Below are 56,190 nucleotides of genomic sequence, written 5' to 3'. Positions count from 1 at the left end.
GCCCGGCGGCGTCGAACCAGCCCTGCACCTGTTCGTCGGAAAAGCCGAGCCGGGTATGGCCTTCGCGCGCGCGCAGTTCCTCGCGCTCATGCGGGGCAAAATCGGCAATCAGCAGCCGGCCACCGGGCGCCAGCACGCGCGCGGCCTCGGCAATCGCGGCGCCGGGCTGCTGCGCAAAATGGAGCACATGGTGCAGGATCGCTGCATCCGCCGCAGCATCGGCCATCGGCAGCGCATAAAGATCGGCCTGGCGAAGCTCGGCATTGGCCAGCCCCCGCTCGGCCAGCTTGGCGCGGGCCAGGCGCAGCATTTCCGACGACCGGTCGATGCCCAGCGCATGGCGCGCACGCGGCGCAAACACTTCCAGCATGCGGCCGGTGCCGGTGCCGATGTCGATCAGCTGGCCGATCGGCGCATCGCCCAGCAGTGCCGCCATTGCCGCCTCCACCTCGCACTCGGCGATGTGGAGCGAGCGGATCGCGTCCCACTGGTCGGCATGCGCTTCGAACCAGGCATTGGCGGCAGCGGCGCGATCGGCGCGCACGGCGGCCAGGCGGGCGGCGTCCGCGATCGCCCAGTGATCGCCCTCGCGCGCGCGCCACGCATCGAGCGCGGCCAGCACCGGATCGACCAGCTCGGGGTCGCCCAGCGCGACGAACACCCAGCTCCCCTCCTTGCGTCGCTCGGCAAGCCCGGCATCGCACAGGATCTTCACATGGCGCGACACGCGCGGCTGGCTCTGCCCCAGCACCTGTGCCAGTTCGCCGACCGACAATTCCATCGTCTGCACCAGCGCCAGCACGCGCAGGCGCGTGGCGTCGGCCAGGGCACGGAAAATGTCGAGCGCGATCCTCATGGATTAGCGATATAAAGATATCTTTATATCAAATCAACGCCGGATCGCGCGTGCGCCGTGATTGCGCCGCGCGCGGCCCGGCGCTAGCCTTGTGTCACAAGGCAAACCAAGGGGTTGGCAATGCGAAAACTGATCCTGATCCCGCTGACGCTGGCGGTGGCGGCGTGCGGCCAGTCGGCACGCAACGAAACTGCCGAGGCGGCCGACACATTGTCCGCCGACATGAACGCCACCCGGGCCGAGGCCGCCGCAGACGTGGCCCGCGCCGACGCGATGATGGGGGCGGATGCCAATGCCCAGATGGATGCCGCCAACCGCATTGCCGAGGCAAGCGGCAACAGCGCCGACAATGGCGCGGCCGACCAATGAAGCGGCTGATCCTGGCCGCGCTGCTGCTCAGCGGCTGCTCAAGCGGCGGCACCGATGCAAGCGGTGCGCCGCCCAGCGAGGCGCGCCAGCTGAACGACGCGGCGGATATGCTGGATGAAGACAGCGTCAGCCTGAACGCCGTCAGCCAGCAGCCCCCGGACAATTCCGCGAAGGCGCGCTGATCGGGTGGCCTGCCCGGCATGCACCGGGCAGGAAAGCTTCATTGGCCGCAGCGGCAATCGGCCAGCACCGTCAGGCGCTTCAGGCCGCGCTCGGCAAGATCGTGCGACATCACCGTGCCGCCGTTAGACATCATTTCGTCATCAGGTAGCGCCAGCACCTGCCGGTAGAGCGCGGCCGCTTCGGCACGCCGGCCGGTGCGCGTGTAGACGAAGGCAAGGTTCAGCAGCAGGTCGGCATCGCGCGGGCCTGCCTTCAGCTCTTTCTCGATCATCGATTGTGCGGCGGCATAATCGCCGCGCATGATCTGGCTATAGCCAGTGTAATACTCGGTTTCCGCCCGGGCGGCTCCAGCAGAGCCGAGGGCGGCCAGGACAAGCAAAATCCGGAACATGGTACGCATCTCCTTTCGTTGGCAAAAGCCAATGCCAAGCCGGCATTGTTTCACTTTTGTGACTTACCTGTTTCACTAACGTGACAGCTTGTCAAGCGCGACCGTGCCGACGCGCGCTGGCGGGCGCGGCGGTGTTAATTGTTCGGTAATTCAGTTGTTTGGAGTTTTTTCGGTTTGGTTGAGGCGGCACCGGCCCGCTCCCCCACCCGGCCACCCATAAGATACTACCGCTGGGAGGCCGGGTGGGGGAGCGGGCTGGTACCGTATTGGTTTCAGCTCAGCTGAAACCAACTCCAAAAATCACGCGCAGTTACTGCTCGACATCGATGTCGAGTTCGCGCACGCGCCGCTTCTGGCGCGCGGCCTCTACCAGCCGGCGCATTTCCTCGCGCAGATGCAGCGCCTGGGGGATGTCGCGTAGCACCAGATCATGCCCGCCGGTGGTCGCGTCGCTTGAGCGGATGGTGATCGCGCCGATGCCGGTCAGCTGGTTGACGAGCGAATAGTTGACCAGCGTGTCCTTCACGCGGAACAGCTCGATCTCGTCGATCCGCTTGGCGAAAATGCCCGAACGGATGATCAGCCGCTGGTCGGTCAGTTCATAATGCGTGGCGATGTTGCGGAACCACATCACCGCCACGATCACCAGCCCGACGCCGACCAGGCACAGTAGCAACGTGCCCCAGCCGGCAAGCGTGCCCAGCAACCAGCGCCAGGTGCTGGGGCGGAATTTGGCAATCGACTGTTCCATGGCAATGCTCCCCTGGGGCACCGGGGGAGCATAGCCTGATGGCGAAGCCGGCGCCAAGCCGGCCGATCAGCGCCGGCCGCGCGCCACCCGCCGGGGGTTGTCGACCGCCAGCACCGGCCCTGTCGCCGGCGCCGCCGGCGCCTCGCCCAGGTCGAAGAAGCCGACCAGTTCGGCCAGATGTTCCGACTGCGAGGCAAGCATCCGGGCGGCCGCATCCGATTCTTCCACCATGGCGGCATTTTGCTGCGTCATCTGGTCCATGCCGGTGACGGCGCCATCGATCTGCTGAAGGCTTGCCGCCTGGCTTTCGACCGAGGCCGAAATCTCGCGCACCAGCCGGCCGATTTCGGCGATCCGCGACAGGGTGCGCTTCAGCACCTCGCCGGTCGCGCCGACCTGGCTGACCCCGGCCGACACCTCCTGGCGGCTGTCGGTGATCAGCGTCTTGATCTCGCTCGCCGCTTCCGCCGAACGCTGGGCGAGCGCGCGCACTTCGGCCGCCACCACCGCAAAGCCGCGGCCCGCATCACCGGCGCGCGCTGCCTCGACCCCGGCATTCAGCGCCAGCAAATTGGTCTGGAAGGCAATGCCGTCGATCAGGCCGACAATCTGCCCGATCCGGTTGGAGAAGTCGGCAATGCGGTCCATCGTCGCCACCGTGGCGGTGACGACGCGGTCGCCTTCCTGCGCATCGGCTTCGGCGGCACCGACAAATTCGCGGGCGTTGGTCGCATCGCGCGCCGTGCTACGAACCGCACCGGTCACTTCGGACAGGCTCTGCGCGGTCTGGCCAAGCGTTGCCGCCTGCTCCTCGGTGCGCTGGGCGAGATCGGCCGAGGCCGCGCTCATTTCCGACGACCCGGTCTTGATGCCATGCGCCGCGTCCGCCACCTGCGTCAGCGTGTCGCGCACACGGCAGCGCATTGCCTCGAAATCGCGCGACAGCACTTCATAGCCGGGCGGCAGATCGTCGAGCGCGGCGGTGAAGTCACCGCCTGCCAGCGCCTCCAGCGCGCCGCTCAGCCGGGCGATCACCTGATCGCGCTCCACCTGCTGCGCCTCGATCAGATGGCCAAGTGCAATGTCCATGTCGAGCAGCGCCGCCTTGACCAGCGTCGTCACCCGCCGCGCCAGGCCAAAGCCGAACAGCCCGAAAACGGAGCCGCGCATCATCCGGGTGATCACCGTTTCCAGCACCAGCGCATAGCCGCTCATGTAGAAGCTGGGCGGCAGGCCGATGCGGCCATGGATCACGCCGATCTTCTGCGCGCGTTCGGCATAGGCCTGGTCCGGCGTGCGCGAGAACAGCTGCAGCCAATGTTCCAGCTGCTTGGCGCGGGCATGCGCCATCGACTGCGGCGTCTTGAAGAAGCCGCGCATCGTCGCATTGCCTTCGATCACAGTATAAAAGCGCGCCAGTGCCCCCGGCCCGGCGCGACGGATGACCCGTGCAATCGCCGGAAAGGCGCGGCTGCCCTTCTCATCCAGCCCAAAGAGCGCCACTTTCTCGGCAAAGCCGATCTGCACCCGTTCCGACATAAATCCCCCAGTCAAAAGCGTCCGGAGGCCAGAGTTATTGAGTGCGCAGTTAACAGCTTATTGCAATGGTGACACTTTCAACCGTCAATCAGTAATGACACGTAGAAGATCGGGCAAAAAAAGGGCGGGTGGAACCAGTCCACCCGCCCGCAATACTTAACAAATTCTTGATCGGTCAGGCTGCACGGGCATAACGCGGCGCCTGCACGGCAACGCCGGTGCCACCGCTGCCCAGGGTGAAATAGCGCACCAGCAGCGACAGCTGTTCCGCCTGGCTCTTCAGCGTGCGGGCGGCCGCGTCTGATTCTTCCACCATCGCCGCATTCTGCTGGGTCGTCTGGTCCATGCCGGTCACGGCCTTGTCGACGGTCTTCAGGTTGCTCGCCTGCTCGACCACGGCGGTGGAAATGTCGCCGACCAGCTTGCTGATCTCGTCGATGCGGTTCAGCGTGCGCTTGATCACTTCGCCCGTCTCGCCGACCAGCTGCACCCCGGACGACACCTGGTCGCCGCTGCGCGAAATGAGCGCCTTGATCTCGTTGGCGGCTTCGGCCGAGCGCTGGGCGAGCGCACGGACTTCGGCGGCGACCACGGCAAAGCCGCGACCCGCTTCGCCCGCCCGCGCCGCTTCGACGCCGGCGTTCAGCGCCAGCAAGTTCGTCTGGAAGGCAATGCCGTCGATCAGGCCGACAATCTGGCCGATCTCGCGCGAAACATCGGCAATCGCGCTCATCGCGGCGACGGTCTGCGTCACGACGCGCTCGCCTTCGCGTGCATCCTGCTGTGCTTCGGCGACATAGCTGCTGACATTGGCAGCGTCGCGCGCGGCTTCCTGAACAGCCGCGGTAATGGTGGTGACGGTGCCGGCGGTCTGCTCGATCGAGGCGGCCTGCGCTTCGGTGCGGCGGGCCAGATCGCCCGAGGCAGCGCTGATCTCGGCCGAGCCGCTGTCGATGCCGTCAGCGCAGTCGGCGACCTGGGCCAGCGTTTCGCGCACACGCTCACGCATCGATTCGAAATCGGCAACCAGCTGCGCATAGCCCTTGGGCAGTGGCGGCAGCTTGGCCGTGAAGTCGCCATTGGCCAGCCGGTCGAGCACGTTGCTGAGCTCGGCGATCACCTTTTCGCGCTGCGCCTGTTCGGCGGCGAAATAGGAGTCGAGCGCCAGATCCATGTCGAGCATCGCCGCCTTGACCAGCGAGGTGACCCGCCGTTCGGTGCCGCGGGTAAACCAGCCGAACGGCGACGACCGCATCACCCGGCTGATCACCGTTTCCATCATCATCGCATAGCCGCCGATGTAGAAGCTGGGCGGCAGGCCGATCCGGGCATGGACGTTGCCGATATTTTCGGCGCGGCGGGCATAGGTGTCGTCGGGGGTACCGCTGAACAGGCCGACCCAATGGTCAAGCTGCTTGCCCTTGGCGTGGTCCATCATCGCGTGCGAGGCGAAATAGCTGTTGAGCTTCGGCGTCTGCTTGACCGTCGCATAAAATTTGTCGAGCGCGACCGGGCCGAATCGCTTGATGGCGCCTGACAGTGATTTCAGCGCAGCGCCCTGGCTGCCGTCAAGGCGGAAGAAAGCCAATTTCTCTTGAAAATTAAAGCCTTGAGACTCAGACATCGTTTGCCCCCGATTTGGATATATCGGGTGGATAACGGTGTCACGGTTAAGAACGCATTGATGAAACCGGGTTCCGCACCTCAGAAATCTACGAAGTCAATAGGGGATATCCCTCGGTTCTCCTCGCTCACGATCAGCGCGCGACCGGCCGGCGGTGCGGAGCGTTGCGGGCAGGCCGCGCGCAGGCACTGACGGCAGCCAAGGCCGACCGGCACAGCCTCCCCTGCGAGATCGATGCCGCGCGCGGCGGCAAGCGGCGCGGCCAGATCGGCAGCGACGCCGATGCCGATCGCGAATTCGGCACTGGTCGCGCCATAACGTCGCCCCTGCGGCGTGACGGTGCGCGCCAGCGTCAGCCAGCGGCTGCCATCCTCCAGCGCCACCAGCTGCACCACCAGCGCGCCCGGCCGATCGAACGCCCGGTGCAGCGCCCAGAGCGGGCAGCGCGCGTCGGTTTCGGCCAGCGCCGCGCCGCTCGCGCCCGAAAACCGCTTGGAGGTCTGCCCTGCCCGGTCGATCCGCAGCATGAAGAAGGGCAGCCCACGCGCGCCGACGCGCTGCAGCGTGGTCAGCCGGTGTGCAACCTGCTCAAACCCCGCGCCGAAGCGCCGCTGGAGCAGCTCAATGTCATAGCCGGTCGCCTCGCATGCGCGCAGGAAGCGGGCATAGGGCATCATCACGGCGGCCGCGAAATAGCCGGCCAGGTGTCGCCGGTAGAGACGTTCGGCGGCGCGATTGTCGAAGGCCGCGCCCTTGGCCAGCGCGTCGATCTCCGCCCGCGCCTCGATCTGCCCCAGCTGCTGCGCGGCGGCAAAGGCGCGTGAGGCCGGGTCGAGCAGTTCGGACAGTTGCAGCTGGCGCGCGTGGAGGTCTAGCCGGCGCAGCATGTCGGGCATCACCTCCACCGGCAGCAGCCGCAGCGACAATTGATGCTTCGCGCGCAGCCGGTCGCCGACGGCGCCGTACAGATCGCCCGAGACGAGCCGCAACTCGTCGGCCAGCGCTTCTGCTGCGGCATCCAGATCGGGGAAATGGCCGCGCCACCGCTCGATCTCGCGGCGGACCTGCGCCACCGGGTCGGGTGCGGCATCGGCCCCGGCGCCGGTGCCCAGCCGGTCATAGGCGCGGGCGAACGCCTCCGCCCCGCCCGGCGCCGCGCTCAGCCAGTCGGCCAGTTCGCCCCGGTCGATGGCCAGATCGGCAAACAGCGGATCGGCCAGCCGCCGGCGCATGGCCGCTTCGCCGCCGCCGGGCTCGGCCGCCGCCAGCGCGCGCGGGTCGAAATCGAACCGTTCGGCAAGGCCCAGCAACAGGCTGGCCGAAACCGGGCGCTGGTTGCGTTCAACGAGGTTCAGATAGCTGGGCGACACCGCCAGCTGTTCGGCCATCGCTGCCTGGGTCAGCCCCAGCTGGCGCCGCAAGCGCCGCACCGCATGGCCGGCAAAGAGTTTCTGGTCGGCCATTCCCGTTCCGCTCGATGGGCCGCTGCCCGACGACCTACGACTTGTAAATATATTACAACTTTACCACAATCAACCATCTTCTGGCGCACAAGGCAACGCTTTTGCCCGCGGCTTGCGCTCGCCTGACGGTCAAATCCCTGCCAGATGCCGGCCACACTCCCCAGCGCAGTTTTGTAAAGGATATACAAATGACGTTTGAAGATCTGGTCCCCGCCCCCGCCGGTCGGTTCGATGGCATCACCCGCCCCTATACGCCGGAAGATGTCGCCAAGCTGCGCGGGTCGCTCGCCATCGAGCATACGCTGGCGCGCAAGGGCGCCAACAAGCTGTGGGAACTGCTGAAGAACGAGGATTATATCAACGCGCTCGGCGCGCTCAGCGGCAATCAGGCGATGCAGATGGTGCGCGCCGGGCTGAAGGCCATTTATCTGTCGGGCTGGCAGGTGGCCGCCGACGCCAACACCGCCGGCGCCATGTATCCTGACCAGTCGCTCTATCCGGCCAATGCCGGGCCGGAACTCGCGCGGCGGATCAACAACACGCTGCAACGCGCCGACCAGATCGAGCATTCGGAAGGCGGCGCCAGCCGCGACTGGTTCGCGCCGATCGTCGCCGATGCCGAGGCCGGCTTTGGCGGCCCGCTCAACTGCTTTGAGATCATGAAGGCGTATATCGCCGCCGGTGCCGCCGGCGTGCATTATGAGGATCAACTGGCCAGCGAGAAGAAGTGCGGCCATCTGGGCGGCAAGGTGCTGATCCCCACCCAGGCGCATATCCGCAATCTGGACGCGGCGCGTCTCGCCGCCGACATTTGCGGCGTGCCGACCATCATCTGCGCGCGCACCGATGCCGAAAGCGCCAAGCTGATCACCAGCGACATTGACGAGCGCGACCATGAATTCCTGACCGGCGAGCGCACACCCGAGGGCTTTTATCGCCTGAAGGACGGCACCGGTGTCGACCATTGCATCAAGCGCGGCCTTGCTTTTGCCGAGCATGCCGATCTGCTGTGGTGGGAAACCAGCCACCCCAATCTGGACGATGCGCGCCGCTTTGCCGAGGCGATCAAGAAGGAATATCCCAACAAGATGCTGGCGTATAACTGCTCGCCCAGCTTCAACTGGGAAAAGAATCTGGACAAGGACACCATCGCCAAGTTCCAGCGCGAAATCGGCGCGATGGGGTACAAGTTCCAGTTCGTCACGCTGGCCGGCTTCCACCAGCTGAACTTCGGCATGTTCGAACTGGCGCGCGGCTACAAGGATCGCGGCATGGCGGCCTATTCGGAACTGCAGCAGGCCGAATTCGCCGCCGAAGTGAACGGCTACACCGCGACGCGCCACCAGCGCGAAGTGGGCACCGGCTATTTCGACCTGATCGCGCAGGCCGTGTCGGGCGGCGAAAGCTCGACCACTGCGCTCGCCGAATCGACCGAAGCGGCCCAGTTCACCAAGGAAACGGTCGCCGCCTAAGCTTTTCCTGGGGAGGAAAGGATGCCCGCCGGCTGCACGCTGCCGGCGGGCATTTCCTTTGTGGCCAGCCGCTGCTCAGCGCGGCACGATATGGCCACGAAACCAGGCGGCAAGATCGTCCGGGGTGAAATCGCCGGCGGCCAGACCCAGAAACGCCACGACGAGTTCCGCATCGCCGCAGGTGAGCCGGTAGCCGTTGAGCATCAGGAAGGTTTCGCTCACCACCGCCGCGATCCGCTTGTTGCCGTCGACAAAGGGATGGTTGCGGGCAATGCCAAAGGCATAGGCGGCGGCAAGGTCGGCAATGTCGGGCGCGCCATAGGCCACCAGATTGGCCGGACGCGCCATCGCGCTTTCAAGCATGGCCCGGTCGCGAAGGCCCCGCGCGCCGCCATGTTCGGCCACCTGCTCCTCATGCGCGGCGAGCGCGACCTCGATCCCGACCCAAATCCAGTCGCTCACTTGGCCAGTTCATGCAGGGCCGCGCGACGGCGCGCCATCACCTCGCGCGCAACGCGCATCTGTTCCTCGAAATCCGCCTCGCACCGCCGCAGTTCGATCCCGCCGGCGGTGCTGGTGACGCTCAACTCCTCCCCTTGTGCGACCTTCAGATGCGCCAGGACTTCGCGGGGCAGGATGACACCGGTCGAATTGCCGATGCGGATCAGCTTGAGCGGCTTGTTCATACGCCTGTTATAACAGAACGGGGTGGCGTGCTCAATTCACGGGCACCAGCTCGATCACGTCGATGATCGATTCGAACCCCGGGCGCGGCAGCACCAGCCGCCAGCGCGCCTCGCCGATCCGTTCGATGAACCCGACCAGGTCGCGCCGAGCGTCGCGGCCATAGCGGGTGGCCTTTTCCTCGCTCTCCAGCGCCAGCGTGCCGAGGAAGATCGCCCGCGCCGCATCGCGCGGATAGAGCCGGCCGACCGGGCGCTGCTGCCCGCCCAGCTTCTCGAAGTCGCGCAGGACGCCCCTCGCCTCCAGCCGGCAGGCAAAGTCGGGATAGGCGGTAAAGTCGGCCATCGCCGTGCCTTTCGCGCCCAGCTTGAACACGCGGCAGCGATAGTCGCCGGCCGGCGGCATCGCGCCGTCGGAATAGGCATGGTCGGGGTCGAACAGCTCGCCGCCCTCGGCAATCGCCGCCGGGGCGGCGCGGCGGGCGCGGTCGAGCCCGGCAATCCAGGCGTCGCGGCTGCCGCGCAGTCGCTCGCGGTCTGCGGGGGTGATCACCTGCTCCCAGCGGGTCGGCTCCTGCGCGGCGACCAGCGGCGCCGCGATCAGCAGCGCGAGTGCCGCGCGCCTAAGCCGCCGTCCAGCCGCCATCGATCGTCAGATTGGCGCCGGTGATCTGGGCGGCATCGTCTCCGCATAGATAGAGCGCGAGCGAGGCGACCTGCCCCGCCGTCACGAACTGCTTGGTCGGCTGGGCGTGGAGGAGCACGTCGTTGATCACCTGGTCGCGCGTCATGTTGCGCGTCTTCATCGTGTCGGGGATCTGCTGCTCGACCAGCGGCGTCCACACATAGCCCGGGCTGATCGCGTTGACTGTGATGCCAAAGGTCGCGGTTTCCAGCGCCAGCGTCTTGGTCATCCCGGCGATGCCGTGCTTGGCCATCACATAGGCCGACTTGTTGGGGCTGGCGACCAGCGAATGGGCGGACGCGGTGGAGATGATTCGCCCCCAGTTGCGCGCCTTCATCCCCGGCACCGCCGCGCGGCACAGATACCAGGGCGCGGCCAGGTTGATCGCCATGATCGCCTCGAACTTTTCGGGCGGAAACTCCTCGATCGGGCTGACATGCTGGATGCCGGCATTGTTGACGATGATGTCGACCGAGCCGAATTCGGCCGCCGCACGTGCCGCCATGGCCGTAATCTGGTCGGGCTTGCTCATGTCGGCCGCGTCATAAAGCGCGCCGGCGCCGCTGATCGTGGCCAGATTGGCGCGCTCCGCCTCGATCGCGGCGGCATCGCCAAAGCCGTTGATCATCACGCTCGCGCCGGCGCCCGCCAGCGCCTTGGCCACTTCAAGCCCGATGCCGGAGGTCGAGCCGGTAACGATCGCTGCCTTGCCTTTCAGGAACATGCACTTACTCCTTGCAGCCGGGATGATCCGGGTTGTGGCTGCAGATGTCGAAGGCAGCGCTGGCCCCGGTCAGGATATTCTGGGCCAGCACCTCGGCATTGGCCATCGCGGCCTCGATCGCCTGATAGCCGGCGGCCCAGTGCTCGCGCATCGTCATCGCGGAAAATTCATAGTCGCGCGCGTCGCTCTCCCAGCTTTTGGCCCGGTGAATGAGCTGGACGATGTTGAGCGGCTTGTCCTCCACCATTTCGGCCAGCCGGTCGACATAGGCGTGATGGCGCAGCTCGGGCGGCAGCTTGGCGAGCAGCTTGCGTACCGCTTCATGCTCCTGCCGCGCATGGATCGCCTGGTCGGACACCAGCCGGGTGCGGCTGGAGAAACGGATTTCCTTCACCCGCGCCTCGACATCGGCCATCGTGCGCGGGCGCTTGGCCGCGGCGGGGAACAGATCGACCTGAAACGCCAGCATCGCATGGGTCTGGTTTTCCAGCACATGGCTCAAGGGCGTGTTCGACACCAGCCCGCCGTCCCACCACAGGCAGCCATCGATATCAACGGGTGGCAGGCCCGGCGGCAACGCACCCGATGCCATGATGTGGCGCGCGTCGATCCGGTCGGTGGTGGTGTCGAAATAGCGGAAATTGCCGCTTTCCAGATTGACCGCACCCACCGACAGGCGGACCGGGCCGTCATTCACCCGGTCCCAGTCAATCAGCGCGTCCAGCGTCTCGCGCAGCGGCCGCGTGTCATAATAGCTGAGCGCGGCCTCGCTGCCCGGTGGTGCAAATTGCGGCGGCCAGCCGCGCGGCTCGAAAAAGCCGGGCACCCCGGCCATCAGCACATAGCCCGCCGACCATTGATGCGCGAGCGCGCGCAGCTGTTCATCGGGAAACATCAGATAGGCGGGCAGCGCGCTGGTCACCTTGTCCCAGAATTGGTGCAGCCGCTCCACGCGCCGCTCGGGCGGGTTGCCGGCGACGATCGCGGCGTTGATCGCGCCGATCGAAATGCCGGCGACCCAGTCGACATCGATGCCGGCCTCGGCCAGCCCCTCGATCACGCCGGCCTGATAGCTGCCCAGCGCGCCGCCGCCCTGCAGCACCAGCGCGACCTGCTCCGGCAGCGGCATCGCCTTCGCCCGGCGACGCCGGGGCAATGAGTCTTGATCGGCCATGGCGGCTTCATGCGCCCTAAAGCACTGGCAAGCAACGCCCGTTTGATGGCAGATCGATGACGGCGGCGCAGGCTTGCCTCGTCCCGCCGCTTGGCCCAAGAAAGACGGGCATCAAGCGCGAGATGACCCATGCGGCTCGACGATTTCGACGACAATATCGAAGTGGGCGACCAGCGCGGCCAGAGCTTTGGCGGCGGCGGCTTTTCGCTGGGCGGCGGCGGCGGCGGGCTGATCTTCAGCCTGTTGCCGCTGGTGATGAGCCGCTTTGGCTGTGGCGGGGTGGCAGTGCTGCTGGCGGTGCTGTTCTTCTTCGGCGGCGGGCTGCAGGGGCTGATGGGGCCAGGTAGCGTGGCGCCCGGGCGGATCGGCGCGCCCCCGGCGGCCGGCACGGGTGCCGCCGCCACGGCCTGCCGCGTCGATGCCGCCAGCAAGGAAGCGTGCGACGCGTTCAGCTCGGCCAACCGCACCTGGCGCGCGCTGTTCGCGCAAGCCGGCGCGCAATACGACCCGCCGATGCTGCAATTCTATGGCGGTGAGGGGCGCTCCGGCTGTGGCGAGGCGCAGGCGGCGATGGGGCCGTTCTACTGCCCGGCCGATCAGGGCATCTATCTAGACACCAGCTTCTTCAACGAACTGTCGACGCGGTTCGGCGCGGGCGGCGACTTTGCCCGCAATTACGTGATCGCGCATGAATTCGGCCACCATATCCAGAACCTGCTCGGCACCTCCGCGCGGGTGCAGCGCGAGATGCAGCGGGTGGGCCGCGTGCAGGGCAACCAGCTGTCAGTGCGGCTGGAGTTGCAGGCGGATTGCTATGCCGGCGTCTGGGGCGCGCAGAACCGCGCCCGGCTCGACCCCGGCGATATCGAGGAAGGCATGCGCGCGGCGCAGGCGATCGGCGACGACACGCTGCAAAAGGAAGCGCAGGGGCGCGTGGTGCCCGACAGCTTCACCCACGGCACCAGCGCCGAACGCATGGCATGGCTGAAGCGCGGCCTGGAAACCGGCGACCCCGCCAGATGCGACACGTTTTCGGGCAGCATCGATCAGTGATGTTCCCCAGCCGGATGGCGCTCGATGATGAGCGCGGCCGGAACGGGGCCAATTCGGCGCGCGCCCTGTAACAACGGGGCAGGAAGGCACTCCTCCTCCCCTTCAGGGGAGGAGGTTGGGAGGAGGGGCCTGTCTGAAAGGCGCGACGTTGGTTGACAGGCCCCACCCCACCCCCTCCCCTGAAGGGGAGGGGCTTGGTTCGGCGGCAATCCTTACTTGACCACGGCCTGCCGCCCGGCCCGCGTCACACCCGGACGAGCATCTTGCCCTTGTTGCTGCCGCTGAACAGGCCGAGGAACGCGTCGGGCATGGCCGCCAGCCCGTCGAACACGGTTTCCTCGCGCACCAGCTGGCCGCTCTGCAGCCAGCCGGCCATGTCGCGATAGAATTCGCCGGCCCGCGCCATATAGTCGCTGACGATGAAACCCTTGATCGACAGGCGCGCGCCGATCACCCGCGCCAGATAGCGCAGCTCGGTCGGCTTGCCGTCATTATAGATGTCGATCATGCCGCAGATCGCAAAGCGCGCGCGCTCATTGGCCACCGCCAGCGCGGCGTCGAAATGATCGGCGCCGACATTGTCGAAATAGACGTCGATCCCCTTCGGCGCGGCGGCCGCCAGCGCCTTCACCAGCGAGCCTTCGGCCTTGTAGTCGATCACCGCGTCCGCGCCGAGCGACTTGACCCAGGCGCATTTGTCGGCGCCGCCGGCCGAGCCGATCACCGTCATCCCCTTGGCCTTGGCGATCTGCACCACGGTCGAGCCGACCGCACCGGCGGCGGCCGAAACGAACACGGTGTCGCCTTCCTTGGCGGCGGCGACGTCGAGCAGCCCGAAATAGGCGGTCATCCCCGGCATGCCGAGCTGGCCGAGATAGGCCTGCGGCTCCACCGGCAGATCGGGCAGCTTCTGCACATGCCCGGCCGGCACCACCGCCTCGTCACGCCAGCCGGCCATGTGCATCACCAGATCGCCGACCGAGACCGACGGATCGGTGCTTTCCACCACTTCGCCAACCGCGCCGCCCTGCATCGGCTCACCCAGCGCGAAGGGCGGGGTATAGCTTTTCACGTCGTTCATCCGGCCGCGCATATAGGGGTCGACCGACAGCCAGCGATTGGCGATGCGCACCTGGCCGGGCTCAAGCGCGCCGCCGAGCACGTCGACCAGCTCGAAATTGTCATGCGTCGGCGTACCGAAGGGACGGGTTTTAAGGGTCCAGGCTTGGGGCACGACCATACTCTCCTTTTGAATTTGGCCGCACAGTTGCGGCAAAACGGGGCGATTGCAACGCGAAACTGCACGCGCGGCAATGGGCACCGGCAATGAAGCGTGGCAGGCGGCGGGGATGTTGCATCGGCCTGCAACTGCCGCTAATGGCGTCGCTTCCGGTAGCGGGGCTGTAGCTCAGATGGGAGAGCGCTGCAATCGCACTGCAGAGGTCAGGGGTTCGATTCCCCTCAGCTCCACCACCGAAACCGGATAAACCCCCAGAAAATCTTTGGTTTTTTCTTGGCACTCTTAGGGGTGCCGCTGTCACTCCCGTAGTGGGCCGTAGGCTGCACTCTTGGGGCACTGTATTTCCGTTTGGCGGATCGTGGTGCCAAGCTGTGAGTTGACGAGGCCGATTAGCCGGCACTCGTGGCGGGGGTGATCCCTTCAGTGCATTACATCGGGAGAAGCAGATGAACGCTTTAGCTGTTCCCATCCTCACCGCCCGCGCCCGGCGGATCAATGAGGCGCACCGCAGGGCCACCGAGGCGGTCGATCATCGCTGCGCCTCGCTGATTATCGACGGCATCCTGGTGGATGGGCTGACGATCGGTTAAGGAGCTGGCATGGACCAGATGTTTACCCTGCTGCTCTCGGAAGGGCAGCTTGCCGCGATCGAGAACGCCCTGGCTTTCCACGCCTCGCGCATGGAAAGCGGCGCCCCCACCGCCCCCTCCGAGGAGCGTGGGGGCCAGATGCTCGCCGCCGCCGCGCGGTCTCGGGCGCTGCTCCACGCGATCGCCGCGGCTCGGCGAGAGCCTGTCAAGAGGCAGTAGTTTTTCGAGGCGACTGGGCGGGGAAACAACTTTCCTACAAAGTTACGGAACTGTTATGTTCCGTCTGCCGGGTAGTTCCGGTTAGCAGGTGTATTGTGTGGAGAGACTATCTCGGATAGGAGGGTATCTGAACGATGAATAGGCAGTCTATTCCCGAGGAGACTGGACCGGTATCGGGAGGAGGGGCGGAAATGGGAGAACGTGCGATGGAGGCGAGCCAAGGTATGGAAGCGGCGAGACCGCCGGACAGCGCGAACGCGCTCTACAGGCGCGTGCGCGGCTTGCACGACTTATCTTCGGCGATCCTGGTGTTGGCGGAGAACGCGAGTGACCGCATGACGCTGCCCCAAGCCGTGTTCTTTCTGGCGGCAGCGGCCGCCGACATGGCTGGCAAGCCGGAGACCTACACCGAGATCAAGGAGGCCGTCGGGCCGATCATCAACCGATCTCTCCACTCGACGTACAAGGTCTTCCTGGAGGAGCACGAGGTCAGCGAGGGGTCGCGCCAAGCGGCCCTCGGCTGGCTCTACCGAGAGACCGATCGCAGGGACCAGCGCCGGAAGTACCTGCGGCTGACCAGCGAAGGCCGCGCGGTCATCTCCGCGCTGCTGGAGGGGTTCCGTCCCACTGGACGGCACCCCCACCAATCAACCGAGGAGGATTGAACCATGCGGCTCTACAAGAAGCCGGGCTCGGGTGTCTATTACATGGATGTGCAGGTCCCCAGCGGGGACGGGCTGGTCCGAAAGCGCATGTCCTGCGCGACCTCCAGCCACACCGAGGACCTTCTCGGCATCCGGGACTGGCTCGGGCACGCGGACATCAAGATCACCGCCGCGCGCTATCTGCACCTGCTGCTCGGAACCACCCTTCCCGGACGGGAGATCATGGACGCCTACGGAAGGGCGGGATTGGTCCCCGCTCTTGGGGGATTTCAGGATCACGTCGGAAGTGTCGAGGGGATATCGGATTGTCCGCCTTCTGGAAACACTGGGGCCGGTTTGGCATCCGGCAGCCACCTAACGCATTGAAAATACAGGAGCAGCTCCGCTCAGCTCCACCACCGCCGTGCCGGACGATCAGGCGAGCGCCGAGACCGGACGACGCGCGTAAAGCCCGTAGGCCGCGATCACCGCGTAGCAGGCAATCGGCAGGATGAGCGCGGCGCGCAGGCCCGACTGATCGGCCAGCCAGCCATAAAGCGCCGGCACCACCGCCCCGCCGACAATCGCCACGTTGATGATCCCCGATCCGTCCGCCGCGCGCCGGCCCAGCCCTTCGCTGGCGAGCGTGAAGATGACCGGGAACATGATCGAATTCATCAGCCCCACGCCCAGCAGCGCATAGCCCGAAACCGCGCCGGTCGTCGCGATCGAGACGATGATCAGCGCGCCTGCGCCCAGCGCGTTGAAGGCGAGCACCATCGCCGGGCTGACCACGCGCAGCACCGCCGATCCGGCAAAGCGGCCGAGCATCGCCAGCCCCCAGTAGATCGGGATGAGCTTGCCCGCGTGCTGCTGCGTGGCGCCCAGTGAGTCGGCCAGCATCAGGTTGCCGACCAGAAAGCTGCCCACCGCGACTTCGGCACCGACATAGAGGAAGATGCACAGCGCGCCCAGGCCAAAGCGCGGCCGCCTGAGGAGGGCGAGCCCCTGCGCCAGGCTCGATGCCTCGTGCTGCTCGCCCTGCACGCGGTTGCGGAACAGCCAGACGGCGAGCGCAACCGCCGCGAGCGCCGCCGCAATGCCGAGATAGCCCGTCACGATCGCCTGCGTCTCGGCAGTGCGATAGGCATCGAGCTCGGCGCCCGACAATTGCCCGGCGCTCACCTTGGCCAGGCTGCCGAGGATCAGGATCGCGCCGAAATAGGGAAAGATCGTCGTACCGAGCGAATTGAACGCCTGCGCAAAGGTGAGCCGGCTGGGCGCGGTGCGCGGCGGGCCGAGCAGGCTGATCAGCGGGTTGGCGACGACCTGCACCAGCACCACGCCGCTCGCCAGCACGAAATAGGCAAGCAGGAACACGCTGAACGTCGCCGTCTGGCTCGCCGGGATGAACAACAGGCAGCCGGCGATCATCGTCACCAGCCCGGCGACCGCGCCGCGCATATAGCCGATGCGCTTGACCAGCTTGGCGCCCGGAATGCCGACCACGGCATAGGCGACGAAGAACCACACCTGCACCAGCGACGCTTCGAAATTGTTGAGCGTGAACAGCTCCTTGAGCTTCGGGATGATGACGTCGTTCAGGCTGGTGATGCCGCCAAAGGTGAAGAACAGCGCGAAGACGAACATCTGCAGGTCGGGCGCGTTCACGCCCTGGTCGGCGGGGGCATTGGCAGCAGCGGGGGCGAGGGCCATGGTCTATCCTTGCAAGGCGGCGAGCTGGTGATGGTGCGGCGCGAAATGGGTCGCGCAGATGTTCAGGAAATGGTCGATGCGGGCCATGTCGTGCCCGCCGGTCACGGCGCGCAGCTCGGGCGGGAAGGTGCCATAGCCGGCGAGCAGGCAATGCCAGCTGATCGCGGAATAATAGCCGCCAATGCCCAGCCGGTCGACCGCCTCGACCAGGTCGCCACCCGAATACCAGCAATGGAGCAGCGCCTTCAGCGTGTCCGACAGGGCCGGGTTGGCGGCATTGTCGCGCCAGTAATCGCTGTCGCTGCGCTGGTTCACCCGGTAATGGCAGACGATATAGTCGCGTATCCCCTCATAACGGGCATTGATCCGCGCGTTGAACTCGTCGCGGTAGCGGGGCGTGAAGCCGCCGCGCTCGAACGCGTCGATGAACCCCTCCACCGTTGCCTGCACAATGTGGAGCGCGGTTGCCTCCAGCGGCTCGATAAAGCCCTGCGCCAGCCCCACGGTCAGGCAATTGGCGGCCCAGCTTTGCGCCACGCGGCCGACCTTCATCGTCAGGTGGCGCGCCTGCGGATCGTCGCCCAGCCCCAGATGCGCGCGCAGCTCCGCCTCCGCCTGGTCCGCGCTCAGATAGCGCGAGGAATAGACATAGCCATTGCCGGTCCGCCCGGTCAGCGGAATGTCCCACACCCAGCCGGCCGACAGCGCGGTCGCTTTGGTGTGCGCGTTGATTGCCTCGCCCTGGCGCGGCGTGGGCATCACAACGGCTGAGTCGTTGAACAGATTGTCGGCAAAGGGCAGGAACGGCACGCCCAGCGCCGCCTGCGCGATGACGCTGCGAAAGCCGCTGGAATCGACGAACAGGTCGCCACTCACCAGCGCGCCATCCTCGGTCCTCAGGGCGCTCACCTGGCCATCGGCGGCGAGCACCACCTCGACCACTTTCAGCGGCAGATGCTGCACCCCGTTCGCCACCGCATGCGCGCGCAGGAAATTGCCCACGCCATAGGCATCGAAATGATAGCCATAGCTCACCTCGAACGGGAAATCGGGCGCGGCGTGCGGCCCGCGCTGCGCGGCGGCCAGGCGCGCGGGCAGATAGAATTGGTCGGGCCGCGCGGCCAGATCCACCCCGCCCCGGCGCGCGGCGGCATGGCTGAAAAAGGCGTCGTTGGTGTGCACATCCAGCATGCTGGGGAAAGGGTGGAAATAGCTGTCGCAGCCGGGCCGTTCCGACCAGCCGTGAAAGGCGATGCCGGTCTTGTAGGTGGCGTTGCACGCCGGCATCCACTCGCGCTCGGCAATGCCCAGCCGGTCGAAAAAGGCCTTGAGCTGCGGGGTCGATCCCTCGCCCACGCCGATGATGCCGATGTCGGGGCTTTCGATCACCGTCACCTGTGCGCGGTCTGGCGACCAGGCCCGCGCGAACAGATTTGCCGCCATCCAGCCGGCCGTGCCGCCGCCCAGAATGACGATGCGGATCACGCCGCCGGCTCCGTCAGCAGCCAGCGCAGCACCTCGGGAAAGCGCTCCGCCCAGGCATTTTCCTCATGCGCGGCACCGACATAGCTTTTGGTTTCGAAATCGCGGCCCGGCTGCCAGCCATTGGCGATCATCCGCCGGTCCACCTCCACCTGCCAGGGGCCATAGAAGCTGTCGAGCGTCTGGTCGCCATGGTCGAACCAGACGCGCCGGCCGGCCGGCGGCCCTAGCCGGTCGCGCAGGAAAATGTCCCACGCGCCCAGCACGCCGGCCTGCATGGCATTCACGCGGCTGGGGTCGGCCAGCGGCCAATGGGTGGACAGGCACGCCGCCGCGCCAAAGGTCTGCGGATAGGCGGCGAGCGCATAGAGCGAGATCAGCCCGCCCATGCTGGAGCCGGCGACGAATGTGTGCTCCCGGTCTTTCAGCGTGCGATAACGCCGGTCGATCATCGGCTTCAGCTCGGTTGCCAGGAAGCGCAGATACCCGTCCGAATAGAGCGGCCGCGCGATGAAGCGGTCCGCCTCTGCCTGCGCCGCCGCCGGCAGCGACGCATAGAGCGCCTGCGGAAAATATTGCGCGGCGCGCGCCTTCTGGTGCCAGATGCCGACGATGATCGCGCCCCTGGTCGCGCCCTCGGCGATCAGCGCGGCCATCGCCTTATCGGCCGCCCACACCTTGTTATAGCCCGACTGCTTGGGGAAGAAGAGGTTCTGCCCGTCATGCATGTAGAGCACGGGGTAGCGATCCCGCCCCCGGGCATAGCCGGGCGGCAGCCAGATCGTCACATGCGCGGGCTCGGGCAGGTTCTTGGAGGCGACGCGCGGCAGATCGACGAAGCTGCCGGTGGCGGCGGCGGGCGGCTTTTTCGCCAGCGCGGGCGCCGCGCCCAGCAGCGCGAGCAGCAGCAGCAGCGCGCGGATCATTTGCGCTTGCCCGGCGCGACGAAGCGGATCGCCTGCCCGCCGCCCGGCGCCAGCGCGAGCGACAGCGTGTCGACCGCCGTCACCTTGCGGCTTTCGATGATGATCGCGTGGCGCTTGTCGGTGCGGTAATCGGCATCGGGCGCATCGCGATAGATTTGCGCGGTATAGGTGACGCCGGGGGTCAGGAAATCGAGCTTCACCGACAGGGTGCGCGCTTCCTCGTCGGTCACCGCGCCCAGATACCAGTCGGCGCTGTGCCGGTCCTGCCGGGCGATCGTCACATAATCGCCGACCGCGCCGTTCAGCACGCGGGTATCGGCCCAGTCGGTGACGACATCCCTGATGAACCGGAAGGGGCCGGGATAGCGGGCGTAGTTTTCCGGCGTATCGGCCGCCATCACCACCGGCGAATAAAGCACGACGTAAAGCGCCAGCTGCTTGGCGATGGTCGACTGGATCGCGCTGTCATTCTGGCCGGTCAGGCTCAGCACGCCGGGGGTGAAGTCCATCGGCCCTTCCAGCATCCGCGTGAACACCAGGTTCGCCTCATGCTCGGGCGGGTTCTTGCCGCCCCAGGCGTTATATTCCATGCCCCGCGACCCCTCGCGCGCCACCCAGTTGGGATAGGTGCGCTGCAGCCCGGTGCCCTTGATCGGCTCATGGCTGTCGATCGCCACATGATAGCGCGCGGCCGCCTCCAGCACGCGGACATGGTGGTTGGCCATCCACTGCCCCTCATGCCATTCGCGCAGGCGGGTGCCGTCGGGCTCGACACGCTCGATCTGCCCGGCATCGGTCACATAGCCCGTCTTCACCACCCGCTCGCCATGGTCGGCGGCGAATTTGAAGGCGGCGTCGAACTGCGCCTCATAATGGCTGGCCGCGCCCCCGGTTTCGTGATGGCCGATCAGCGCCACGCCCTTCGACCTGGCATAGGCGGCGAGCGCTTTCGCGTCGAAATCCTCGGTCGGCTGGGCGAAATTCATGTCGTTGCCATTGCCGAACCATTGCCCGTCCCAGCCGATGTTCCAGCCTTCCACCAGCACCTGGCCGATGCCGTTGGCGGCGGCAAAGTCGATATAGCGCTTCACATTGGCGGTGGTGGCGCCGTGGCGGGGGCCCCGCGCCCAGGTCCAGTCGCCCTTGATCATGTTCCACCACACGCCCACGAACTTGCCCGGCTTCACCCAGCGCACATCGCCCAGCTTGTTGGGTTCGTTCAGGTTGAGCATCAGGTGGCTCATATAGAGCCCGGCCGCATCATCGGCGATGATCAGGGTGCGCCACGGCGTGTGCCACGCGCCGCTGCGCACCACCTTGGGGCGCCCGGCGCCCGGCGTCAGCGTGGCGCGCAGCGTATTGCCGTCGGTGCGCGCCACCGCCATGCCCGAATAATCGACCAGCGCCGCCTCGTGCAGCGCGACATGGGTGCCGTCCGCCAGCCGGATCGTCACCGGCGTGTCGGCGGTGCCGACGGCGGCCAGCGGCGTCTTGTTGTAGAGATATTCCTCGCGGTTCCACAGGAATGCCGGCTTCCACCATGCCGTGCCATCCTGCGCAAAGGCGAATTCGGTCAGCTCATCGGCAATGTTCGCGGTCTTAAGCGCGGCCTGTTCGGGAAATTCATAGCGGAAGCCGACGCCATCGTCATAAAGGCGGAACACCACATCATAGCGGCGGCCCGGCGCCCCCTTGTCCTGAAAGCGCGCGCGCAGTTCGCGGAAGTGGTTGCGGATGGTGCGCCATTCGCCCCAGGGCTGTTCCCAGCTGCCATCCTCGTCGCGCATGGTGGCGGCAACGAACATCTGGTCGCGCTCGATCTTGGCCTGATCGGTGAACAAAAAGCCCAGCCGCGACTTGTCGAGAATGGCGGTGCCGCGCCGCGACACGGTGTAGCTCACCCGCCCGTCGCCATCGATATAGAGCGCCACTGCCACCACGCCGCCGGGCGACTGGGCGGCGGCAACGGCCACATCCTCCGCCAGCGCCGGCGTGCCCAGCATCAGTGCGGTGATCGCCGCGACCAACCACCGCACCCCGTTGATCGCTGCCCGCTCCATCATCGCTTCCCCTGCCCTGCCCGTCATCGTGCGACCGCAATCAGCCCGGCAAACGCGCCCAGCCGGCCGAGACCGGCGTCGTTCACGCTCTCGATCACCTGCCACTCGCCCTCGGGTCGCCAGTCGCACGGCGCCTCGCCCAGGTTGAACGCGCAGATCAGCCGCTCGCCCGGCACCACACGCTCGAACACCAGCAGCGTCTCGGTCGCGGTGGTCACCTCCATGGTGCCGGTCAGCAGCGCGTCGCTCGCCCGGCGCCGGGCGATCAGCCGGCGGGTGAGGTTGAGCATCGACTGCGGATCATGCGCCTGCACCTCCGCCGCCAGCGCGCCATGATCGGCGCCCAGCGGCAGCCAGGGCCGCGCGGTCGAAAAGCCCAGATTGGGCGAATTCGCACACCACGGCATCGGCGTGCGCGCGCCGTCGCGCCCCAGCGTCAGCGGCCAGTTGGCAATCGCCTCCGGGTCTTTCAGGTCGGCATAGCCGATCTCGACCTGGGTCAGCCCCAGCTCGTCACCCTGATAGAGGAACACATCGCCGCGCAGGCACAGCAGCAACAGCATCGTCATCCGCGCATAGGCAGCGCGCGCGTGCGGCGGCGCCCAGCGCGAAATGGCGCGCGGCGCATCATGGTTGGAAAAGGCCCAGCTCGGCCAGCCAATGCCCGGCGCATCGGGCCAGCGTGCGGCCGTATCGCGCACCAGCGCCGGGGTCAGCCGCTCGGCATAGAGAAAGTCGAAGCTGTAGGCGGAGTTGAAATGCGCGTCGCCGGCGGTGAACGCCTTCATCTCGCGGTCGCTGTCCGCCCCGCCCACTTCGGCCACGCTGAAGGTGGCGCCATAGCTGTCGAGCACTTCGCGCATCCGCGCGATGAAGCGCGGGATATCGGGGTGCGACTGGTTGTGGACGTGCAGCTGGAAATCGAACGGGCGGCTGCGCGGCGCGGCGCTGGGCGGCGCCGGCGGATTGTCGGTGAGCGCGGGGTCGTGCATCGAAAAGTTGATCGCATCGACGCGGAAACCATCCACGCCGCGATCGAGCCAGAAGCGCGCGGTATCGAGCAGCGCATCCTGCACATCCGGGTTGTGCAGGTTGAGCTGCGGCTGGCTGCTCAGGAAATTGTGCATGTAATATTGGCCGCGCCGCGCGTCCCACGTCCAGGCCGGGCCGCCGAACACCGATTGCCAGTTGTTGGGCGGGCTCCCCTCCGGCTTGGCGTCGGCCCAGACATACCAGTCGGCGCGCGGATTGTCTCGGCTGGCGCGGCTCTCGGCGAACCAGTCATGCGCGTCCGACGTATGGGCATAGACCTGATCAATGATGACGCGCAGCCCCAGCGCATGCGCCCGCGCGACCAGCGCGTCGAAGTCAGCGAGCGTGCCGAAAATCGGATCGACGCCGCAATAATCGCTGACGTCATAGCCGAAATCCTTCATCGGCGAGGGAAAGAAGGGCGACAGCCACACCGCCTCCACCCCCAGCGACGCGACATGATCCAGCCGGGCAGTGATGCCCGGCAGATCGCCGATCCCGTCGCCGTTCGAATCGACAAAGGAGCGCGGATAGATTTGATAGATGGTCGCGCCGCGCCACCATTCGCGCGCCGCGTGCGGATGCTCTTCGCGCAAGACTTGCGATGTGCTCACGGATTGACCCTGCCCTTACAGATTGCATAGCCGAACGCCGGCACTGTCAGCCGGACGCTGCCCGGCGCGGAAACGGCCGCCGGGCAACCGCCGTCGAGCGTGTCGAACCCGGCCACGTCGCTGGCAATCGCGATCTGCCGGGTGATCGGCTCGGCCGAGGTGTTGAAGGCGATCAGCACGCGCTCGCCGCTCGCTGCGTCGCGCCGCGTCACCGCGAACAGCCCCGGCTTGTCCTCAGCCGCGCGCACGGTGGTGATGCCCCGGCGCAGGGCCGGGTGCGCGGCGCGCAGCTTGGCCAGACCGGCAATCAGCCGGTACAGCGGGTGCTGCTCGTCGAAATTGGCCACGGCGTTGGTCGATGTCGTGCCCAGCAGACCATGGTCGGTATAGCGCGCCACTTTGCTGGCAAACATGTCTTCGCGCGCATCCTGATCGCCGCCATAGCCGACAAAGCCCTGCTCATCGCCCGAATAGACCGTTGGCACGCCGCGCAGCGTGAGCAGCATCGCGTGCGCCAGCTTCACCCGCGCCAGCTGCTCGGCGGCATCGGCGCCGGGGTTCATCTGCCGCACGAAGGTGGCAAAGCGGCCGCCGTCATGGTTGCCAAGGAATGTCGGCAGCGTCCGCGCCGTGTCTGCGCCGCCCTCATAGATCGCATCATTGGCAAACAGCTCGGCCAGCAGGTCGGTGCCCTTGCCCTCCGCCAGGGCGCGGATCACCGCGATCTGAAAGCCGAAATCGAGCACGGCGGGAAAGCCGTCCACCCGGGTGTGGCGGGCCAGCTGCGCCGTATCGAACACGCCCAGCGCAACCTCGCCAAAGATGTGGAAGTTCGGGATGCCGCGCGCGCGGGCGTGCGCACGGATGGCCGGCACAAAGGCCTGCCAGAATTCCGGGTTCACATGCTTGGCGGTGTCGATGCGATAGCCGTCGATGCCGAACCGGTCGATCCAGCCCTTGAAGATGTCGATAAAGCCGGCGACGACGCGGGGGTCCTCGGTCGCCAGATCGTCCAGCCCCGCAAAATCGCCATAGGTCACGCTCTCGCCGGTCCAGGTCGAATCGCCGCGATTGTGATAGAGCGTGATGTCGTTGAGCCACGCCGGCGTTTTCGCCTGCTCCTCGCCCTTGGGCAGATAGGGGGTATAGGCAAAGCCGGGGTCGGTGAGCCTGGCGAAATTGTCCGGCGTCTGCACCGCATCGCCGGCAAAGCCCGGATTGATCGCCGCGCCATCCACCCCGCCGCGCCGCGAAAAGGGATAGTCCCCCTTCGCGCGATAGGGGCAATTGGTGTCGGGCACGCACTGGCGATATTTGATCACGTCTGCCGTGTGGTTGACGATGATGTCCATATACACCTTGATGCCGCGCGCGTGCGCCGCATCGACCAGCGCCTTGAAATCGGCATTGGTGCCGAAATGCGGGTCGACTTGCGTGAAATCGGTGATCCAATAGCCGTGATAGCCCGCCGATTCCGCCCCCGGCGGGCCCTGAACCGGCTTGTTCTTGAAGATCGGGCCGACCCAGATGGCGGTCACGCCCAGATGCTGCAGATAGTCCAGCCGGCGGATCACGCCCTTCAGGTCGCCGCCATGGTAGAAGCCCTTGCTCGTCGGGTCATAGCCGGTTTTCAGCCGGTCCCCGGTCAGGCCGCCACGGTCATTGGCCGGGTCCGCATTGTCGAAACGGTCGGGCAGCAGGAAATAAATGATCTCGTCTTCGGGCAGGCGCGAAAGATAATTCTGCGCCGCCGCCGGCATGGCGGTTGCCAACAGTGTCAACCAGACTGTCAACCAACGGATCATGCGGGGGTCAGCTCCAGCTTGGGCGCAGCGCAGTGGCGCGCGATGAAATCGGCATGGTCAGGCAGTGCCGCTGCACTGTCCGCGCTGTGGCGGCGCATCGCCTCCAGAAAGCGGGCAAGCTCGGCAGCGGGCAGCGCATCGGCCAGCGGATGATAGCCGGCCGGCATCACCCCCTGCCCGACCAGCACCTGCAGCCAGCCCAGCTCGGTGAACAGCTCCTCATGCTCGCGGAACAGCCGGCCATTGGCGCGGAACAGCGCGAGCCTGGCGGACAGGCCATCGGGCACCGCCATCGCTGCACAGTCTCGCCAGAACGGCTCGTCGCGGCGATTGGCGTGATAGTGCAGCACCAGGAAATCACGGATCGCCTGCCACTCGAAATCGCTCTGCCGGTTGAACTCGGCAATGTCGGCGGGGTCGAAACCAGCATCGGGGAACAGGTTGAGCAACCGCGCGATGCCGGCCTGGATCAGGTGGATGCTGGTCGATTCAAGCGGCTCCATGAACCCGGCCGCCAGCCCCAGCGCGACGCAGTTCTTCACCCACATCGCCCGCCGCTTGCCGGTGGTGAATTTGAGCGGGCGCGGATCGCCCAGCGCTTCGCCGTCCAGCCCGGCGAGCAGCTGGCGCGCGGCACTGTCATCGTCCAGATGCGCGCTGCAATAAACGAGGCCGTTGCCGGTGCGGTGCTGGAGCGGGATCCGCCACTGCCAGCCAGCGGCATGCGCGGTCGAGCGGGTATAGGGGGTGAGCGGCGCCACCCGAGCACAGGGCACCGCGAGCGCCCGGTCGCACGGCAGCCAGCGCGACCAGTCGTCATAGCCCGCGCCCAGCGCCTGCTCGATCAGCAGCCCGCGAAAGCCCGAGCAATCGATGAACAGCGCACCGTCGATGCGGGTGCCATCGGCCAGCGTCACGCCCTCGACAAAGCCGTCCTCGCCGCGCAGCCGCACGTCGGCAATGCGCCCCTCGCGCCGGATGACGCCGGCTGCTTCGGCCCGGCGACGCAGGTAGGCGGCATAAAGGCCGGCGTCGAAGTGGAAGGCATAATCATGCCCGGCCGGCATCCGCCCGGGCTGGTCAGCGGGCGGCTGGAAGCGGTTGGCGGCGGCGGCCTGCGCGCCGGTCGAATAATCCCAGAGCGAGACGGGCGACCCCTCGGCCCGCGCGCGCAGCCAGTAATGGTGGAAGGGCAGCAGCCCCAAAGGCTGGCCGACCATGCCGAACGCGTGGATATAGCGACTGTCGGCCGCACCCCAGCCGACAAATTCGATGCCCAGCTTGAAGCTGCCTTGCGTCGCGCGCACGAAATCAGGCTCGGCAATGCCCAGGCCCTGGTTGAACAGCTTGATCTGCGGAATCGTCGCCTCACCAACGCCGACCGTGCCGATCTCGTCGGATTCGATCAGCGTGATGCGTGCGTTGCGCCCGGCGAAGCGCACGAGCGCCGCCGCCGCCATCCATCCCGCCGTGCCACCGCCGACGATGACAATGTCGCCAATCCGCGCGCGCGCCATGCCACCCTCTTGCAGGTTACCCTGCCCGGCCAACACGGCCGGGCAGGGGCCGGTTTACCGCTTAATAGCGATAGGTGAAGCCCGCCAGGAAGCGCCGGCCATAGGTCTGGAAGTCGATCACGTTGAACGGCAGGCCCGGGTCCTGCGTGCGCAGCGGCGTGTCGAGCAGGTTCTGGCCCTGGATGTAGAGCGACAGGCCCTTCAGCGGCCCCTTGCTGAAGTCATAGCCGATCTGCGCGTCGAACAGCGTTTCACCCAGCACCGTGCGGCGCGTGCGGGCGGCGCCAAAGCCCGACAGTTCACCGACGAAGCTCGACCGGTAGCGGATGCTGCCGCGCGCGTTGAAGCCCCATTTCTCGAAATAGCCCGAGACGTTGGCAACCACCTTCGAGAAGCCGGGCAGCTGCTCCGGCGGCTGGCCCGGAGTCGGGCGGATGCTGGTTTCGGTGAACGAGGCGCTGCCCGTGATGCCGAAGCCGGAGAGCGCCGGCGTGATGATCTCGAACGGCACAGTACCCGCCAGTTCGACGCCATAGATGTTGCCGCCCTGGCCGTTGATCGGCGCGTTGACGAAGCCCTGGAAGTTGATCGGCCGGCCGATGTTCGGCACCGGGAAGCCGGTGAAGTCGAACGGAATGTCGGCGTTGTAGATATAGCTCTTCAGATCCTTGAAGAAGGTCTGCACCGCCAGATAGCCGCGGGCGCCGAAATATTTTTCGATCGACAGGTCGAACGCGTTGGCGCGCCACGGCCGCAGATTGGGATTGCCCGAGCCGCCGGTGACGAGGCCATTGTTGTTGTCGACACCGAACGACAGCGTCGCGCGCATATCGTCAAGCCGCGGCCGGATGATTTCACGCGCCGCGCCGACGCGGATCACCCAGTCGCTGTTGAACCGCATCGACAGGTTGAGGCTGGGCAGGAAGTCGTAATAGCCGGTGCTGGCGTTGCGGAACCGCGCGCCGATATTGGGCGAGCCATTGGGGTTGGTACCCAAGAAGATCGCCGTCGCGCCTTGCGAATTCTGGTCGGTGGCGATCATCTGCAAGCCGACATTGCCGGTCAGCGTGCCGAAGCTGAATTCGGACTTGATATTGGTCTGCAGATAGGCGGTCAGCAGCTTTTCCGACACGTCGAACGCCTTCACCACCACGTCGCCGAACGGATTGGGCACGCGGTTGTAGACCCCGGCATTGATCAGCGCGATCGGATCATAGCTGATCACCGGCCCCAGTCCGAAGGTCAGGTTGCTGGTGCCCAGGCGGAACTGCGGCGGCACTGCCACGCTGGTGGTGCCATTGGTATTGGCCGCCAGCCCCAGGAAGAACTCGTCCGGGCGCAGATTCTTGCTGCGGTCGGTATAGTTCAGGCCGAACGTCACCGAGTCGATGAAGTTGCCACCGAACTTCTTGGTCACCTCGACCCGGTACTGGCCCAGCTGGTCGCGGATGATGCGGTTGTTATAGTAACCGTCCTGCCCGCCGAGAATGCGCTGGCCGTTGACGGCGGTCTGGTTGCCGCCCCAGCCCTGCGGGCTGGTCAGCAGGATGGAATTGTAATCGCCATAGTTCAGCGTCGGGCGGAAGGTGGTGCCCGTCGTCGTGCTGGTGAAGGCCAGCGTGTCGGTGGCGCCATTGCCCTGGCCGCGGCCGGTGCCGGCATAGCTTTCCAGCACCAGCTCGTTGCGGTCGGTGCGCGAATAGCTGATGTCGAGCATCGCGCTCCAGCCATTCTCGCCTTCATATTTCAGGTTATAGCCAAAGGCGTAGAGCTTCGCGCGGCGCTGGAACACGTCGTTGCGCACCACGCCCTTCACGTTGGAGAAGGTGCCCGAGGTGATGACGCCGTTCTGCACGGTGCCCGGCGTCAGCCGCACGTCGTTGGCGCCGGTACCGACCGCAAAGCCCAGCGGCAGTTCGACGCCGCGCTTGATCTGGTCGTCGTTGAAGCTCGAATAGAAACCGTCCACGGTCGCGGTCAGCTCGGGGATCGGCTGCCACTGCACCGTGCCCTGAAGGCCGAAACGCTCCAGCGTGGTGGAGGTGTTGTACGACTTCGAGCCGCCGATCACGCTGCCCTGCGGCCGCCCGGCATAGCCCCAGGCGTTGAATTCGCGGTTCTGATAAGGCTCGTTGTTATAGGCGACCGACAGCACCACGCCGAGGGTGTCGTTGAGGAACTTGTCGGCATAGACGGCATTCGCGCGATAGCCGAACTGGCCGGTGCGGGCGTTGAGGGTGCCGGTATCGACATAGGTGCCGCGCGCGCCGACCGAGATGATGCGCTTGGTCAGTTCCAGCGGGCGGATGGTGCGCAGGTCGACCGTGCCCGACAGACCCTGGCCGACGATGTTGGCCTGCGGCGTCTTGTAGACCAGCACCTGGCTGATGACTTCCGACGGATACTGGTCGAACTCGACCGCGCGGTTGTCGCCGGTCGAGGTCTGCTCGCGGCCGTTGAGCAGCGTGGTCGAGAAGTCCGGCGCGAGGCCGCGGATCGAGATCGAGGCGGCGCGGCCCGAAATGCGCTGCGCGGCAAGGCCCGGCAGGCGGGCAATCGATTCACCGATCGAGGCATCGGGCAGACGGCCAATGTCTTCCGCCGTCACCGATTCAACAATCTGGTCGCGGCCCTTCTTGGTGCCGATCGCGCTTTCCAGCGACTGGCGGAAGCCCTGGACGACGATGTCGCCGCTGGTCTCGTCGGCCGGGGCTTGGTCGGGCGCCTGGTTCGGGCCTTGCGCGGCGGCAGCGGTCGCCTGCGCCTGCGCGGCCGATGTGCCGAACGCGGCAAGCCCGATCGCCAGCGCGCTGGCGCCGATCTTGAGCGTGTTGCGACGATAGATGGCGGTCATACCGAAAAGCCCCTCCGAATGTCGGCTGCGCAGCCCTTCTGGACGGCGTCAGCCCGTTTCTGTTCCTGGACGCGCCCCATTGCGCCCACCCAACCAATTGGCGGGATGTCGCATTTATCGGCACAGGAGGGGAACATTCCCACATACGTATTCAATTCGTGCTTTTGCTGCGCAGCAATTTGCGATAGCCTCGGCCCGACCCGCAAGTACCGGGCGTGTAGGCGTAGCGAGGGGAATGCCTGGCCGTGAAGGAACGCACGACCTCTTTCGACATTGCCCAGCTGGCCGGCGTGTCCCAGCCCACGGTCAGCCGCGCGCTGTCGGGCAGCCCGGCGGTGAGCGAGGCCACGCGCAAGCGGATCGAGGCGATTGCCCGCCAGCTGAACTACACGGTCGACAAGAACGCCTCGTCGCTGCGCCGCCGCCAGTCGCGCACGCTGGCGCTGCTGTTCTTCGAGGATCCGACGCCCGACCAGTCGCTGATCAATCCCTTCTTCCTGTCGATGCTAGGGTCGCTCACCCGCACCTGTGCGCTCAGGGGCTATGACCTGCTCACCTCGTTCCAGCAGCTGTCGAGCGACTGGCACGTCGATTATGAGGACAGCCACAAGGCCGATGGCATCATCCTGCTCGGCTATGGCGATTTCGAGGATTATCGCACCCGGCTCGACCAGCTGGTGGCACAGGGGACCAAGTTCGTGCGCTGGGGCAGCCCCGATCAGGGTGCCGCCGGCACGGTGATCGGCTGCGACAATGTGCGCGGCGGCGAGCTGGCGGGCGCGCATCTGGTCGCCGCCGGGCGTCGGCGCATCGCCTTTGTCGGTCAGGCCTCCAGCCATTATCCCGAATTCGACGATCGCCATCGTGGGCTTTGCCAGGCGGTTGCGGTAGCCGGGCTGGACGCGGAGGTGGTGGCGCAGGTCGATGCACTCAACACCCAGCAGGCCGGCTATGACGCGGTGCACGAGCTGGTGCGGCGCGGGCCGGCACCCGACGCGCTGTTCTGCGCGAGCGACACGATCGCGATCGGCGCGCTGAAGGCGCTGGGCGAACTCGGCCTCAGCGTGCCCGCAGACGTGGCCGTGGTGGGTTTTGACGATATTCCCGCCGCCAGCCTGACCCACCCGCCGCTGACCACCATTGCCCAGCCCTATCTGCTGGCCGGCGAAATGCTGGTCGATGCGCTGCTGAAGCTCATTCGCGGCGAGACGGCGGAAACCATCCTGCTGCCAGGCCGGCTGATCGTGCGCGGATCGACCACCGGCTGATCGGCGCGGCCCCGGGGGATTGCAGCCGGCCCGCCCCCCTGCCACCCTCGCGCGCGTAAGGCCCGGGGAGGGGAAATGACAAAACCGCGCCAGTCCGCCGCTGGGCTCTGGAATATCTCGTTCGGCTTTTTCGGCATCCAGATCGGCTTTGCGCTGCAGAATGCGAATATGAGCCGCATCTTCCAGACGCTGTCGCCCGACGACCCGGACATTCTGAACAAGCTGCCCGCGCTTTGGGTCGCGGCCCCGCTGACCGGGCTGCTGGTGCAGCCGGTGATCGGGCATTTCAGCGACCGTACCTGGCTGGGCGCGCTGGGGCGGCGGCGGCCCTATTTCCTGGCCGGCGCGCTGCTGGCGACGCTGGCGCTGTTCGTGATGCCGCTGGCGCCGGCGCTGCTGGTCGCCGCGTTCATGCTGTGGGTGCTCGATGCCAGCCTGAACATCTCGATGGAGCCGTTCCGCGCCTTTGTCGGCGACATGCTGCCCAAGGATCAGCATGCCAGCGGCTATGCGGTGCAGACCGCGTTCATCGGCGCGGGCGCGGTGGTCGGCTCGCTGTTTCCCAAGCTGCTCGAGCTGTGGGGCGTGGCGAACACCGCGCCGCCCGGCGCCATTCCCGATACCGTGCGCTATGCCTTCTGGTTCGGCGGCGCCTGCCTGTTCGTGGCAGTCGGCTGGACGGTGCTGACCACGCGCGAATACAGCCCCGAGGAGATGGCCCGGTTCGAGCGCGACGGGCACGACGGCGGCGGCGACACCATCCGCCTGCTCGCCGAGCGCACGATGGGCGCCAGCATCGCCTGGATCGCCGGTGGCGCCGTGGTGGCGGCGGCGGTGCGCCATTTCAGCTTCCAGCAGGAAATGTACCTGCTTGCCGCGCTGATGGCGGCCTATGGCCTGGCCAGCATCATTGCCATTCGCGGCGCGCGCGCGGGGCGGCCGCCGGCGCTGCTGGGCTCCATCGTGGGCGATTTTTCCGGCATGCCCCAGCTGATGAAGCGGCTGGCGCTGGTGCAGTTCTTCAGCTGGTCGGCGCTGTTCATCATGTGGATCAACACCACCGCCGTCGTCGCCGAGCATGCTTTCGGCACGACCGACGCCAAGAGCGCGGCGTTCCAGGCCGCGGCCAACTGGGTCGATGTGCTGTTTGCCACCTATAACGGCGTCGCCGCCATCGCCGCGCTCACCTTGCTGCCGATGCTGGCCAGGCGGATCGGCGCGGCGCGCACGCATGTGCTGGGGCTGCTGTGCGGGGCGGCGGGCTATGCCAGCTTCTTCCTGATCCGCGACGCTCAGTGGCTGCTGGTCAGCGAGGTGGGCATCGGCATTGCCTGGGCGTCGATCCTCGCCATGCCCTATGCCATTCTGGCCGCCTCGCTGCCGCAGGCGAAGCTGGGTGTCTATATGGGGCTGTTCAACGTTTTCGTGGTGGTGCCGCAATTGCTGGTGGCAACCCTGATGGGGTCGATCATGAAGATGTGGTTCCCCGGCCAGCCGATCTACACCATGGCCTTTGCCAGCGCGGTAATGCTGCTGGCCGCGCTTGCCATGCTGCGCGTGGCGGCGCCTGCGCCCACGCCGGCTGCGCAGGCGGTGTAGGGGGATTTTGGTCGAGCGGCTTTTGAGAGCATTGCCGTCACCCCGGGCCTGACCCGGGGTCCCGCTGCCTTTTCAGGCGCTGCAATCTGTGGCGCCGCGCACAAGGAAAAGCGGGACCCCGGGTCGAGCCCGGGGTGACGAGCACAGTCAGGGTGCGGGCCGGGGCCGCCTCAAAATAAGCTACCGCGCGCCGTCCTGGCCCGGGCCGATATCGGCGCTGGGCAGATAGCGCGGCGCGACGCGGGCGCGCGCGGCCTGTTCATAGTCATAGCCCGCGCTCAGCAACAGCGCCTCGCTAAACGCCGGGCCGATGAACGACAGGCCCACCGGCAGGCCGCGCACCAGCCCCATCGGCACGGTCAGGTGCGGATAGCCCGACACGGCGGGCAGGCGGCTGGCCGATGGCCCCTGCCCCTGATCGCCATAAACCGGCTCGATCAGCCAGGCCGGCCCCGTGGTGGGCGCCACGATCAGGCTGACCCTGGCCTTGGCCAGCATCGCATCGATTCCTTCGGCGCCGGCCAGCCGCTGGGATTTCGCGCGCGCGCCGCGATATTCCCAATCGTCCAGCCCCTTGGTCTTTGCCGCCGCCTCGAAAGTTTCCTGGCCGAAATAGGGCATTTCGGCCGCCGCATTGGCCCGGTTGAAGGCGATCAGATCGTCGAGGCTGCGCGCCTTCACCGCTGCCGGCGCGGTGGCGAGGTAGCTCGCCATGTCGGCCTTCAGCTCGGTGATCAGCACCTGGAACTCCGCCTCGCCCAGCCCGGGCGCGGCGGGCGCCTCCACATCCACCAGCTCGGCGCCGCGCGATTTCAGCACTGCCAGTGCCGCATCATAGACGCGCGCCTGCGCCTCGGTCATCTGCGGGCGCAGCACGCCGATGCGCATGCCCTTCAGCGCACCGGGCGCAAGCGCGGCGGCATAGTCACGGGCGCGGGCATCGGCACCCTGCGTCGCGGCATCGGCGGGGTCGCTGCCCACCATCGCGCTGAACAGCGTTGCCGCATCGCGCACGGACCGGGCCATCGGCCCCGGCGTATCCTGGCTGTGGCTGATCGGCACCACATGCGTGCGGCTGACCATGCCGATCGTCGGCTTCAGCCCGACCAGCCCGTTGATCGAGGAGGGGCAGACGACCGAACCATCAGTCTCCGTGCCGAGCGCGACGGCGGCGAAACTGGCGGCAACGGCGGCGCCCGATCCGCTCGACGAGCCGCACGGCGTGCGATCGAGCGCGTACGGATTGCGCACCTGGCCGCCCACCGCGCTCCACCCGCTGTTCGAGCGTGACGAGCGGATATTGGCCCATTCGGACAGATTGGCCTTGCCGAGGATGACCGCCCCCGCCGCGCGCAGCCGCGCGACCACTGGCGCGTCGCGCCGCGTAAGATTGTCCTTCAGCGCCAGGCTGCCCGCAGTGGTCGGCATCGGGTCTGCCGTTTCGATATTGTCCTTCACCAGCACCGGCACCCCGTCCAGCGGCCCCAGCGGCTTGCCGGCGCGGCGGCGCGCATCGGCGGCGCGTGCCTGGGCAATGGCGTCCGGGTTGGTGGCGATGATTGCGCGCAGCGCCGGCCCCTTGCGGTCCATCGCGGCAATGCGGGCAAGATAGGCGCGGGTGATCGCCTCGCTGCTCGTGCCCTTGGCCATCATCGCCTGAAGATCGGCGATCGAGGCTTCCTCAACCTTTTGCGCGCGCGCCGGCGCCGCCAGCGACGCGGCGAGCAGCAGGGCGGTGACGATGGCCGGCTTGTGCATGTGCGATCCCCCTTTTGGCGCGAGCCTAGCCATGGGCGCGGCAAGGGCAAGGGGGCGGGGCGCGCCCAAAAATGAAAAGAGGCTGCCGGGGGAGCGAAACGCCCACCCCGGCAACCTCCTGACATGGTCAGCGGCCGGAGCGTTCCAGCCCGGGAGACCATGCGAACCGCATTGCCCAGTGCGCCGCGTTGACTGGAGGGTCATTCCTCCCGCGATGCACCTTGTGGGGCGTTAGCGGCGCGTCCCCCGAACGAACTGAACCGACCTCATTGCTGGACCATGAGACATCGGATCACCTCCTTTCGCTAGTTGAAACACCGTGCCCCCGCTGGGCACGACTCAGGTTTGAATCATGTGATTCGCAACTACAAGACTTGTATTTTCACCATGTCTGGGTAAGACATGGGGACTGTGCGGTATCGCAGGCCGGTTCGGCCCCGCGCTAGCCCCGGCAATCCTCCACCACGCGCAGAATCTCGGGCCAGGCGGGCACGATCAGCGCGACCGCGCCCTGCTCCACCGCGATCCGCCCCCGGCTGTACCCCATCGCGTCGAGCAGTGGATCGCGCGGGTCGAGCCGCACGGCGCCGCCGCTCCCAGCAGTGAGCGCGCGGGTAAGGGCGGCGGTGCGCACCGTCATCGCGCCCGCACCCCCCGGCACCGACAGCGCCACCGCGCGCTGGGCAAAGTCGCAGCTGATCGACAGGCGCGGCGCGCCGGCACTGCCGAACCGTGCCACGCTGACCGCGCCGGGCTCATAGCGCCAGTCGCCCGGCGTCGGCGCCCGGTCGCGCCAGCCGGCTTCTGCCACGGCGGGCGGTGGCACGACCTGCGCCGGCGGCGATTGCGGGGGCGGCACCGCCACCGCAACCGTCGACAGCAAGGCACTCAGCATCGGCGCGCGCATGAGAGCGATGATGACGCAGCCCGCGCGATATCGCAACGCGCCCCTTCCCTTCGGCGTGCCGGCCCGGCAAGGAGCGCAGAGGGAGACGGGGATGGATCGCAAGCGGCTGGTATCGATCGTGGGCGGATCCGCCGGCAATCTGGTCGAATGGTATGACTGGTACGCCTATTCGGCGCTGTCGATCTATTTCGCCGGCAGCTTCTTCCCCAAGGGTGACCAGACCGCGCAATTGCTGAGCACGGCGGCGATCTTTGCCGTCGGCTTCCTGATGCGGCCGGTGGGTGCCTATTGGATGGGCAGCTATGGCGACACCCATGGCCGCAAGGCGGGGCTGGCGCTGTCGGTGGTGCTGATGTGCGTCGGCTCGCTGATGATCGCCTGCGCGCCCACCTATGCGCAGGCCGGGCTCGGCGCGCCGGCGCTGCTGCTGCTCGCGCGGATGCTGCAGGGCCTGTCGGTGGGCGGCGAATATGGCGCGAGCGCCACCTATCTTTCGGAAATGGCAACGCGCCGCAATCGCGGCTTCTGGGCCAGTTTCCAGTATTTCACGCTGATCGGCGGCCAGCTGCTGGCGCTCGCCGTCACGCTCATCCTCCAGTCGGCGCTGAGCGAGGCCGATCTGCGCAGCTGGGGCTGGCGCATTCCCTTTGCGATCGGCGCGGTGCTGGCGATCCTTGTCTATCTGCTGCGCCGGGGCCTGGCGGAGACCGCCGCATTCGAGCAGCTGGGCGCGCGCGCCAAATCGACGGCGATGGCGCTATGGCGGGCGCACCCGCGCGAATTCGTGATCGTCGCGCTCATCTCGGGCGGCGGCTCCTGCGCCTTCTACGCCTATACCACCTACATGCAGAAGTTCCTGGTCAACACCAGCGGCTTCAAAGCGGCGGCCGCGACCGAGATCATGACCGCGGCGCTGCTCGCCTTCATGGCGCTGCAGCCGCTGATGGGCGCGGTGTCGGACCGGGTGGGCCGCAAGCCGATGCTGCTGCTGTTCGGGGTGGGCGGCATGCTGGTGTCGGTGCCGGTGTTCACCGCAATGGCCGACACGCGGGAAGCCGGCACCGCGCTCGCGCTGGTGCTGGTGCCGCTGGTGCTGCTGAGCGCCTACACCTCGATCTCCGGCCTCATCAAGGCGGAGCTGTTCCCGGCCGAAATCCGCACGCTGGGCGTGGCGCTGCCCTATGCGATCGGCAACACCCTGCTCGGTGGCACGGCCGAATATGTGGCGTTGTGGTTCAAGCAGGCCGGGCTCGAAAGCGGCTTCTACTGGTATCTGACCGCCGTGCTCGCGCTCGCAACGCTCGGCTTCGCGCTGCTCCCCGACACGAAGCGCACCAGCCTGATCGCGGAGGATTAGGCCGACTACCGCTTCGGCTTGCGAAAGCGGAAGACGAAGCGATCAGTCTTGCCGCGCACGGCGGGGTCGAACACCAGCTTGGTGTGATCATCCCCCGGCACCCGCAGCAGGTCGCTCTCGCCCTCCAGCACAAAGCCGGCCGCCTTGAAATCGGCCTTCACCACCTCGGGATCGATGCGGTGCAGCTTGTCGACCGTCGCGCGCGTGTCCCCCGGCAGCGCGACATGATCGACGACGCCGACAATCCCGCCCGGCTTCATCGCCGTGTACAGCTGGGCTAGGAACGCCGCCGGATCGGTGCGCGGCACCTTGTACTGCGCGCTTTCCCAGTAAAGATCGTGATAGGTCAGGTGGAACAGCGTGAAATCGAGGCTGGCCGGCTTGGCCGCGAAGGTGTCGAACGGATAGGGGATCAGCGCGACATTGGCGCGGCGCGCCCTCAGATCCGCCCAGGCTTTCTGCGCGCGCGGATCGCCCATGAACTGTTCGGGCTCGAACGCGCTGACCGAGCCGTCAGGGCCGACCGCAGCCGCCATGATCTCCGCATAATAGCCCGCACCCGCCATGATGTCGGCGGCGGTCATGCCGGGCTTCAGCCCGAGAAAGCTCAGCACCTGGGCGGGCTTGCGGCCCTCGTCCAGCGCGGTCTGCGCGGCCGGCCGGCCGGGCACGGCGACAGCGGCGGCTATCTTGGGATCAGGCCCGGCATCCTTGGCGGCAAGCGGCGCAGCAATGGCAAGCGCGAGGATGGCGAGATGAATGCGCATGGCGACCCCCGAATGTGTGGCAATTTCATAATACACTGAGCCAATGCCGGCAAGTGCCGATGCGCTGGCTGGTGCCGCCCCTACCGCCCCCGCCGCGAACTCCCCGGCATGCCGCCGCGCATTTTCTGGCTTTTGCCGAAGCGCGTTTTGCGCGTCCCCGGCTTGCCTTCGTTGCTGCGGCCCATCAGCGGCGCCTTGCGTTCATGGTCGGGCAGGCCGAGCTCTTCGGCCTCCAGCGCGCGGATTTCGTCGCGCAGGCGCCCGGCCTCCTCGAATTCCAGGTCGGCGGCCGCCGCGCGCATCTTTTTCTCAAGCTCCTCGATGTACGCTCGCAGATTGTGGCCCACCATGTGTGGCCGGTCTTCGTCGATCTCCACCGTCACCTGGTCGCGGCTGGCCACGTCCTTGATGATGTCGCCGATGTTGCGCTTCACGCTTTCGGGGGTGATGCCGTGTTCGGTGTTGAACGCCAGCTGCTTTTCGCGGCGGCGGCGGGTTTCGTTCATCGCCCGCTCCATGCTGCCGGTGATGCGGTCGGCATAGAGGATGACGCGCCCGTCGGCGTTGCGCGCGGCGCGGCCGATGGTCTGGATGAGGCTGGTTTCGCTGCGCAGAAACCCTTCCTTGTCGGCGTCGAGGATCGCCACCAGCCCGCATTCGGGAATGTCGAGCCCCTCGCGCAGCAGGTTGATGCCGACGAGCACGTCATACACCCCCAGCCGCAGGTCGCGGATCAGCTCAATGCGCTCCAGCGTCTCGACGTCGGAATGCATGTAGCGCACCTTCACGCCCGCCTCATGCATATATTCGGTCAGATCCTCGGCCATCCGCTTGGTCAGCGTGGTGACAAGCGTGCGATAGCCGTTGGCGGCGGTGGCCTTGGCTTCCTGGATCAGGTCCTGCACCTGTTCCTCTACCGGCTTGATCTCGATGGGCGGGTCGATCAGGCCGGTCGGGCGGATCACCTGTTCGGTAAACACGCCGCCCGTCTGCTCCATTTCCCACCCGCCCGGCGTTGCCGAGACATAGGTGGTCTGCGGCCGCATCGCTTCCCATTCGTTGAAGCGAAGCGGGCGGTTGTCGATGGCGCTGGGCAGGCGAAAGCCATATTCGGCGAGCGTCAGCTTGCGCCGGTGGTCGCCGCGAGACATGCCGTTGATCTGGCCGATCGTCACATGGCTTTCGTCGACGAACAGCAGCGCATTGTCGGGCAGATATTCGAACAGGGTCGGCGGCGGCTCGCCGGGCAGGCGCCCGGTCAGGAAGCGCGAATAATTCTCGATCCCCGCGCAGCTGCCGGTCGCGGCGATCATTTCCAGGTCGAAATGGGTGCGCTGCTCCAGCCGCTGCGCCTCCAGCAGCTTGCCTTCGGCCTGCAATTCCTTCAGCCGCTCGGCCAGTTCGATGCGGATCGCTTCCATCGCCTGTTTCAGCGTCGGTCCCGGCGTCACATAGTGCGAATTGGCATAGACGCGGACATAGTCCAGGCTTGCCACCTTCTTGCCGGTCAGCGGGTCGAACTCGACAATTTCCTCGATCTCGTCGCCGAAGAACGACACGCGCCAGGCGGTGTCCTCATAATGCGAGGGGAAAATCTCCAGATTGTCGCCCTTCACGCGGAAATTGCCGCGCGCGAACGCCGCGTCGTTGCGCTTATATTGCAGCGCGACGAGCTTGCGCACGATCTCGCGGCTGTCGACGGTCTGGCCCTTTTTCAGGTCGAAGATCATCGCCGAATAGGTTTCGACCGAGCCGATGCCGTAAAGGCAGCTGACCGAGGCAACGATGATGACGTCGTCACGTTCGAGCAGCGACCGGGTGGCGGCGTGGCGCATCCGGTCGATCGCCTCGTTCACCGAGCTTTCCTTCTCGATGTACGTGTCGGAACGGGGCACATAGGCCTCGGGCTGGTAATAGTCGTAATAGCTGACGAAATATTCGACCGCGTTGTCGGGAAAGAAGCTCTTGAACTCGCCGTAAAGCTGGGCAGCCAGAATCTTGTTGGGCGCCAGGATGATTGCCGGCCGTTGCAGCGTTTCGATCACCTTGGCCATGGTGAAGGTCTTGCCCGAGCCGGTAACGCCCAGCAGCACCTGGTCGCGCTCGCCAGTCTGCGCGCCCGCCACCAGTTCGGCAATCGCGGTCGGCTGGTCGCCGGCGGGCTGATAGTCCGACACCAGCTTGAACGCCTTGCCCCCTTCCGCCTTGGGCGGGCGCACCGGCCGGTGGGGAATGAAGGCCTGGCCACTGTCGGGCTCGGCAAGGGTGGTGCGAATCTGGATGGCCATGGGCAACAGCATATGGGGGCGCCGGCGGGCGCGGCAACACGCGCCAAGACCGCCCGCGCTTGATCGCGCGCCATGGGCATGACAGGCTCTGCCCTCTCGCCAAGGGGAGCGACTCGGATGCCGCGTTACGCCGTACCTGCAGCGCTGTTGCCCTGCCTGGCGCTCACCGCCGCCGGCCCCGGGCTGATCAATCCGGGCAAATGGGAAAACCGCATCGAAGTGATCGATGTGCAGATGCCCGGCGCGCCGCCCGGCATCGCCGCCGCGATGAAGGGCCGGCCGCAGGTCGTCACCACCTGCGTGACGGCGGAACAGGCCGCTGCCGGCCCGCGCACCCTGCTCAATGCCGACAAGGCGTGCCGCTTCACCCGCTATGTCGCGGTGAACGGGCGGCTGGACAGCGTGCTGGAATGCGTCCGGCCCGGCGCCACGCTGCGCGCGACGGCCAGCGGCACCTATACCCCCACCAGCTATCAAAGCGTTGGCCAGTCGGTGATGACCGGGCGAACGCGCATGACCCTCAAAACCCGCAACACCGGCCGCCGCATCGGCGCGTGCTGACCATCACCAGGGAGAGCAGGCATGATTGGATACGCAACGCTGGGCACCAACGACATTGCCAAGGCGCGCGACTTTTATGACGCGCTGCTGGGCTCGATCGGCGCCAAGCGGATCATGGAATTTGGCGAGGAGGCAGGCGGCTTCACCATGTGGGGCACCGGCTGGGACAAGCCCGGCATTGCCGTGACCCGGCCGTACAATGGCGCGGCGGCGCAGGCGGGCAATGGCAACATGCTGGCGATTGCGCTGGACAGCCGCGCCAGTGTCGACGCGCTCCATGCCAAGGCGGTGGCGCTGGGCGGCAGCTGCGACGGCCCCCCGGGCGTGCGCGGCGAGGAAGGGCCGCAGGCCTTTTACGGCGCCTATTTCCGCGATCCGGAAGGGAACAAGCTGTGCGCCTTCCGCGTCGGGCCGGCCGAGTAAAGAGTTATTCGTGGCGGTTCCAGCCCGCTCCCCCACCCCGCCTCCCATAGAATACTGCCGTTGGGAGGCCGGGTGGGGGAGCGGGCCGGCACCGCGACAACCAACCCCTAACCCCGATACCCGACCCACCACATCAGCAGGGCAATGCCCGCCCCCGGCACCGCTAGCACCAGCGCGACCGCCGCGCCGCTGGCCCAGCGCATCGCGGCGGCACCGGCGCCGGCCCCGGGGGCAGCGGCAAGGCCGAAACCCTGCGTCTGCGCGAACAGAAAGATGAGGAAGCCAAGCCCCGCCCCCAGCAACGCCGCCGCCACCGGCCCGCGATAGCCCGCACGGCTCAGCGCGATCCACAAGGGCAGCGCGAGCATTGCCGTGCCCAGCATCGTGCCCAGCGTGCCGACGATCAGCACCATCAGCAGCGCGAGCGGCCCGTTGCCGCCCAGCGCCGCGAGCAGCACCCAGCCCAGCCCGCTCGCCACGCCGCCCGCACCGAGCGCCAGCCCCACGCGATCAAGCTTCAGCCCGGCCATGCCCCTCCTCTCCCCCTGCATGGGCGATAGGCAATTCGGCGCCCCCTCTCAAGCAGGTCGCTTGCCGGGGGCGCCCCTACGCGGCAGACTTGCCCGATGCGCACTCCACTGCTTGCCCTGCTGATCGCCACAAGCGCCATGCCCGCGATCGCGCAAAGCCCCGCCGCCGGCGCGGGCGTGGCGTTTGCGGGCGCCCGCACCACCCGCCGCCTGGCACAGGGGCTGGCCGACCGCGCCACTGCCCGCGCCGCAACGGTGGACGATCCGGTGCGGATCGCCTCCATCTCCAAACTCGCCGTAGCACTCGCAGTGATGAAGCTGGTCGAGGCGGGCAGGCTCGATCTCGACCGTGATGTCTCGGCCGTGCTTGGCTGGCGCTTACGCAACCCCGCCTTCCCCGATCAGCCGGTCACGCTGCGCCAGCTGCTGTCGCACACCGCCGGCGTGCGCGATGCGGCGGATTATGCGCTCGCGCTCGATGCCGATCTGGCGCAGCACATGGCCCAGCCGGCGGCGTGGGATGCGGCGCACGGCGCGGGCCATTTCGCCTATGCCAATCTCAACTTTCCGGTGATTGCCGCGACGATGGAGGCGGCAACGGGCGAGCGGTTCGACCGGCTGATGGCGCGGCTGCTGTTCGACCCGCTCGGCATCAAGGCCTGCTTCAACTGGACGACGTGCAGCGACCGGTCGGTCGCGCAGGCGGTGACGCTCTACCGCGCCGATGGCAGCGTGGCGCGCGATGCGCTGGGCGGCGTGCGCCCGGCCTGCCCGGTAACGCCGGCGGCGGATGGCGGCTGCGACCTGTCGCGCTACCGGCTGGGGCGCAACGGCGCGGCCTTTTCGCCGCAAGGGGGCATGCGGATTGCACCGACCGGCCTCGTCAAGCTGGCGCGCGCGCTCACCCGGCCGGGCTATCTCTCCGCCGCCAGCCGCGCGGCGATGGCGCGGCCGCACTGGCGCTATGACGGCACCAATGGCGAGACGGAAGGCGGCTTTTACTGCGCCTATGGCCTGGGGGTGATGATCCTGGCGCTGCCCGGCCGCCCACCCGCCTGCCGTGACGATCCGTTCGGCGATGCGCGCCCCCGCATCGGCCATGCCGGCGAAGCCTATGGCCTGCGCTCCGGCATCTGGATCGACGCGCGCGGCCGCGGCATCGCTTTCTATCAGACCGCCGTGCCGGACGCCGACCCCGGCACCCGCAGCGCCTTCACCGCCGCCGAAGAAGGCTGGATCGCGCGGCTGGCGGCGCCTGCCACACCACGCCACTAGCGCCACGCCGGCGTGTCGATTAGGGATGAGCTGCGATTTTCGGTCGCCTGAGGAGCGGAGGGAGGATTCATGAAAAGGCTTTATTATTACTATCTTGCAGCCATTTTTTCTTTAATTGGCATGGTAATTGCTGCTGGGGGGGGGTACGTCTATGCAAGATACCGCTACGCAGTAGGGCAAGATCACTTTCGAGTTAAATCGGCGGTTGCGATTTCACAGGCAAATCAGTTTCCAAAACATCAGGCTATTTTAATTGGTGATAGTATTTCTGAAATGCAACTGTTGGATAATGTATGTGGACTGAAGGTTCTAAATGCTGCAATTGGCGGTACAAAAATCGAAGATTGGCCAAAACTATCGGAAAATATAATTGAAATTACTCGACCAAAACTTGTTATATTGGCTATTGGAACAAATAATGCCGCATTAAATGTCAAAAAATCAATAGGTGAATTTAATTACTACATGTCTTATTTAATAGATAGAAATGACACAAGATTCATAATCGTTAGTCCTCCAAATCTAGATGTAAATTATCCAGGCGCCCAAGCTTTCGATACTGTATATTTGAAACAGATACAAACTTACATCAGGAGCTTGTCTGATAAAAACGTGGCAATCGTACCCCCCTCTGGAGGTAAAGATCAAACCGTCGATGGGGTGCATTTAAACCTTAAGGGCCAACAAATGTGGGCGGCTAAGTTGCAGTCAGCTTGCGCATATTGAATTTACCAAGCGGGGAAAATGGTTTCGTATTGGAATTCTGGCATCTTTTGACATAGGCAAGCGAAAGCGAAACGCTAGCTAATGACCGACACAACCGTTCCCGACAGCGAACATCGCACCTTGCTGGACCGGCTGCCCGGGGCCTGGCGCCCCTATGCGGCGCTTGCCCGGTTCGACCGGCCGATCGGCTGGTGGCTGCTGTTCTGGCCGGGCGCCTGGGGCGTGGCGCTGGCGGGCGGCGCGGTGGCGCGGTGGGATCTAATTGCCTGGCTGCTGCTGGGCGCCGTGGCAATGCGCGGCGCGGGCTGCGTGTATAACGACATCGTCGACCGCGATCTGGATGCGCAGGTCGCGCGCACCCGGCTGCGCCCGCTGGCGGCGGGCACCGTCTCGCTGCGCGCGGCGTGGGTGTGGCTGGTCACGCTGTGCCTGGTGGGCCTCGTCGTGCTGCTCCAGCTACAGCTGCCGGCGGCGATCGTGGCGGTTGCCAGCCTGGCGCCGGTTGCCGCCTATCCGTTCATGAAGCGCATCACCTGGTGGCCGCAGGCCTGGCTGGGGCTGGTCTTCTCCTGGGCTGCGCTGGTCGGCTGGGTGGAGGTGGCCGGCACGCTGACCCTGCCCGGCATTGCGCTTTATGCCGGGTCGGTCGGCTGGGTGGTGGGGTATGACACCATCTATGCGCTGCAGGACATGGACGATGACGCGCTGATCGGCGTGCGCAGTTCCGCGCGTGCGCTGGGCGGCGCGGTGCGCGGCGGGGTGGCGGGCTTTTATGCGCTGGCGCTCGCGCTCTGGGCGCTGGCGATCTGGGCGGCACGGCCTGATCCGCTGGCGCTGCTCGCGTTGGTGCCGGTTGCCCTCCATCTGGGCTGGCAGGTGGTGACCCTCGACCCGCGCGACGGGGCGAACGCGCTGGAACGGTTCCGCGCCAACCGCAGCGCCGGGCTGCTGATCTTCGCCGCCTGCTTCGTGGTGGGCGCGGCTTGAGGTTTGTTTGGGCAAAGGCGCTGGATGCGCCTTTGCTTGTGGCGGCTCCAGCCCGCTCCCCCACCCGACCTCCCAGATGATACTGCTGTTGGGCGGTCGGGTGGGGGAGCGGGCCGTGGCGGGTTCACAAGCGCGGAGCGCCCGCCTAAGTCCCATGTCATGGTGACGATCGACGAGGCCCGGCAGCGGGCGCAGGACATGGTGGCGCGGGCGCGCAAGGCCGGGGCCGATGCCGCCGACGCGGTGGTGCAGGCGGACCAGTCAACCGATGTGTCGGTGCGGCTGGGCAAGCTCGAAGATGTCGGCCGTTCGGAAAGCGCCGAGCTATCGCTCCGGGTATTCTGTGGCCAGCGGCACGCCAGCGTTGCCACCAGCGACTTCACGCCCGCCGCGCTCGATGCGCTGGTCGAGCGCGCGGTGGCGATGGCACGCGCCGCGCCCGAGGATGAATGGGCGGGCCTGGCGCCCGAGGAACGGCTGATGCACGGCGCGCCGCCCCAGCTCGACCTGGACGATGGCGCCGACACCGACCCGCTGGTGCTGAAGGAAGACGCGCTGGCCGCAGAGGATGCCGCCCGCGCCGTGCCCGGCGTCACCAACAGCGAAGGCGGCGGCGCCAGCGCCGGGCGCAGCGTGATGGCGCTGGCCACCAGCCATGGCTTTGCCGGCTGCTATGCCGTCTCAATGCACGGCATCCATGCCAGCGTACTGGCCGGCGGCGACGGCGCGATGGAGCGCGACTATGCCCATCACATGGCGCGCCACCGGCGGCACCTGGAAGCGCCCGAGATGGTCGGCCGCCGCGCGGGTGAACGAGCGGTTGCGCGCTGCAACCCGGGCCGGCTGGTCAGCGGGCCGATGCCGGTCATCTTCGACCCGCGCGTCGGCAATTCGCTGATCGGCCATCTGCTCGGCGCGATTGCCGGCCAGGCGATCACCCGCAAGACCAGCTTTCTGCAGGAGGCACTGGGCACCGCCGTGTTCGGCACTGCGGTGTCGATCCATGACGACCCGCACCGGCCGCACGGGCTGCGCTCGCGCCCTTTCGACGGTGAAGGGCTGCCGGTGGGGCCGGTCGCCATCGTGTCTGCGGGCATGCTGGAAACCTGGCTGCTCGACAGCGCCTCCGCCCGGCAGCTTGGCCTCTCCCCCACCGGCCATGCCGCGCGCGGCGGCGGCGGGGTGGGTGTCATGTCAAGTAACCTTTACATGGCGCCGGGGGCGATTCCGCGCGAAACGCTGATCCAAAGTGTACACAACGCTGTCTACATAACCGAGCTGATCGGCATGGGGGTGAACGGTGTGACCGGCGATTATTCGCGCGGCGCCGCCGGTTTTCTGGTCGAACGCGGCGAATTTGTGGGGCCGGTGAGCGAATTCACCATTGCCGGCAATCTGAAAGAGATGTTCCGCCAGCTGACGCCGGCCAATGATCTCGACTTCCGCTATGGCATCAACGTGCCGACCCTGCTGGTGGAGGGGATGACGGTGGCGAGTGGCTGATCTGCTGGCAGCGGTTGCCGAGATCGCCCAGGCCGCCGGGGCGCTGGCGCTGCGCCGCTCGGGCGAAAGCTATCGCCGCTGGGAAAAGGCGCCGGGCCTGCCGGTGAGCGATGTCGATCTGGAAGTCGACGCGTTCCTGCGCGAGCGGCTGATGGCGCTGGCGCCCGATGCCGGCTGGCTGTCGGAGGAGACGGCGGACGACCCCGCCCGGCTTTCCCGTAATCGGCTGTGGGTGGTCGACCCGATCGACGGCACCCGCGATTTTCTGCGCGGCCGGCCGGGCTGGGCGGTGTCGGTCGCGCTGGTCGAGGCCGGGCGGCCTGTGCTCGGCGTGCTGGAGGCACCAGCGATGGCGCAGCGCTGGCACGCTGCGGCCGGCGGCGGCGCCTGGCGGGGGGACACGCGCCTTGCCGCTCCCCACCGCATCACGCTTTCAGGTGCGCGGGTGCCGACCGACAGCCTGCCGCGCGAGGACCACGACCTGGTGATGGTGGCCAAGCCCAATTCGATTGCGCTCCGCATGGCGATGGTGGCCGCCGGCGAGGCCGATCTGGTCGCCACGCTGCGCTGGGGTTTTGAGTGGGACATTGCCGCCGCCGCGCTGATCGCGGCCGAGGCTGGCGCCGCGGTAAGCGATGCGCTCGGCGCGCCGCTCAGCTTCAACACCGTAAGCGCTCAGGCCTTTGGCGTGCTGGTCAGCAGCCCCGGCATCCACGCCGCCGCCGTTGATCGCCTGTCCGCCCGGGCGACTGCCGCGCGCGCTGCCGGCTAGGGCAGCGCGGCGCCGTTCAGCCTGGGTGCAACCGGCCTAAGCCGCGTCGCCGCGATATTTCAGCTCAAGGAAGCGGCCATGAGTCGCCAGGCTGTCCAGGTCGCCCTGCGCCAGCTGCTCGGTCATCTCGCCGATTTCCTGGTCGATCAGCTTCAGCCCTTCGACCAGCTGCGCATCGGGCGTGGTGCCGTTGCGCTCGGCTCGGCGCAGCGCCGGCGGCACCTGGGCATAGCCCTTCACGAATTCGGGCAGCTGCTCGCCCAGCAGTTTGCGCAGCTCGGTGGCGGCGGGTGCTTCCTCGGGCAGGCGGTCAAGCTGCAGGGCAAGCGTGTCGAGCCGCGTCGAAATCGTGTCGATCAGCTGCACCGCCGGCGCCGGCAGCGCGGGGCGCTGCGTTTCCAGCCAGCGCCCGGTCTGTGCCGGCAGCGCCTTCAGCGGCACCCGCGCCAACTGCTCCGCGCGCGGCGCCGGCCGGGTCGGGATCGCCAGCATCACCATCGTCGCAACCAGCATCACGATGAAGGTCAACACCCAGCCGCCTACCCCCAGCAGCCCCGCCATCGTGGCGATCGTCGCGGCGATCAGGATGACCGCGTCGAGCAGCAGCGCGCGCTGCATCCGGCGCCCGGTCTCCGCCTGGCGTTCGCGCAGCACCGGCGCCTGGCGCGCGCGCGCGGTGCGGTTCAGCAGTTCGGCGGATCGTTCGATCTGGCGATCGACCTCGCTCATGAAAGCGCCTCAAGCTTCACCAGATCGGGGGCAGCGCCACCATTCTGTGCGGCGCCCTCCGCCCGGGCGATATAGCCCTTGGACTTTTCCACCTCCGCCGACAGCGCCGTGACCGTGCTCTTCATATTGTCGAGCGCCTTCAGCTTGAAGGTGTCGATCGTGTCCATCGTGTCATAGATGTTCTGGAAGGCGCGCTGCAGCGTTTCGAGCGGGATGGTCGAATTGGCGGCCTGCTCATGGATCGCCGCCGTCTGCGATTTCAGCAGCTGGCCGGTCGAATCGATGATGTTGGCGGTGGTGGTGTTGAGCGCAGTGATCTGTTCCAGCACCAGCTTCTGGTTGGTCATCGCCTGCGCCACAGTGACGGCAGTGCGCAGTGCCGCAACCGTGGTGGTGGAGGCACGGTCGACGCCCTTCACCAGCTCGACATTGTTCTTCTTCACCAGATCGAGTGCCAGATAGCCCTGAACCGTCACCGCCATCTGCGTCAGCAGGTCCTGCACGCGCTGGCGGACGTAGAAGAGCGCCGTTTCGCGGATCGCCTTGGCCTTGGCCGGGTCGCTATGGTCCAGCTCATTGGCCTTGTCTTCCAGCTTCTGGTCCATCGTCTTGGCCAGCACGATCATCTGTTCCAGCCGGCCCATCGCCGTCCACAGATTGGCGCGCTCGGTGTCGATCGCGGCATTGTCCATCAGCAGCTCGTCCTTGCCGCTCTGCAGCGACTTCAGGATCGAGGCGATATGGGTCTGCGAGGATTTGTAGCTGTCGAAATAATTGCGCATCGAATTGCCGAAGGGAATGATCCCGAACAGCTTCTTGGGCGCCATCATCTTCTTGCCGGGATCCAGATCCTCGATCGTGCGGCGCAGCTGGGCAAGATCGGTGCCGACATTGGCGTCCTTGTCCATCGATCGCACCGGCCGGTCGAGAAAACGGTTGGACTGGCCGGCCGCGTCGCGGATTTCCTTCTGCCCCATCGCGCTGATCGAATCGACGCGGCGGCCGAATTCCGGGCTGTTCGCATCCTGCGCGACCAGATCGGTGATGAACGCGTCCACCCGCTCCTCCAGCTTGGTGCGGGTCGCGGCATCAACCGGCACCAGCCCGGCGGCCTGTTCGGGCACGATCGGCGCCACGGGTTCGGGCGGGGTAAGCACCAGTTGCTGCGTTTCGATCTGTGTAGCCATCACTCTTCTCCCGGCGCCTATCAATGCCCTCTCGCGGCGCGTGGTTCAACCGTGATATTGATATAAGACACGCTGCCAGCCTTCGCCACTGGCATGGCACGATGACGCGCGGATGGCGATGCGCCCTTTTCGCGCCGCAACAATTGAGCTATGCGCCCGCCCGAACCATAATCCGGGACATTGCAATGAACCTGCGCAACGTGGCGATCATCGCCCACGTCGACCACGGCAAGACCACGCTTGTCGACCAGCTCTTCCGCCAGTCGGGCACCTTCCGCGACAATCAGCGCGTCGAGGAACGCGCGATGGATTCGAACGACCTGGAAAAGGAGCGCGGGATCACGATTCTCGCCAAATGCACCTCGGTCGATTGGGAAGGGACGCGGATCAACATCGTCGATACGCCCGGCCACGCCGATTTCGGCGGCGAGGTGGAACGCATCCTGTCGATGGTCGATGGCGTGATCCTGCTGGTCGACGCGGCCGAAGGCGCGATGCCGCAGACCAAGTTCGTGACCGGCAAGGCGCTGGCGCTGGGCCTCAGGCCGATCGTTGTCGTCAACAAGGTCGACCGGTCCGACGCACGCATCCAGGAAGTGCTGGACGAGGTGTTCGACCTGTTCGTGACGCTGGAAGCCAGCGACGATCAGCTCGATTTCCCGGTGCTCTATGCCTCCGGCCGCAACGGCTATGCCAATGAGGATGCCGATGCGCGCGAGGGCACGCTGGCGCCGCTGTTCAACAAGATCGTGGCGCATGTGCCGCCGCCGGCGGTGGATGTCGATGCGCCCTTCACCTTCCTGGTGACGCTGCTCGACCGCGACAATTTCCTTGGCCGCATCCTGACCGGGCGCGTGGCGACGGGCACGGTAAAGCTCAACCAGCCGATCCACGCGCTCGACAGCGACGGCAAGATCATCGAAACCGGCCGCGCGTCAAAGCTGATGTCGTTCCGGGGTCTTGAACGCGTGCCGGTGGACGAAGCGCAGGCCGGCGACATCATCAGCATGGCCGGGCTGACCGTGGCAACGGTGGCCAACACCATCGCCGATCCCAGCGTTTCGACGCCGATCACCGCGCAGCCGATCGACCCGCCGACGCTGTCGATGCGCTTTGCCGTGAACGATTCGCCGATGGCGGGCCGCGAAGGCAGCAAGGTGACCAGCCGCATGATCCGCGACCGCCTGTTCCGCGAGGCGGAATCGAACGTCGCCATCCGCGTGACCGAAAGCGAGGACAAGGACTCGTTCGAGGTGGCCGGGCGCGGCGAACTCCAGCTCGGCGTGCTAATCGAAACGATGCGCCGTGAAGGCTTTGAGCTGGGCATCAGCCGTCCGCGCGTGCTGTTCCGCGATGGCGCCGGCGGCCGCGAGGAGCCCTATGAAACCGTCGTCATCGACGTGGACGAGGAACATTCGGGCACGGTCGTCGACAAGATGAACCAGCGCAAGGCCGAGATGACCGACATGCGCCCCTCGGGCGGCGGCAAGACGCGCATCACCTTCTCGGCCCCGTCGCGCGGGCTGATCGGCTATCATGGCGAATTCCTGTCGGACACGCGCGGCACCGGCATCATGAACCGCCTGTTCGAGAAATACGGGCCGTACAAGGGCCAGATCGAAGGCCGCAAGAACGGGGTGCTGATCTCCAACGGCGCGGGCGAGGCCAATGCCTATGCGCTCAATGCGCTGGAGGAGCGCGGCATCCTGATGGTCGGCCCTGGCGAGCCGCTCTATGAGGGCATGATCATCGGCGAGAATGCCAAGCCGGACGATCTCGAAGTCAACCCGATGAAGGCCAAGCAGCTGACCAATTTCCGCGCCAGCGGCGGCAAGGACGATGCGATCCGCCTCACCCCGCCGCGCAAGCTGACGCTGGAACAGGCGATTGCCTATATCGACGATGACGAGATGGTGGAGGTGACGCCGAAGTCGATCCGCCTGCGCAAGCGCCACCTCGACCCGCACGAGCGCAAGCGCGCCAGCCGCGCTGCCGCCTGAACCTGCGGGCGGGCGGCGCGGTGCTTGGGACGTTCAGTTAGTAGCGGCACCGGCCCGCTCCCCCGCCCGGCCACCCATCGGCAGTATCTTGTGGGTGGCCGGGTGGGGGAGCGGGCCGGTGCCGTTCCAGCAAGGCTGAAAATGATCCTAGAAGCGGAAGCGCAGTGTCGCGCGGGCGTTGATCGGCGCGCCGGTGCTGATGCTGTTGTCGGTATGCGCGGTCGGGAAATAGTTGGTGTTGGTCAGATTCTCGACGTTCAGCTGCGCCTCGATCGACTTGCTGAGCTTGTAGAACAAGGCGGCATCGACGCGCGCATAGCCGGGCAGCGTCACCGCGTTCGAAATGGTGGTGAAGCTCTGCGAGAAATAGCTCACCCCTAGCCCCGCCCCAAAGCGCGGGGTGAAATCATAACGGGTGAAGGCCGAAAAGCTGTGGCGCGGCACCAGCGGCACATGGCGCCCGGCGGGGGCAGCGGCGGTGGTGTCGGTAATCACCGCCTCGGTCAGCGCATAAGCCAGGCTCAAATTCCATTTGGCGGTAATCTGGCCACGTGCCTCGACTTCCAGCCCGCGGCTGCGCTGCGCGCCGGTCAGCAGGATCTGCCCCGCAATCGGCCCCGGTGAGCGGGTGTTGGTGCGCTCCAGCTGGTAAATGTCCGCCGCGATCAGCAGGCCGGGGCGCGGCTCCCACTTCACGCCAACCTCATAATTGTCAAAGCGTTCGGGCTTGAGCGCGGCGCCGACAATGTCGAGCGAGGTAAACTGATCGCCCGAGGCCGGCAGATAGGAGCGTGCATAGCTGAAATAGGTGGTGACATTGGCCACGGGATGAATGACCAGCCCCGCGCGCGGCGACCATAGGGTGTCGCTACGCTCCACCGTCTGGTTGAGCAGCCGGTTGGTCGCCGTCAGCGTGAATTTGTCGAGCCGCAGGCCCACCAGCAGTTCAACCGGACCCCATTTCAGCTGGTCCTGCACATAGCCCGCAAAGATGCGCGCACGGGTGAGCGCGTCGCGCTGGCCCGTGCCGGGGCGAAACACCGGGCGCGGCGGCGCAAACGGGTCAGCCAGCGGCGCAAAGGCGCGCAGGCCACCATTGGCGGCGCCGACCACGCCATCGAAAAAGCCGTTCTGGCGGCGGCCATCGGTGAATTGATAGCCGAATTCGAAGCCGGCCAGCAACGTGTGCGCGATCGGCCCGGTGCGGGTGCGCCAGACGATGTCGGTCTGGCTGAACAGGTTTTCGCGATAGACCGCGTCGAAATAGGCCTCAACCGGCACCTGCGCCGTCGGCCCCGTGCCGATCACCGCCGCACCGGGATAGAGATTGCGGTAGAATTTGTCATAGCTGCCATAGAGCAGCCGGCCGGTGATCGTGAGATTGTCGGTCAGCCGATGCTCGACGGTCGCCCGCGCGACATGCGCGGTGAAGCTGTTGCGGTTGATGTCGGCAATGCCGAAGAACGTGTCGCGGAACCCTTCGAGCGGGCGTCCATTGACCGAGGGCACGCCGCGATCGATCACCCGCCGGTCCTCATTATACTCATAGGACAACGTGAAGGCGGTGCGGTCGTCCGGCGTGAAGCGCAGCGTCGGGTTGAAGCCGGTAAACTCCCCGCCGAACTGCCGGCGGTGCGAGGCGAATTCCTCATGCACCGCGTTCAGCCGCGCGGCCAGATCGCCGGTCAGCTTCACATTGGCATCGGCATCGAGATACCAGCTGCCAAAGCTGTTGCCGGACACGCTGCCGCCGATGAAATTGGCGCGCTCGGGCACCTTGGTGACGCGGTTGATGACGCCGCCACCGCCGCCGCGCCCGAAGATCATCGCATTGGGGCCGCGCAGCACTTCCAGCCGCTCCAGATTATAGAGCGGGCGATAATATTGGATATCGTCGCGCAGATTATCGACGAAGAAGTCGGCGGTCGTATTCTGCCCGCGCAGCACCACCTGGTCGCGGTGCCCCTCGCCCTGGCCGACGATCGCGCCCGGCACCTGGCGCAGCGCGTCGCCGATCGAGCGGATCGCCTGATCGTCGATCTGCTGGCGCGAGACGCTGGTGATCGACTGGGGAATGTCCAGGATCTTGGTCGGCGTGCGGGTGGCGGTGCTGGTCGCGTCGGTGTCATAGCCGAGCTTCTGCCCGGTCACGATCACTTCGTCGGGCACATCGCCCGGCGCGTCGGTCGTGGCGGGGGGCTCATCCGTTGCCGGCGCCGCCATCGCCGGCGCGGCCGCCAGCAGGCCAGCCAGCAGCGAGGCAGTGGAAAGATGGCGGGCAAAACGGCGCGACATGCGAAAACTCCTTGGACAGGAGCCTGCTATTGCGAGCCATTCGCAGAGTCAACGCTATTGAGAACTATTCGCAGATTGTGTTTTGACATAGAAGAGCCAGGAGCGGATCGCGCTGGCGAGATTGGGCGGCACGGGCGCTTCCAGCCGGCGCGCGTCGATCGCGGCGACCAGCGCCGACAGCGGCAGGCCGCGCACGGCGGCGGCTTGTTCCAGCGCGGCCCAGAAGATCGGCTCAAGACTGATCGAGGTCGGGTGCCCGGCAATGGTGATCGACCGTTTCACCGGCCCGGCAAGCCCATCCGGCGGCGTATCGAGCGCAATCACCGGGGCGCGGCATCGAACAGCGCGGCAAGCTGTTCGATGATGGTGCCGCCCAGCTGCTCGGCATCCATGATGGTGACGGCGCGGCTGTAATAACGGGTCACGTCATGCCCGATGCCGATCGCGATCAGCTCCACCGGCGAACGTGTTTCGATCCAGCCGATCACCTGGCGCAGATGGCGCTCCAGATAGCTGCCGCTGTTCACCGACAGCGTCGAATCATCGACCGGCGCGCCGTCTGAAATCACCATCAGGATCTTGCGGTCCTCGCCCCGCGCGATCAGCCGCGAATGCGCCCAGAGCAGCGCCTCGCCGTCGATATTTTCCTTCAGCAGCCCTTCGCGCATCATCAGGCCGAGCGCCGGCTTGGCGCGGCGCCAAGGCTCGTCGGCCTGTTTGTAGATGATGTGGCGGATGTCGTTCAGCCGGCCGGGCTGGGGCGGGCGACCCGCCGCCAGCCAATGCTCGCGCGCCTGCCCGCCCTTCCAGGCGCGGGTGGTGAAGCCCAGAATTTCGGTCTTCACGCCACAGCGCTCCAGCGTGCGCGCCAGAATGTCGGCACTGATTGCCGCGATCGAGATGGGTCGGCCACGCATCGACCCCGAATTGTCGATCAGCAGCGTGACGATGGTGTCCTTGAACTCGGTGTCACGCTCGATCTTGTACGACAGCGAATGGGCGGGGTTGACGACGACGCGGGCCAGCCGCGCCGCGTCCAGCAGCCCTTCTTCCTGGTCGAAGTCCCAGCTGCGGTTCTGCTGCGCCATCAGCCGCCGTTGGAGGCGGTTGGCCAATTTGGTTACCGCACCCTGCAGATGCACCAGCTGCTGGTCCAGATAGGCGCGCAGCCGGGCCAGCTCATCGGCATCGCACAGCTCGGTCGCGGCGATCTGTTCGTCGAAGCTGGTCGTCCAGGCCTTATAGTCGAAATGGGGCGTGGCGTCGTGGACCGGCCGGTTGGGCCGGACCGGCATCATCCCGTCCTCGCCCTCGTCACCGGGTTCGCCATCGGCTTCGTCGAAGCTGTCGTCGCGCTGCTGGCGGCCATCGCCTTCCTGCTGGTCGCCCTGCTGCTGCTCGCCACGCTGCTCGATTTCGCCCTGGCCCTGATCGCCGGCGTCGTCGGTGGTTTCGCCCTCGTCCTGCTCGGTGTCGTCCTGCCCCTCATCCTCGTTGCCGCCGTCATCGGCATCGTCGGGCATCAGGTCGCCCTCGACCAGTTCCAGATCCTCGAGCAGCTTCATCGAGAGCTTGGCGAAGGCCGCCTGATCGTCGATCGCATGGCCCAGCGCGTCCAGATCGCCGCCCGCCTTTTCCTCGATCCATTCGCGCACCAGCGCCATGCCGGGCGCAGCGAGCGCCGGCGACGGGCGCCCGATGAGCCGCTCGCGCGCCAGCAGCGCCACCGCCGTGGACAGCGGCACTTCGTCGCGGCTGCGCGCCCGGGTGATCGGGTCGCTCTTCAGCCGCATCAGCAGCGCCGATTCCAGATTGTCGCCAATGCCGCGATAGCCGCGCGCGCCCAGCGCCTCGACGCGCGCATTCTCCACCGCGTCGAACACCGCGCGCGCCACCGCTTCGACCGGCGCCGCCTTCAGATGCAGTGCCTGATCATGGTGCCGCAGGCGCAGCGCAAAGCCATCGGCAAAGCCGCGCACCTCGGCCACCTGGTCGGCCGGCAGAGCACGCGCCGGCATCGGCACTTTCAGATGCTTGCCCGATTGCGCCGGCGCATCAGCGGTGTAAGCCAGTTCCAGCTCAGGCTCGTCCGCCAGCGCGCGCGCCGTGCCGCCAAGCACGGCCTTGAACCGATCAAGGGGGGTTTGGTCTGCCATCGCCTTCGCCTAACGCGATTGCGCGGGCGCGCCCAGCGCGAAATTGCGTTAAGCGACTGGCAGGGGCATGCGGCTATCGTCTGTGCTGACAGACATGTTGGGGAAGACGGCACGGGCGATGGGCGGCGCGCAGGCATCAGGCTGGCATCGGGCGGCAGCACTGGCGCTGCTCGTGCCGATGGCCGGCATTGCGTTGCTCGCCGCGGCCGTTGCGGTCGAAACGACTGCGGAGGATCGCAACCCCATAGCGCTTGGCCTGTGCCTGGGCTGGTTGGGGTTGGCGGCAATGGCCGCCCGGGCCGCTGCCACTGGTCAGCAGCGCGCGATCGCCGCCATCGCCCTGGTGGCAAGCAGTTTTGCCTGGCGGTTCTGGTCGATCCATTTCGCAAGCGGTGTTGCGCTGGGCGCGGACCCGATGAATTACCAGAATCTGGCGCATGCCCTGCTCGACGGGCGCGGGCTGATCACCGATGACTGGCGCTATGGCCGCGATCTGCGCGCCTATTTCCCGCCGCTCTACCCCGTGTTGCTGGCCGGGTGGTGGCGGCTGTTCGGCGATGCGCCGGTTGCAACATTGGTGATGACGACGCTGACCGACATCGGCACCGCGCTGGCTCTGGTCGATATCGGGCGACGTCTGGGCCGGCCGGCAGCGGGCTGGCTCGCGGGGCTGCTGTTCTTCGCCTATCCGCCCTTCGCGCTGGCGGCGGCCATTCCGCAGAAGGAAGCCCTCACCATCCTGCTCATCACGCTGATGCTGAGGGGCACGATAATCTGGTGGACCGACACCTCTGGGCACCGCCGCGCCCGACACGGCCTCGCGCTCGGCGCCCTGTGGGGCCTGCTGGCACTGACCCAGCCAGGGGCCGTGCTGCTGCCCGTAACGATCGCGCTCGCACTGGTCGCGCTGCGCGGCTGGCCGGCAACGCTGCGGCTGGGGCTGTGGTCAATCCCTGCCTTCCTGCTGGTGATGGCGCCATGGTGGGTGCGCAACTGGCTGGTGTTTGGCGCCTTCGTGCCGTTCACCACGGCGTCGGGCTTCATGGTCAATGTGGCATTGGGCACGCACGGCCTGCCGATCCCCGACAGCATTTTCAGCCTGCCCGAGCCCGAGCGGTCAGCGGTGATGGGTCGCGAAGCGATGCGGCGGATCGGCGCGCAGCCGCTGGATTTTCTGACGCAGACCGCGCGCGCGCTGATCGCCGGCTTCGGTTATGAGGAAGCAACCATTGCCCGCTTTCGCCACACCACGCCGCCAATCGGCAGCGCGATGCGCGCCATTCTCACCGGCCCGTTGCAGATTGCCTATCTCAGTCTGCTGGTCGCCGCCGCCATTGAATGCTGGCGCCGCTGGCGGGCCGCGAACCCCGATCCGCTGGTGCCGATCGGGCTGGCGATGCTGACCGGAATCGGCGCCGTCAACATGTGGTTCGAAT

At 66.7% G+C, this 56,190-nt stretch carries 50 protein-coding genes and 1 tRNA gene (1 of these 51 only partly in view); 21 read left to right on the top strand and 30 right to left on the bottom strand.

Annotation, left to right across the window (positions count from 1 at the left end; all coding sequences use genetic code 11):
• On the bottom strand, positions 1–856 hold the 5' portion of the coding sequence (locus K2Y03_RS03650; RefSeq protein WP_294088355.1) for a metalloregulator ArsR/SmtB family transcription factor. It extends 104 nt beyond the left edge of the window; 856 of the gene's 960 nt are visible here — the first part of the coding sequence; it begins with the start codon at positions 854–856; the stop codon falls past the left edge of the window.
• Positions 857–976: 120 nt separating this feature from the next.
• Here K2Y03_RS03650 and K2Y03_RS03645 point away from each other — a divergent pair, with 120 nt between their 5' ends.
• Both K2Y03_RS03645 and K2Y03_RS03640 read left to right on the top strand, forming a co-directional pair.
• On the top strand, positions 977–1,225 hold the full coding sequence (locus tag K2Y03_RS03645) for a hypothetical protein (protein WP_294088354.1): 249 nt from the start codon (positions 977–979) through the stop codon (positions 1,223–1,225).
• Entirely contained in the window at positions 1,222–1,407 is a 186-nt protein-coding gene (locus K2Y03_RS03640) for a hypothetical protein (protein WP_294088353.1), read from the top strand. The genes K2Y03_RS03645 and K2Y03_RS03640 overlap by 4 nt, the downstream gene beginning before the upstream one ends.
• Positions 1,408–1,445: 38 nt before the next feature.
• Here the strand turns inward: K2Y03_RS03640 and K2Y03_RS03635 are convergent, their stop codons facing one another.
• The 5 genes from K2Y03_RS03635 to K2Y03_RS03615 all read right to left on the bottom strand — a co-directional run bounded on the left by K2Y03_RS03635 (position 1,446) and on the right by K2Y03_RS03615 (position 7,176).
• On the bottom strand, positions 1,446–1,808 hold the full coding sequence (locus K2Y03_RS03635) for a tetratricopeptide repeat protein (RefSeq protein WP_294088352.1): 363 nt from the start codon (positions 1,806–1,808) through the stop codon (positions 1,446–1,448).
• A gap of 301 nt (positions 1,809–2,109) precedes the next feature.
• Positions 2,110–2,550 carry a PH domain-containing protein gene (locus K2Y03_RS03630; RefSeq protein WP_294088351.1) on the bottom strand — a complete coding sequence of 147 codons (441 nt, stop codon included), beginning with the start codon at positions 2,548–2,550 and terminating at the stop codon, positions 2,110–2,112.
• 66 nt (positions 2,551–2,616) lie between these two features.
• Positions 2,617–4,089, bottom strand: a complete 1,473-nt coding sequence (locus tag K2Y03_RS03625) for a globin-coupled sensor protein (protein ID WP_294088350.1) — start codon at positions 4,087–4,089, stop codon at positions 2,617–2,619.
• A gap of 175 nt (positions 4,090–4,264) precedes the next feature.
• Positions 4,265–5,677, bottom strand: a complete 1,413-nt coding sequence (locus K2Y03_RS03620; protein WP_294088348.1) for a globin-coupled sensor protein — start codon at positions 5,675–5,677, stop codon at positions 4,265–4,267.
• Positions 5,678–5,793: 116 nt separating this feature from the next.
• Positions 5,794–7,176, bottom strand: coding sequence for a short-chain fatty acyl-CoA regulator family protein (locus K2Y03_RS03615; RefSeq protein WP_294088346.1), 1,383 nt, complete (start codon positions 7,174–7,176; stop codon positions 5,794–5,796).
• Between the two features lie 188 nt (positions 7,177–7,364).
• Here K2Y03_RS03615 and aceA point away from each other — a divergent pair, with 188 nt between their 5' ends.
• Positions 7,365–8,648 carry an isocitrate lyase gene (gene aceA, locus K2Y03_RS03610; RefSeq protein ID WP_294088345.1) on the top strand — a complete coding sequence of 428 codons (1,284 nt, stop codon included), beginning with the start codon at positions 7,365–7,367 and terminating at the stop codon, positions 8,646–8,648.
• A 75-nt stretch (positions 8,649–8,723) separates the two neighbouring features.
• Here the strand turns inward: aceA and K2Y03_RS03605 are convergent, their stop codons facing one another.
• The 5 genes from K2Y03_RS03605 to K2Y03_RS03585 are packed head-to-tail and all read right to left on the bottom strand — an operon-like array spanning position 8,724 to position 11,914.
• Positions 8,724–9,110, bottom strand: a complete 387-nt coding sequence (locus K2Y03_RS03605) for a type II toxin-antitoxin system death-on-curing family toxin (protein WP_294088344.1) — start codon at positions 9,108–9,110, stop codon at positions 8,724–8,726.
• Positions 9,107–9,334: an AbrB/MazE/SpoVT family DNA-binding domain-containing protein gene (locus tag K2Y03_RS03600; RefSeq protein ID WP_294088342.1), complete on the bottom strand. Its 228-nt coding sequence runs from the start codon at positions 9,332–9,334 to the stop codon at positions 9,107–9,109. The genes K2Y03_RS03605 and K2Y03_RS03600 overlap by 4 nt, the downstream gene beginning before the upstream one ends.
• 31 nt (positions 9,335–9,365) lie before the next feature.
• A complete protein-coding gene (locus K2Y03_RS03595; RefSeq protein ID WP_294088340.1) occupies positions 9,366–9,977 on the bottom strand; it encodes a DUF4893 domain-containing protein in 612 nt (203 codons plus the stop codon).
• The gene (locus tag K2Y03_RS03590) at positions 9,955–10,740 is read right to left on the bottom strand and encodes a 3-hydroxybutyrate dehydrogenase (RefSeq protein WP_294088338.1); all 786 of its coding nucleotides are present in this window, start codon (positions 10,738–10,740) and stop codon (positions 9,955–9,957) included. Before K2Y03_RS03590 ends, K2Y03_RS03595 begins: the two co-directional genes overlap by 23 nt.
• 4 nt (positions 10,741–10,744) lie before the next feature.
• On the bottom strand, positions 10,745–11,914 hold the full coding sequence (locus K2Y03_RS03585; protein WP_294088336.1) for a patatin-like phospholipase family protein: 1,170 nt from the start codon (positions 11,912–11,914) through the stop codon (positions 10,745–10,747).
• A gap of 129 nt (positions 11,915–12,043) precedes the next feature.
• Here K2Y03_RS03585 and K2Y03_RS03580 point away from each other — a divergent pair, with 129 nt between their 5' ends.
• Positions 12,044–12,967, top strand: a complete 924-nt coding sequence (locus K2Y03_RS03580; protein ID WP_294088334.1) for a neutral zinc metallopeptidase — start codon at positions 12,044–12,046, stop codon at positions 12,965–12,967.
• A gap of 244 nt (positions 12,968–13,211) precedes the next feature.
• Here the strand turns inward: K2Y03_RS03580 and K2Y03_RS03575 are convergent, their stop codons facing one another.
• Positions 13,212–14,207 carry an NADP-dependent oxidoreductase gene (locus K2Y03_RS03575; protein WP_294088332.1) on the bottom strand — a complete coding sequence of 332 codons (996 nt, stop codon included), beginning with the start codon at positions 14,205–14,207 and terminating at the stop codon, positions 13,212–13,214.
• A 157-nt stretch (positions 14,208–14,364) separates the two neighbouring features.
• Between K2Y03_RS03575 and K2Y03_RS03570 the strand changes: the two genes are divergently transcribed.
• The 5 genes from K2Y03_RS03570 (at position 14,365) to K2Y03_RS03550 (ending at position 16,047) form a co-directional block, all read left to right on the top strand.
• Positions 14,365–14,440: transfer RNA gene (locus K2Y03_RS03570), tRNA-Ala, on the top strand.
• 213 nt (positions 14,441–14,653) lie between these two features.
• Positions 14,654–14,797, top strand: coding sequence for a hypothetical protein (locus K2Y03_RS03565; RefSeq protein WP_294088330.1), 144 nt, complete (start codon positions 14,654–14,656; stop codon positions 14,795–14,797).
• A gap of 9 nt (positions 14,798–14,806) precedes the next feature.
• Positions 14,807–15,016: a hypothetical protein gene (locus K2Y03_RS03560; protein WP_294088327.1), complete on the top strand. Its 210-nt coding sequence runs from the start codon at positions 14,807–14,809 to the stop codon at positions 15,014–15,016.
• 191 nt (positions 15,017–15,207) lie between these two features.
• Positions 15,208–15,681 carry a hypothetical protein gene (locus K2Y03_RS03555; protein ID WP_294088325.1) on the top strand — a complete coding sequence of 158 codons (474 nt, stop codon included), beginning with the start codon at positions 15,208–15,210 and terminating at the stop codon, positions 15,679–15,681.
• 3 nt (positions 15,682–15,684) lie between these two features.
• On the top strand, positions 15,685–16,047 hold the full coding sequence (locus K2Y03_RS03550; protein ID WP_294088323.1) for a hypothetical protein: 363 nt from the start codon (positions 15,685–15,687) through the stop codon (positions 16,045–16,047).
• Between the two features lie 48 nt (positions 16,048–16,095).
• Here the strand turns inward: K2Y03_RS03550 and K2Y03_RS03545 are convergent, their stop codons facing one another.
• The 8 genes from K2Y03_RS03545 to K2Y03_RS03510 all read right to left on the bottom strand — a co-directional run bounded on the left by K2Y03_RS03545 (position 16,096) and on the right by K2Y03_RS03510 (position 29,666).
• Positions 16,096–17,376, bottom strand: a complete 1,281-nt coding sequence (locus K2Y03_RS03545; RefSeq protein ID WP_294088322.1) for a sugar MFS transporter — start codon at positions 17,374–17,376, stop codon at positions 16,096–16,098.
• A 3-nt stretch (positions 17,377–17,379) separates the two neighbouring features.
• Entirely contained in the window at positions 17,380–18,861 is a 1,482-nt protein-coding gene (locus K2Y03_RS03540; RefSeq protein ID WP_294088320.1) for a tryptophan halogenase family protein, read from the bottom strand.
• Positions 18,858–19,784 carry an alpha/beta hydrolase-fold protein gene (locus K2Y03_RS03535; RefSeq protein WP_294088318.1) on the bottom strand — a complete coding sequence of 309 codons (927 nt, stop codon included), beginning with the start codon at positions 19,782–19,784 and terminating at the stop codon, positions 18,858–18,860. Before K2Y03_RS03535 ends, K2Y03_RS03540 begins: the two co-directional genes overlap by 4 nt.
• A complete protein-coding gene (locus tag K2Y03_RS03530) occupies positions 19,781–21,787 on the bottom strand; it encodes a glycoside hydrolase family 97 protein (protein WP_294088390.1) in 2,007 nt (668 codons plus the stop codon). The genes K2Y03_RS03535 and K2Y03_RS03530 overlap by 4 nt, the downstream gene beginning before the upstream one ends.
• A gap of 80 nt (positions 21,788–21,867) precedes the next feature.
• Complete coding sequence (locus tag K2Y03_RS03525) at positions 21,868–23,490, bottom strand: alpha-glucosidase (RefSeq protein WP_294088316.1); 1,623 nt, start codon at positions 23,488–23,490, stop codon at positions 21,868–21,870.
• Positions 23,487–25,250, bottom strand: a complete 1,764-nt coding sequence (locus tag K2Y03_RS03520; protein ID WP_294088389.1) for an alpha-amylase family glycosyl hydrolase — start codon at positions 25,248–25,250, stop codon at positions 23,487–23,489. The genes K2Y03_RS03525 and K2Y03_RS03520 overlap by 4 nt, the downstream gene beginning before the upstream one ends.
• Positions 25,251–25,291: 41 nt before the next feature.
• On the bottom strand, positions 25,292–26,812 hold the full coding sequence (locus K2Y03_RS03515) for a tryptophan halogenase family protein (RefSeq protein WP_294088314.1): 1,521 nt from the start codon (positions 26,810–26,812) through the stop codon (positions 25,292–25,294).
• 61 nt (positions 26,813–26,873) lie between these two features.
• Positions 26,874–29,666, bottom strand: coding sequence for a TonB-dependent receptor (locus tag K2Y03_RS03510; RefSeq protein ID WP_294088312.1), 2,793 nt, complete (start codon positions 29,664–29,666; stop codon positions 26,874–26,876).
• A gap of 239 nt (positions 29,667–29,905) precedes the next feature.
• On the opposite strand from K2Y03_RS03510, the gene K2Y03_RS03505 reads away from it, so the two are divergent.
• Entirely contained in the window at positions 29,906–30,934 is a 1,029-nt protein-coding gene (locus K2Y03_RS03505) for a LacI family DNA-binding transcriptional regulator (protein WP_294088388.1), read from the top strand.
• Between the two features lie 75 nt (positions 30,935–31,009).
• The gene (locus K2Y03_RS03500; protein ID WP_294088310.1) at positions 31,010–32,533 is read left to right on the top strand and encodes an MFS transporter; all 1,524 of its coding nucleotides are present in this window, start codon (positions 31,010–31,012) and stop codon (positions 32,531–32,533) included.
• Positions 32,534–32,713: 180 nt separating this feature from the next.
• On the opposite strand, the gene K2Y03_RS03495 is transcribed toward K2Y03_RS03500, so the two are convergent.
• Together K2Y03_RS03495 and K2Y03_RS03490 are read right to left on the bottom strand one after the other, a co-directional pair.
• Positions 32,714–34,291, bottom strand: a complete 1,578-nt coding sequence (locus K2Y03_RS03495) for an amidase (RefSeq protein ID WP_294088309.1) — start codon at positions 34,289–34,291, stop codon at positions 32,714–32,716.
• A 442-nt stretch (positions 34,292–34,733) separates the two neighbouring features.
• Positions 34,734–35,198: a hypothetical protein gene (locus tag K2Y03_RS03490; protein ID WP_294088307.1), complete on the bottom strand. Its 465-nt coding sequence runs from the start codon at positions 35,196–35,198 to the stop codon at positions 34,734–34,736.
• 91 nt (positions 35,199–35,289) lie between these two features.
• Between K2Y03_RS03490 and K2Y03_RS03485 the strand changes: the two genes are divergently transcribed.
• The gene (locus tag K2Y03_RS03485; RefSeq protein WP_294088306.1) at positions 35,290–36,555 is read left to right on the top strand and encodes an MFS transporter; all 1,266 of its coding nucleotides are present in this window, start codon (positions 35,290–35,292) and stop codon (positions 36,553–36,555) included.
• Positions 36,556–36,560: 5 nt separating this feature from the next.
• On the opposite strand, the gene K2Y03_RS03480 is transcribed toward K2Y03_RS03485, so the two are convergent.
• Together K2Y03_RS03480 and uvrB are read right to left on the bottom strand one after the other, a co-directional pair.
• Complete coding sequence (locus K2Y03_RS03480) at positions 36,561–37,322, bottom strand: methyltransferase (RefSeq protein ID WP_294088304.1); 762 nt, start codon at positions 37,320–37,322, stop codon at positions 36,561–36,563.
• Between the two features lie 80 nt (positions 37,323–37,402).
• Positions 37,403–39,610: an excinuclease ABC subunit UvrB gene (gene uvrB, locus K2Y03_RS03475; protein ID WP_294088302.1), complete on the bottom strand. Its 2,208-nt coding sequence runs from the start codon at positions 39,608–39,610 to the stop codon at positions 37,403–37,405.
• Between the two features lie 117 nt (positions 39,611–39,727).
• On the opposite strand from uvrB, the gene K2Y03_RS03470 reads away from it, so the two are divergent.
• Positions 39,728–40,171 carry a DUF3617 domain-containing protein gene (locus tag K2Y03_RS03470; RefSeq protein ID WP_294088301.1) on the top strand — a complete coding sequence of 148 codons (444 nt, stop codon included), beginning with the start codon at positions 39,728–39,730 and terminating at the stop codon, positions 40,169–40,171.
• A 21-nt stretch (positions 40,172–40,192) separates the two neighbouring features.
• Positions 40,193–40,594, top strand: coding sequence for a VOC family protein (locus K2Y03_RS03465; RefSeq protein WP_294088300.1), 402 nt, complete (start codon positions 40,193–40,195; stop codon positions 40,592–40,594).
• A gap of 107 nt (positions 40,595–40,701) precedes the next feature.
• Here K2Y03_RS03465 and K2Y03_RS03460 read toward each other — a convergent pair whose 3' ends face one another.
• Complete coding sequence (locus tag K2Y03_RS03460; RefSeq protein ID WP_294088299.1) at positions 40,702–41,124, bottom strand: hypothetical protein; 423 nt, start codon at positions 41,122–41,124, stop codon at positions 40,702–40,704.
• 96 nt (positions 41,125–41,220) lie between these two features.
• Here K2Y03_RS03460 and K2Y03_RS03455 point away from each other — a divergent pair, with 96 nt between their 5' ends.
• The 5 genes from K2Y03_RS03455 to K2Y03_RS03435 all read left to right on the top strand — a co-directional run bounded on the left by K2Y03_RS03455 (position 41,221) and on the right by K2Y03_RS03435 (position 46,387).
• Positions 41,221–42,399, top strand: coding sequence for a serine hydrolase (locus K2Y03_RS03455; RefSeq protein WP_294088298.1), 1,179 nt, complete (start codon positions 41,221–41,223; stop codon positions 42,397–42,399).
• 69 nt (positions 42,400–42,468) lie between these two features.
• Positions 42,469–43,125: an SGNH/GDSL hydrolase family protein gene (locus K2Y03_RS03450; protein WP_294088297.1), complete on the top strand. Its 657-nt coding sequence runs from the start codon at positions 42,469–42,471 to the stop codon at positions 43,123–43,125.
• 81 nt (positions 43,126–43,206) lie between these two features.
• Complete coding sequence (gene ubiA, locus K2Y03_RS03445; protein WP_294088295.1) at positions 43,207–44,112, top strand: 4-hydroxybenzoate octaprenyltransferase; 906 nt, start codon at positions 43,207–43,209, stop codon at positions 44,110–44,112.
• Positions 44,113–44,271: 159 nt separating this feature from the next.
• Complete coding sequence (locus K2Y03_RS03440; RefSeq protein ID WP_294088293.1) at positions 44,272–45,615, top strand: metallopeptidase TldD-related protein; 1,344 nt, start codon at positions 44,272–44,274, stop codon at positions 45,613–45,615.
• Positions 45,608–46,387 (top strand): inositol monophosphatase family protein, encoded by a 780-nt coding sequence (locus K2Y03_RS03435; RefSeq protein WP_294088292.1) that lies wholly within the window; start codon positions 45,608–45,610, stop codon positions 46,385–46,387. The genes K2Y03_RS03440 and K2Y03_RS03435 overlap by 8 nt, the downstream gene beginning before the upstream one ends.
• 36 nt (positions 46,388–46,423) lie before the next feature.
• Here K2Y03_RS03435 and K2Y03_RS03430 read toward each other — a convergent pair whose 3' ends face one another.
• Both K2Y03_RS03430 and K2Y03_RS03425 read right to left on the bottom strand, forming a co-directional pair.
• Complete coding sequence (locus K2Y03_RS03430; RefSeq protein ID WP_294088290.1) at positions 46,424–47,116, bottom strand: hypothetical protein; 693 nt, start codon at positions 47,114–47,116, stop codon at positions 46,424–46,426.
• Complete coding sequence (locus K2Y03_RS03425; RefSeq protein WP_294088288.1) at positions 47,113–48,303, bottom strand: toxic anion resistance protein; 1,191 nt, start codon at positions 48,301–48,303, stop codon at positions 47,113–47,115. The genes K2Y03_RS03430 and K2Y03_RS03425 overlap by 4 nt, the downstream gene beginning before the upstream one ends.
• A 185-nt stretch (positions 48,304–48,488) precedes the next feature.
• On the opposite strand from K2Y03_RS03425, the gene typA reads away from it, so the two are divergent.
• The gene (gene typA, locus K2Y03_RS03420; protein WP_294088286.1) at positions 48,489–50,303 is read left to right on the top strand and encodes a translational GTPase TypA; all 1,815 of its coding nucleotides are present in this window, start codon (positions 48,489–48,491) and stop codon (positions 50,301–50,303) included.
• A gap of 147 nt (positions 50,304–50,450) precedes the next feature.
• Here typA and K2Y03_RS03415 read toward each other — a convergent pair whose 3' ends face one another.
• Genes K2Y03_RS03415 through cobT form a run of 3 tightly spaced genes read right to left on the bottom strand, consistent with a single transcriptional unit; the run spans position 50,451 to position 54,754 of the window.
• Positions 50,451–52,598 (bottom strand): TonB-dependent siderophore receptor, encoded by a 2,148-nt coding sequence (locus K2Y03_RS03415; RefSeq protein WP_294088285.1) that lies wholly within the window; start codon positions 52,596–52,598, stop codon positions 50,451–50,453.
• A 54-nt stretch (positions 52,599–52,652) separates the two neighbouring features.
• Positions 52,653–52,922 carry a ribbon-helix-helix domain-containing protein gene (locus K2Y03_RS03410; protein WP_294088284.1) on the bottom strand — a complete coding sequence of 90 codons (270 nt, stop codon included), beginning with the start codon at positions 52,920–52,922 and terminating at the stop codon, positions 52,653–52,655.
• Positions 52,919–54,754, bottom strand: a complete 1,836-nt coding sequence (gene cobT, locus K2Y03_RS03405; RefSeq protein WP_294088283.1) for a cobaltochelatase subunit CobT — start codon at positions 54,752–54,754, stop codon at positions 52,919–52,921. Before cobT ends, K2Y03_RS03410 begins: the two co-directional genes overlap by 4 nt.
• A gap of 94 nt (positions 54,755–54,848) precedes the next feature.
• Between cobT and K2Y03_RS03400 the strand changes: the two genes are divergently transcribed.
• Positions 54,849–56,190: glycosyltransferase family 39 protein (locus tag K2Y03_RS03400; protein ID WP_294088282.1), on the top strand; the 1,342-nt coding region annotated here is incomplete at its 3' end.

Source organism: Sphingomonas sp. (genome assembly GCF_019746015.1).
Taxonomy (GTDB): domain Bacteria; phylum Pseudomonadota; class Alphaproteobacteria; order Sphingomonadales; family Sphingomonadaceae; genus Sphingomonas.
This window is presented reverse-complemented; position numbering and strand designations above follow the sequence as displayed.

Bases quoted from the DNA above. Each gene is read 5' to 3' on its own strand.
- K2Y03_RS03645 (WP_294088354.1), top strand. From the start codon at position 977: ATGCGAAAACTGATCCTGATCCCGCTGACGCTGGCGGTGGCGGCGTGC.
- K2Y03_RS03640 (WP_294088353.1), top strand. From the start codon at position 1,222: ATGAAGCGGCTGATCCTGGCCGCGCTGCTGCTCAGCGGCTGCTCAAGC.
- K2Y03_RS03635 (WP_294088352.1), bottom strand. From the start codon at position 1,808: ATGCGTACCATGTTCCGGATTTTGCTTGTCCTGGCCGCCCTCGGCTCT.
- K2Y03_RS03630 (WP_294088351.1), bottom strand. From the start codon at position 2,550: ATGGAACAGTCGATTGCCAAATTCCGCCCCAGCACCTGGCGCTGGTTG.
- K2Y03_RS03625 (WP_294088350.1), bottom strand. From the start codon at position 4,089: ATGTCGGAACGGGTGCAGATCGGCTTTGCCGAGAAAGTGGCGCTCTTT.
- K2Y03_RS03615 (WP_294088346.1), bottom strand. From the start codon at position 7,176: ATGGCCGACCAGAAACTCTTTGCCGGCCATGCGGTGCGGCGCTTGCGG.
- aceA (WP_294088345.1), top strand. From the start codon at position 7,365: ATGACGTTTGAAGATCTGGTCCCCGCCCCCGCCGGTCGGTTCGATGGC.
- K2Y03_RS03600 (WP_294088342.1), bottom strand. From the start codon at position 9,334: ATGAACAAGCCGCTCAAGCTGATCCGCATCGGCAATTCGACCGGTGTC.
- K2Y03_RS03595 (WP_294088340.1), bottom strand. From the start codon at position 9,977: ATGGCGGCTGGACGGCGGCTTAGGCGCGCGGCACTCGCGCTGCTGATC.
- K2Y03_RS03590 (WP_294088338.1), bottom strand. From the start codon at position 10,740: ATGTTCCTGAAAGGCAAGGCAGCGATCGTTACCGGCTCGACCTCCGGC.
- K2Y03_RS03585 (WP_294088336.1), bottom strand. From the start codon at position 11,914: ATGGCCGATCAAGACTCATTGCCCCGGCGTCGCCGGGCGAAGGCGATG.
- K2Y03_RS03580 (WP_294088334.1), top strand. From the start codon at position 12,044: ATGCGGCTCGACGATTTCGACGACAATATCGAAGTGGGCGACCAGCGC.
- K2Y03_RS03575 (WP_294088332.1), bottom strand. From the start codon at position 14,207: ATGGTCGTGCCCCAAGCCTGGACCCTTAAAACCCGTCCCTTCGGTACG.
- K2Y03_RS03565 (WP_294088330.1), top strand. From the start codon at position 14,654: ATGAACGCTTTAGCTGTTCCCATCCTCACCGCCCGCGCCCGGCGGATC.
- K2Y03_RS03560 (WP_294088327.1), top strand. From the start codon at position 14,807: ATGGACCAGATGTTTACCCTGCTGCTCTCGGAAGGGCAGCTTGCCGCG.
- K2Y03_RS03555 (WP_294088325.1), top strand. From the start codon at position 15,208: ATGGGAGAACGTGCGATGGAGGCGAGCCAAGGTATGGAAGCGGCGAGA.
- K2Y03_RS03550 (WP_294088323.1), top strand. From the start codon at position 15,685: ATGCGGCTCTACAAGAAGCCGGGCTCGGGTGTCTATTACATGGATGTG.
- K2Y03_RS03545 (WP_294088322.1), bottom strand. From the start codon at position 17,376: ATGGCCCTCGCCCCCGCTGCTGCCAATGCCCCCGCCGACCAGGGCGTG.
- K2Y03_RS03535 (WP_294088318.1), bottom strand. From the start codon at position 19,784: ATGATCCGCGCGCTGCTGCTGCTGCTCGCGCTGCTGGGCGCGGCGCCC.
- K2Y03_RS03530 (WP_294088390.1), bottom strand. From the start codon at position 21,787: ATGCTGGGCACGCCGGCGCTGGCGGAGGATGTGGCCGTTGCCGCCGCC.
- K2Y03_RS03520 (WP_294088389.1), bottom strand. From the start codon at position 25,250: ATGCCGGCGGCGGCGCAGAATTATCTTTCGCGCCTGCCCGAAGACGAG.
- K2Y03_RS03515 (WP_294088314.1), bottom strand. From the start codon at position 26,812: ATGGCGCGCGCGCGGATTGGCGACATTGTCATCGTCGGCGGTGGCACG.
- K2Y03_RS03510 (WP_294088312.1), bottom strand. From the start codon at position 29,666: ATGACCGCCATCTATCGTCGCAACACGCTCAAGATCGGCGCCAGCGCG.
- K2Y03_RS03500 (WP_294088310.1), top strand. From the start codon at position 31,010: ATGACAAAACCGCGCCAGTCCGCCGCTGGGCTCTGGAATATCTCGTTC.
- K2Y03_RS03495 (WP_294088309.1), bottom strand. From the start codon at position 34,291: ATGCACAAGCCGGCCATCGTCACCGCCCTGCTGCTCGCCGCGTCGCTG.
- K2Y03_RS03490 (WP_294088307.1), bottom strand. From the start codon at position 35,198: ATGCGCGCGCCGATGCTGAGTGCCTTGCTGTCGACGGTTGCGGTGGCG.
- K2Y03_RS03485 (WP_294088306.1), top strand. From the start codon at position 35,290: ATGGATCGCAAGCGGCTGGTATCGATCGTGGGCGGATCCGCCGGCAAT.
- K2Y03_RS03480 (WP_294088304.1), bottom strand. From the start codon at position 37,322: ATGCGCATTCATCTCGCCATCCTCGCGCTTGCCATTGCTGCGCCGCTT.
- uvrB (WP_294088302.1), bottom strand. From the start codon at position 39,610: ATGGCCATCCAGATTCGCACCACCCTTGCCGAGCCCGACAGTGGCCAG.
- K2Y03_RS03470 (WP_294088301.1), top strand. From the start codon at position 39,728: ATGCCGCGTTACGCCGTACCTGCAGCGCTGTTGCCCTGCCTGGCGCTC.
- K2Y03_RS03465 (WP_294088300.1), top strand. From the start codon at position 40,193: ATGATTGGATACGCAACGCTGGGCACCAACGACATTGCCAAGGCGCGC.
- K2Y03_RS03460 (WP_294088299.1), bottom strand. From the start codon at position 41,124: ATGGCCGGGCTGAAGCTTGATCGCGTGGGGCTGGCGCTCGGTGCGGGC.
- K2Y03_RS03455 (WP_294088298.1), top strand. From the start codon at position 41,221: ATGCGCACTCCACTGCTTGCCCTGCTGATCGCCACAAGCGCCATGCCC.
- K2Y03_RS03450 (WP_294088297.1), top strand. From the start codon at position 42,469: ATGAAAAGGCTTTATTATTACTATCTTGCAGCCATTTTTTCTTTAATT.
- ubiA (WP_294088295.1), top strand. From the start codon at position 43,207: ATGACCGACACAACCGTTCCCGACAGCGAACATCGCACCTTGCTGGAC.
- K2Y03_RS03440 (WP_294088293.1), top strand. From the start codon at position 44,272: ATGGTGACGATCGACGAGGCCCGGCAGCGGGCGCAGGACATGGTGGCG.
- K2Y03_RS03430 (WP_294088290.1), bottom strand. From the start codon at position 47,116: ATGAGCGAGGTCGATCGCCAGATCGAACGATCCGCCGAACTGCTGAAC.
- K2Y03_RS03425 (WP_294088288.1), bottom strand. From the start codon at position 48,303: ATGGCTACACAGATCGAAACGCAGCAACTGGTGCTTACCCCGCCCGAA.
- typA (WP_294088286.1), top strand. From the start codon at position 48,489: ATGAACCTGCGCAACGTGGCGATCATCGCCCACGTCGACCACGGCAAG.
- K2Y03_RS03415 (WP_294088285.1), bottom strand. From the start codon at position 52,598: ATGTCGCGCCGTTTTGCCCGCCATCTTTCCACTGCCTCGCTGCTGGCT.
- cobT (WP_294088283.1), bottom strand. From the start codon at position 54,754: ATGGCAGACCAAACCCCCCTTGATCGGTTCAAGGCCGTGCTTGGCGGC.